This is a genomic window from Microbacterium sufflavum, from assembly GCF_023101165.1.
In the GTDB taxonomy this organism is placed as follows: Bacteria; Actinomycetota; Actinomycetes; order Actinomycetales; family Microbacteriaceae; genus Microbacterium; species Microbacterium sufflavum.
Genome location: NZ_CP078076.1, coordinates 1068289 through 1124114, shown reverse-complemented (window position 1 = coordinate 1124114; position 55826 = coordinate 1068289). Strand labels below are relative to the sequence as shown.

Annotated in this window: 54 protein-coding genes and 3 tRNA genes (2 of these 57 only partly in view); 36 read left to right on the top strand and 21 right to left on the bottom strand. The window is 70.8% G+C overall.

Annotation, left to right across the window (positions count from 1 at the left end):
- Positions 1 to 1302, top strand: the 3' portion of a protein-coding gene (locus tag KV394_RS05635) for a hypothetical protein (RefSeq protein WP_247982511.1). 201 nt of this gene lie to the left of the window's left edge; only the last 1302 of its 1503 coding nucleotides appear in the window; the start codon falls outside the window, past its left edge; the stop codon is at positions 1300 to 1302.
- Between the two features lie 11 nt (positions 1303 to 1313).
- Here KV394_RS05635 and KV394_RS05630 read toward each other — a convergent pair whose 3' ends face one another.
- A complete protein-coding gene (locus KV394_RS05630; RefSeq protein WP_247982510.1) occupies positions 1314 to 2378 on the bottom strand; it encodes a LacI family DNA-binding transcriptional regulator in 1065 nt (354 codons plus the stop codon).
- Positions 2379 to 2440: 62 nt separating this feature from the next.
- On the opposite strand from KV394_RS05630, the gene KV394_RS05625 reads away from it, so the two are divergent.
- Positions 2441 to 3679: an MFS transporter gene (locus KV394_RS05625; protein ID WP_247982509.1), complete on the top strand. Its 1239-nt coding sequence runs from the start codon at positions 2441 to 2443 to the stop codon at positions 3677 to 3679.
- A gap of 3 nt (positions 3680 to 3682) precedes the next feature.
- Here the strand turns inward: KV394_RS05625 and KV394_RS05620 are convergent, their stop codons facing one another.
- Together KV394_RS05620 and KV394_RS05615 are read right to left on the bottom strand one after the other, a co-directional pair.
- Positions 3683 to 4330, bottom strand: coding sequence for a response regulator (locus tag KV394_RS05620; RefSeq protein WP_247982508.1), 648 nt, complete (start codon positions 4328 to 4330; stop codon positions 3683 to 3685).
- Positions 4327 to 5535: a sensor histidine kinase gene (locus KV394_RS05615; RefSeq protein ID WP_247982507.1), complete on the bottom strand. Its 1209-nt coding sequence runs from the start codon at positions 5533 to 5535 to the stop codon at positions 4327 to 4329. Before KV394_RS05615 ends, KV394_RS05620 begins: the two co-directional genes overlap by 4 nt.
- 115 nt (positions 5536 to 5650) lie before the next feature.
- Between KV394_RS05615 and KV394_RS05610 the strand changes: the two genes are divergently transcribed.
- Together KV394_RS05610 and nucS are read left to right on the top strand one after the other, a co-directional pair.
- Positions 5651 to 6610 carry a GAP family protein gene (locus tag KV394_RS05610; RefSeq protein WP_247982506.1) on the top strand — a complete coding sequence of 320 codons (960 nt, stop codon included), beginning with the start codon at positions 5651 to 5653 and terminating at the stop codon, positions 6608 to 6610.
- A 40-nt stretch (positions 6611 to 6650) separates the two neighbouring features.
- The gene (nucS, locus tag KV394_RS05605; protein ID WP_136030957.1) at positions 6651 to 7346 is read left to right on the top strand and encodes an endonuclease NucS; all 696 of its coding nucleotides are present in this window, start codon (positions 6651 to 6653) and stop codon (positions 7344 to 7346) included.
- A gap of 15 nt (positions 7347 to 7361) precedes the next feature.
- Here the strand turns inward: nucS and KV394_RS05600 are convergent, their stop codons facing one another.
- Positions 7362 to 7814, bottom strand: a complete 453-nt coding sequence (locus KV394_RS05600; RefSeq protein ID WP_247982505.1) for a response regulator — start codon at positions 7812 to 7814, stop codon at positions 7362 to 7364.
- 156 nt (positions 7815 to 7970) lie between these two features.
- On the opposite strand from KV394_RS05600, the gene KV394_RS05595 reads away from it, so the two are divergent.
- Positions 7971 to 8636: an HAD hydrolase-like protein gene (locus KV394_RS05595; protein WP_136034353.1), complete on the top strand. Its 666-nt coding sequence runs from the start codon at positions 7971 to 7973 to the stop codon at positions 8634 to 8636.
- Positions 8637 to 8726: 90 nt separating this feature from the next.
- On the opposite strand, the gene KV394_RS05590 is transcribed toward KV394_RS05595, so the two are convergent.
- The gene (locus KV394_RS05590) at positions 8727 to 8933 is read right to left on the bottom strand and encodes a cold-shock protein (protein WP_136034351.1); all 207 of its coding nucleotides are present in this window, start codon (positions 8931 to 8933) and stop codon (positions 8727 to 8729) included.
- 504 nt (positions 8934 to 9437) lie between these two features.
- Here KV394_RS05590 and KV394_RS05585 point away from each other — a divergent pair.
- Positions 9438 to 10259, top strand: coding sequence for a shikimate 5-dehydrogenase (locus KV394_RS05585; RefSeq protein ID WP_282187142.1), 822 nt, complete (start codon positions 9438 to 9440; stop codon positions 10257 to 10259).
- 16 nt (positions 10260 to 10275) lie between these two features.
- Here the strand turns inward: KV394_RS05585 and KV394_RS05580 are convergent, their stop codons facing one another.
- A complete protein-coding gene (locus KV394_RS05580; protein WP_136036882.1) occupies positions 10276 to 10713 on the bottom strand; it encodes an SRPBCC family protein in 438 nt (145 codons plus the stop codon).
- A 145-nt stretch (positions 10714 to 10858) separates the two neighbouring features.
- On the opposite strand from KV394_RS05580, the gene KV394_RS05575 reads away from it, so the two are divergent.
- Together KV394_RS05575 and KV394_RS05570 are read left to right on the top strand one after the other, a co-directional pair.
- Positions 10859 to 12187, top strand: a complete 1329-nt coding sequence (locus KV394_RS05575) for a cytochrome P450 (RefSeq protein WP_247982504.1) — start codon at positions 10859 to 10861, stop codon at positions 12185 to 12187.
- A 101-nt stretch (positions 12188 to 12288) separates the two neighbouring features.
- Positions 12289 to 13473 carry a zinc-dependent alcohol dehydrogenase gene (locus KV394_RS05570; RefSeq protein ID WP_247982503.1) on the top strand — a complete coding sequence of 395 codons (1185 nt, stop codon included), beginning with the start codon at positions 12289 to 12291 and terminating at the stop codon, positions 13471 to 13473.
- 11 nt (positions 13474 to 13484) lie between these two features.
- Here KV394_RS05570 and KV394_RS05565 read toward each other — a convergent pair whose 3' ends face one another.
- Both KV394_RS05565 and KV394_RS17365 read right to left on the bottom strand, forming a co-directional pair.
- A complete protein-coding gene (locus tag KV394_RS05565) occupies positions 13485 to 13817 on the bottom strand; it encodes a hypothetical protein (protein WP_247982502.1) in 333 nt (110 codons plus the stop codon).
- A gap of 152 nt (positions 13818 to 13969) precedes the next feature.
- Entirely contained in the window at positions 13970 to 14104 is a 135-nt protein-coding gene (locus KV394_RS17365) for a hypothetical protein (RefSeq protein ID WP_275089379.1), read from the bottom strand.
- A gap of 186 nt (positions 14105 to 14290) precedes the next feature.
- On the opposite strand from KV394_RS17365, the gene KV394_RS05560 reads away from it, so the two are divergent.
- The 15 genes from KV394_RS05560 to KV394_RS05490 all read left to right on the top strand — a co-directional run bounded on the left by KV394_RS05560 (position 14291) and on the right by KV394_RS05490 (position 28332).
- On the top strand, positions 14291 to 15403 hold the full coding sequence (locus tag KV394_RS05560) for an aminotransferase class V-fold PLP-dependent enzyme (protein WP_247982501.1): 1113 nt from the start codon (positions 14291 to 14293) through the stop codon (positions 15401 to 15403).
- A 72-nt stretch (positions 15404 to 15475) separates the two neighbouring features.
- Positions 15476 to 16984, top strand: coding sequence for a glycoside hydrolase family 3 N-terminal domain-containing protein (locus tag KV394_RS05555; protein WP_247982500.1), 1509 nt, complete (start codon positions 15476 to 15478; stop codon positions 16982 to 16984).
- Between the two features lie 240 nt (positions 16985 to 17224).
- On the top strand, positions 17225 to 17491 hold the full coding sequence (locus KV394_RS05550) for a hypothetical protein (RefSeq protein ID WP_247982499.1): 267 nt from the start codon (positions 17225 to 17227) through the stop codon (positions 17489 to 17491).
- Complete coding sequence (locus KV394_RS05545; protein ID WP_247982498.1) at positions 17488 to 17835, top strand: hypothetical protein; 348 nt, start codon at positions 17488 to 17490, stop codon at positions 17833 to 17835. Before KV394_RS05550 ends, KV394_RS05545 begins: the two co-directional genes overlap by 4 nt.
- Positions 17836 to 17844: 9 nt before the next feature.
- Entirely contained in the window at positions 17845 to 18318 is a 474-nt protein-coding gene (locus KV394_RS05540) for a MarR family winged helix-turn-helix transcriptional regulator (protein WP_136036218.1), read from the top strand.
- A complete protein-coding gene (locus tag KV394_RS05535; protein WP_136044313.1) occupies positions 18315 to 19118 on the top strand; it encodes an SDR family oxidoreductase in 804 nt (267 codons plus the stop codon). The genes KV394_RS05540 and KV394_RS05535 overlap by 4 nt, the downstream gene beginning before the upstream one ends.
- A 45-nt stretch (positions 19119 to 19163) precedes the next feature.
- Positions 19164 to 20093 carry a methyltransferase family protein gene (locus tag KV394_RS05530; protein WP_247982497.1) on the top strand — a complete coding sequence of 310 codons (930 nt, stop codon included), beginning with the start codon at positions 19164 to 19166 and terminating at the stop codon, positions 20091 to 20093.
- A 182-nt stretch (positions 20094 to 20275) separates the two neighbouring features.
- Positions 20276 to 21418: a calcium:proton antiporter gene (locus KV394_RS05525; RefSeq protein ID WP_247982496.1), complete on the top strand. Its 1143-nt coding sequence runs from the start codon at positions 20276 to 20278 to the stop codon at positions 21416 to 21418.
- Positions 21419 to 21553: 135 nt separating this feature from the next.
- The gene (locus KV394_RS05520; RefSeq protein ID WP_247982495.1) at positions 21554 to 22009 is read left to right on the top strand and encodes a peptidase inhibitor family I36 protein; all 456 of its coding nucleotides are present in this window, start codon (positions 21554 to 21556) and stop codon (positions 22007 to 22009) included.
- 49 nt (positions 22010 to 22058) lie between these two features.
- The gene (locus KV394_RS05515) at positions 22059 to 22682 is read left to right on the top strand and encodes an RNA polymerase sigma factor (protein ID WP_136044310.1); all 624 of its coding nucleotides are present in this window, start codon (positions 22059 to 22061) and stop codon (positions 22680 to 22682) included.
- Positions 22679 to 23668, top strand: coding sequence for a hypothetical protein (locus tag KV394_RS05510; protein WP_247982494.1), 990 nt, complete (start codon positions 22679 to 22681; stop codon positions 23666 to 23668). Before KV394_RS05515 ends, KV394_RS05510 begins: the two co-directional genes overlap by 4 nt.
- A gap of 262 nt (positions 23669 to 23930) precedes the next feature.
- The gene (locus KV394_RS05505; protein ID WP_247982493.1) at positions 23931 to 24323 is read left to right on the top strand and encodes a peptidase inhibitor family I36 protein; all 393 of its coding nucleotides are present in this window, start codon (positions 23931 to 23933) and stop codon (positions 24321 to 24323) included.
- Positions 24324 to 24348: 25 nt separating this feature from the next.
- A complete protein-coding gene (locus KV394_RS05500) occupies positions 24349 to 25251 on the top strand; it encodes a hypothetical protein (RefSeq protein WP_168387128.1) in 903 nt (300 codons plus the stop codon).
- Between the two features lie 7 nt (positions 25252 to 25258).
- Entirely contained in the window at positions 25259 to 26428 is a 1170-nt protein-coding gene (locus KV394_RS05495; protein ID WP_247982492.1) for a peptidoglycan-binding domain-containing protein, read from the top strand.
- Positions 26428 to 28332, top strand: coding sequence for an ABC transporter ATP-binding protein/permease (locus KV394_RS05490; protein WP_247982491.1), 1905 nt, complete (start codon positions 26428 to 26430; stop codon positions 28330 to 28332). The genes KV394_RS05495 and KV394_RS05490 overlap by 1 nt, the downstream gene beginning before the upstream one ends.
- Before the next feature lie 72 nt (positions 28333 to 28404).
- Here KV394_RS05490 and KV394_RS05485 read toward each other — a convergent pair.
- Positions 28405 to 28487, bottom strand: a tRNA-Leu gene (locus tag KV394_RS05485).
- 144 nt (positions 28488 to 28631) lie between these two features.
- Here KV394_RS05485 and KV394_RS05480 point away from each other — a divergent pair.
- The 7 genes from KV394_RS05480 to pknB are packed head-to-tail and all read left to right on the top strand — an operon-like array spanning position 28632 to position 37487.
- Entirely contained in the window at positions 28632 to 29354 is a 723-nt protein-coding gene (locus KV394_RS05480; protein ID WP_136035625.1) for an FhaA domain-containing protein, read from the top strand.
- Entirely contained in the window at positions 29354 to 29869 is a 516-nt protein-coding gene (locus KV394_RS05475; protein WP_247982490.1) for an FHA domain-containing protein FhaB/FipA, read from the top strand. The genes KV394_RS05480 and KV394_RS05475 overlap by 1 nt, the downstream gene beginning before the upstream one ends.
- Before the next feature lie 7 nt (positions 29870 to 29876).
- On the top strand, positions 29877 to 31181 hold the full coding sequence (locus tag KV394_RS05470; RefSeq protein WP_136033227.1) for a PP2C family protein-serine/threonine phosphatase: 1305 nt from the start codon (positions 29877 to 29879) through the stop codon (positions 31179 to 31181).
- On the top strand, positions 31178 to 32563 hold the full coding sequence (locus KV394_RS05465; RefSeq protein ID WP_136033224.1) for an FtsW/RodA/SpoVE family cell cycle protein: 1386 nt from the start codon (positions 31178 to 31180) through the stop codon (positions 32561 to 32563). Before KV394_RS05470 ends, KV394_RS05465 begins: the two co-directional genes overlap by 4 nt.
- A 1-nt stretch (position 32564) precedes the next feature.
- Positions 32565 to 34019: a peptidoglycan D,D-transpeptidase FtsI family protein gene (locus KV394_RS05460; protein WP_136045795.1), complete on the top strand. Its 1455-nt coding sequence runs from the start codon at positions 32565 to 32567 to the stop codon at positions 34017 to 34019.
- Positions 34016 to 35755, top strand: a complete 1740-nt coding sequence (locus KV394_RS05455; protein WP_136033220.1) for a serine/threonine-protein kinase — start codon at positions 34016 to 34018, stop codon at positions 35753 to 35755. The genes KV394_RS05460 and KV394_RS05455 overlap by 4 nt, the downstream gene beginning before the upstream one ends.
- Before the next feature lie 40 nt (positions 35756 to 35795).
- A complete protein-coding gene (gene pknB / locus KV394_RS05450) occupies positions 35796 to 37487 on the top strand; it encodes a Stk1 family PASTA domain-containing Ser/Thr kinase (protein ID WP_282187141.1) in 1692 nt (563 codons plus the stop codon).
- A 25-nt stretch (positions 37488 to 37512) separates the two neighbouring features.
- Here pknB and KV394_RS05445 read toward each other — a convergent pair whose 3' ends face one another.
- From KV394_RS05445 to KV394_RS05435, 3 genes are read right to left on the bottom strand one after another with little or no spacing between them, the layout of a single operon-like run.
- The gene (locus KV394_RS05445) at positions 37513 to 38145 is read right to left on the bottom strand and encodes an anthranilate synthase component II (RefSeq protein WP_247982489.1); all 633 of its coding nucleotides are present in this window, start codon (positions 38143 to 38145) and stop codon (positions 37513 to 37515) included.
- The gene (locus tag KV394_RS05440) at positions 38142 to 38297 is read right to left on the bottom strand and encodes a hypothetical protein (RefSeq protein ID WP_168387293.1); all 156 of its coding nucleotides are present in this window, start codon (positions 38295 to 38297) and stop codon (positions 38142 to 38144) included. The genes KV394_RS05445 and KV394_RS05440 overlap by 4 nt, the downstream gene beginning before the upstream one ends.
- A 26-nt stretch (positions 38298 to 38323) precedes the next feature.
- On the bottom strand, positions 38324 to 39118 hold the full coding sequence (locus tag KV394_RS05435) for a class E sortase (RefSeq protein WP_136035631.1): 795 nt from the start codon (positions 39116 to 39118) through the stop codon (positions 38324 to 38326).
- Positions 39119 to 39219: 101 nt separating this feature from the next.
- Between KV394_RS05435 and KV394_RS05430 the strand changes: the two genes are divergently transcribed.
- The 3 genes from KV394_RS05430 (at position 39220) to KV394_RS05420 (ending at position 39764) form a co-directional block, all read left to right on the top strand.
- Positions 39220 to 39459, top strand: coding sequence for a cell division protein CrgA (locus KV394_RS05430; protein WP_136033213.1), 240 nt, complete (start codon positions 39220 to 39222; stop codon positions 39457 to 39459).
- A gap of 130 nt (positions 39460 to 39589) precedes the next feature.
- Positions 39590 to 39666: transfer RNA gene (locus tag KV394_RS05425), tRNA-Ile, on the top strand.
- A 22-nt stretch (positions 39667 to 39688) separates the two neighbouring features.
- Positions 39689 to 39764 (top strand) — tRNA-Ala (locus KV394_RS05420).
- Between the two features lie 189 nt (positions 39765 to 39953).
- On the opposite strand, the gene KV394_RS05415 is transcribed toward KV394_RS05420, so the two are convergent.
- From KV394_RS05415 to KV394_RS05400, 4 genes are all read right to left on the bottom strand, one after another.
- Positions 39954 to 40895, bottom strand: a complete 942-nt coding sequence (locus KV394_RS05415; protein ID WP_247982488.1) for a DUF7507 domain-containing protein — start codon at positions 40893 to 40895, stop codon at positions 39954 to 39956.
- Between the two features lie 12 nt (positions 40896 to 40907).
- Complete coding sequence (locus KV394_RS05410) at positions 40908 to 47990, bottom strand: DUF7507 domain-containing protein (RefSeq protein WP_247982487.1); 7083 nt, start codon at positions 47988 to 47990, stop codon at positions 40908 to 40910.
- A gap of 150 nt (positions 47991 to 48140) precedes the next feature.
- A complete protein-coding gene (locus KV394_RS05405) occupies positions 48141 to 49265 on the bottom strand; it encodes a M24 family metallopeptidase (RefSeq protein ID WP_247982486.1) in 1125 nt (374 codons plus the stop codon).
- Positions 49266 to 49315: 50 nt separating this feature from the next.
- A complete protein-coding gene (locus KV394_RS05400) occupies positions 49316 to 49765 on the bottom strand; it encodes an iron chaperone (RefSeq protein ID WP_136033714.1) in 450 nt (149 codons plus the stop codon).
- A 137-nt stretch (positions 49766 to 49902) separates the two neighbouring features.
- Here KV394_RS05400 and KV394_RS05395 point away from each other — a divergent pair, with 137 nt between their 5' ends.
- Positions 49903 to 50325 (top strand): NUDIX hydrolase, encoded by a 423-nt coding sequence (locus KV394_RS05395; RefSeq protein ID WP_136033717.1) that lies wholly within the window; start codon positions 49903 to 49905, stop codon positions 50323 to 50325.
- A gap of 10 nt (positions 50326 to 50335) precedes the next feature.
- On the opposite strand, the gene KV394_RS05390 is transcribed toward KV394_RS05395, so the two are convergent.
- On the bottom strand, positions 50336 to 50818 hold the full coding sequence (locus tag KV394_RS05390) for an aminoacyl-tRNA deacylase (RefSeq protein ID WP_247982485.1): 483 nt from the start codon (positions 50816 to 50818) through the stop codon (positions 50336 to 50338).
- Complete coding sequence (locus KV394_RS05385) at positions 50815 to 51312, bottom strand: DNA helicase (RefSeq protein ID WP_136033719.1); 498 nt, start codon at positions 51310 to 51312, stop codon at positions 50815 to 50817. Before KV394_RS05385 ends, KV394_RS05390 begins: the two co-directional genes overlap by 4 nt.
- A gap of 146 nt (positions 51313 to 51458) precedes the next feature.
- On the opposite strand from KV394_RS05385, the gene KV394_RS05380 reads away from it, so the two are divergent.
- Together KV394_RS05380 and KV394_RS05375 are read left to right on the top strand one after the other, a co-directional pair.
- Positions 51459 to 52016 (top strand): peptidylprolyl isomerase, encoded by a 558-nt coding sequence (locus KV394_RS05380; RefSeq protein WP_136033721.1) that lies wholly within the window; start codon positions 51459 to 51461, stop codon positions 52014 to 52016.
- Positions 52017 to 52037: 21 nt separating this feature from the next.
- Entirely contained in the window at positions 52038 to 52928 is an 891-nt protein-coding gene (locus KV394_RS05375) for a rhomboid family intramembrane serine protease (RefSeq protein ID WP_247982484.1), read from the top strand.
- Positions 52929 to 53086: 158 nt separating this feature from the next.
- Here KV394_RS05375 and KV394_RS05370 read toward each other — a convergent pair whose 3' ends face one another.
- The 3 genes in view from KV394_RS05370 to KV394_RS05360 are tightly spaced (each overlapping or abutting the next) and all read right to left on the bottom strand, a layout consistent with a single transcriptional unit that may run on beyond the window.
- Positions 53087 to 54016 (bottom strand): DUF4097 family beta strand repeat-containing protein, encoded by a 930-nt coding sequence (locus tag KV394_RS05370; protein WP_247982483.1) that lies wholly within the window; start codon positions 54014 to 54016, stop codon positions 53087 to 53089.
- Positions 54013 to 54702 (bottom strand): LuxR C-terminal-related transcriptional regulator, encoded by a 690-nt coding sequence (locus KV394_RS05365; RefSeq protein WP_136033727.1) that lies wholly within the window; start codon positions 54700 to 54702, stop codon positions 54013 to 54015. Before KV394_RS05365 ends, KV394_RS05370 begins: the two co-directional genes overlap by 4 nt.
- Positions 54690 to 55826: the 3' portion of a sensor histidine kinase gene (locus tag KV394_RS05360; RefSeq protein WP_247982482.1), read on the bottom strand. The gene runs 129 nt beyond the window's last position; 1137 of the gene's 1266 nt are visible here — the last part of the coding sequence; its start codon lies off the right edge, out of view; it ends in the stop codon at positions 54690 to 54692. Before KV394_RS05360 ends, KV394_RS05365 begins: the two co-directional genes overlap by 13 nt.

Genomic DNA, 55826 nt, shown 5'->3' with positions numbered 1-55826 from the left:
CTTCCGGAGTCCGCCGTGCACGTCGCCCTCGGCGCGCTGCTGCCGCTCGACGTCGATGGCCTGCTCGCGGTGAACGCGGTGGTCAACCTGCTCGGGTTCTACGGCGTGGCGCGGCTCGTCGCCGGTCGTCGCCGCGCGGGTGCCGCCCCGGTCGCGTGGTCGCTCGCGGCGCTCGGGGTGTTCGCGCTTCTCGTGTTCACCGAGGTGTCGCCGTCGCGCGATGCCCTCGAGCTCGCGTCGCTCTCGCTCACGACCACCTACTACGCCGCGACCACGATCGGAGCGGTCGCCGCGGTCGGTCTGGCCCGCCGCTTCCTCGACCGCCCGGGCGGCGGGGTCGTGCTGCTCTGGGCGCTCGGCGCGACGGCCGCCGTGTCCACGCTGACCAATCCGCTGTTCGCGGCCTGGGCCACGGTGCCGCTGCTGGCCGTGCTGGTCGTGCTCGGGTTCTCCGTCCGGAGCCGGCGGCCCGCGCTGCTGCTCGGCGCTGCCCTGCTCGGCGGCACGCTGCTCGGCTTCCTCTGTCGCATTCCGTTCTCGGCATGGATCGCGAACACGGGCGCCGGCTACGTGCAGCCGTGGCGCTGGCGGGAGTCGCTCGAGCTGTACGCCGGGCTGTTCGCGGCCCGGCTCTCGACGCCGCCGGGGGTGCTCGCGCTGGTCGTGGCCGCCGCCCTCCTCGCCCTCGCGGTGGTGCGCATGCGGCGGGCATCGGCGCCCGGCGTGCGGCTCGTCGCCGCGGTCGCGTGGGTTGCTCCCGCCCTGGTGCTGCTCGGGGCGGTGGCGCTCGGCACCCAGGCCGCGCGATACCTCCAGCCGCTGGCGTTCGCGCCGGTCCTGGCCCTGGTCGCCGATCCGCGCGCCGTGCTGCCGTCGTCCCGGCTCGTGCGCGGTGCGGTCGCGGCGCTGGGTGCCCTGCTGTTCCTCGCCGCCGGACTGAGCGTGCCGCGACTGGCGGCCGCCGCGCAGGCACCCGACGCCGACCTGACGTGCGTCACCGACTGGGTCGACGCATCGGGGCGCACGGGTGCCGGGCAGTTCTGGACCGTGCGGCTGCCCAAGCTGCACCTCGACGACCCGTCACGCCTGGTGCAGGTCGACCACGCGCTGAACGGCTACGCCTGGCTGGTCGACCGGCGGGACTTCGCGGTGGGCGAGGTGTCGTTCCTGGTGGAGGACGCGCAGACCGTGCCGTGGCAGCTGCCCGCCGGGGTCGAACCGGTGGCGACGATCGAGTGCGGGCGGTACCGCATCCTGGACTTCGGCGAGACGGCGCTGCGCCTCGGTCCCGCGCACTCCTGAGGGCAGGCGGCTCAGCGCGCGGGGGGCGGCGCGGTCGTGGTGCCCGCGCGGAAGCGGCACGAGAGGTCCTGCGTCTCGCCCGGCTCCCCGCGGAGCATGCGCGCCACCTGCTCCCCCGCCGCGCGACCCTTCTCGACCGCGGGCTGCACGCTTGTGGTGAGCGTGAGGTCGCCCAGGCCGTCCAGCGCGATGCCGTCGAACCCCGCCACCGACAGGTCCTCCGGCACGCGCAGCCCGAGCTCCTCCGCCGCGCGGATCACGCCGACCGCGAGCAGGTCGCTCTGCGCGAGCACGGCCGTCGGACGCTTCTCCGGGTCGGACAGCAGCATGCGGCCCACCAGGATGCCCTCGTCGATCAGGCTGCCCGACGCCGAGATCGCCGGGGCGTCGGGGAAGATCTCGCGCATGCCCCGGAGCCGGTCGACCGTGACGTCGACGGTCGCGGTGGCGAGTCGCTCCGGCGTGATGAGGGTACGCTCGCGGTCGGCGTCGAGCGCGAGCGTGACCAGTGCGACGTCGCGGTGCCCGAGGTCGCGGACGTGCCGGGCGACGTCGGCGGAGGCGGCCACGTTGTCGAGCGTGATGCGCGGCACGTCGAGCCCGGCGTCGCCCTCGATCACCACCACGGGGAGGCCGCGCCCCCGCACGATCTCGAGTGAGGCCCGCGTGCGCCCGGAGCACCCGATCAGCACGACCGCGTCGACCGGGGCGCTCGCGATCGCGGACCCGTCCTCGCCCGGCTCGTCGCGCATCAGCAGGATCCCGGCGCTGAGGTCGGCGAGTCCATCGGTGAGACCGTCCATCATCGCGGTCGTCACCGGGTCGAGGAACGCGGCCCGCAGGTGGCCCTCCAGCACGACCGCGACGATGCCGCTGCGGCCGCGACGGAGCGAGGCGGCGCGGGGGTCGGGTCCGGTGTAGCCGAGCTCGGTCGCCGCGGCGAGAACGCGGTCGCGCGTGGCGGGGGCGACCTTGGCCTTGCCGCTGAAGACCACGGACGCGGTGGAGGTCGCGACCCCCGCCTCGCGCGCGACATCCGCGATCGTGGGTCGGCGCGGGGTCTCCCTGCTGGTCATACTCCGAGGATAGCCGGGATCTGCACTCCGGCGTCGAATCGATTCGATATAGGCTGTGGGTCATGGACACCGCCCTCACCCGCTCGCAGTTCGTGCGCTGGCGCACCGCGATCTTCGCCATCTTCCTCGCCAGCGGCCTCTCGATCGCGACCTGGGCATCGCGCGTGCCGGGTATCAAGGAGGCCCTCGGTCTCGACAACGCGCAGGTCGGACTGATCCTGCTCGGCATGGGAATCGCCTCCATCCTCGGCATCTCCACGAGCCCCGCGGTCATGGCGCGTACGGGTGCGCGTCGCGGCATGCTCCTGTCGATGCTCACGTTCGCCACCGGCATCGCGCTCGTCGGACTCGGAGCCACCGTGTTCGCCTCGGTCCCCCTGGTGCTGGTCGGCATGGTGCTGTTCGGCTTCGGCAACGGCTGCGTCGACGTGATGATGAACGTCGAGGCCACCGCGATCGAACAGCAGATGGGCCGCACGATCCTTCCCGTCTTCCACGCGTTCTTCAGCTTCGGCACCGTCCTGGGCGCCGGTATCGGTGCGCTCGCGGCGCACCTTCGCATCGACGTCGGCACGCACGCGATCTCCGTCGGGGTCTTGATCGCCGTGATCGCGGTGATCTGCTTCTTCCAGGTGCCGGTGCGAGAGGCGGCCCTCGACCCGGAGGAGCACGAGAAGCCGCCGTTCCGCCAGCGCCTGCACACCGCGCTGGAGGCGTGGCGCGAACCGCGCACCTACCTGCTCGGAACCGTCATGCTCGGCATGTCGTTCGCCGAGGGCGGCGCGAACGACTGGATCGCCCTCGGCACCGAGCAGGGCCACGGTCTCGCCGAGGGTTCCGGTGCCGTCGCCCTCGCCGTGTTCTCGACCGGCATGACCGTCGTGCGCCTGTTCGGCAGCCCCCTGGTCGACCGCTTCGGCCGGGTGCTGGTGCTGCGCATCCTCGCCGCGACGGCCGCCAGCGGCATCCTGCTGTTCATCCTCGCGCCGACGCTGCCGCTCGTGCTGCTCGGCGCCGCGCTCTGGGGTGTCGGCGCCTCGCTCGGGTTCCCGCTCGGAATGTCGGCCGCGGCCGACGACCCGGCCAAGGCCGCCGCCCGCGTGAGCGCCGCAGCCACGATCGGCTACGTCGCGTTCCTCGGCGGCCCGCCCGTGCTCGGCGTGATCAGCGAGCACATCGGCCTGCTCAACACGCTGTTCATCCTGGTCGCGCTGGTCGTGGTCTCCGGGCTGTTCTCCGGGGCAGCCCGCCCGTTGCGCGACGACGAGAAGACCCCCGCCACGACCGCCGCCCGGAGCTGAGGCTCAGCCGCCGCGCGCCCGGACGAGTGCCGCCGCGTGCGAGCGGCTGCGCGCGCCCAGCTTCGCGAGCACGTTCGACACGTGCGTCTTCACCGTGGGCACCGAGATGCGCAGCCGGGCGGCGAGCTGCGCGTTCGACCAGCCCTGCAGGATCCCGTCGAGCACCTCCTGCTCCCGCGCGGTGAGCTCGCCCAGGGCGGGGGTGGCGGCGGCGGGCGGACCGTCGACCGCGGACTCCGCCACCGCGGCGAGCGCACGCCTGGTCACGCGCGGGTCGAGGGCGCCCTCACCCGCCGCGACCCCGCGCACCGCCTGCACCAGCGTCGGCGCATCCACGGTCTTGAGCAGGAACCCCACGGCCCCGGCGCGGATCGCCGCGAGCACGAGCTCGTCCTCGTCGAAGCTGGTGAGCACCAGCACGTCCGCCAGACCCCGGTCGACGATCTCCCTCGTGGCCGAGACGCCGTCGCGCCCCGGCATGCGCAGATCCATCAGCACCACGTCGGGGCGCAGGGCGGCGGCGTTGCGCACGGCCACCTCGCCATCGGCCGCTTCGCCCACCACCACGATGTCGTGCGTCTCGAGCATGATGCGCAGCCCCGCACGGATCGCGCCGTGGTCGTCCGCCAGCAGCACCGTCGGGGCGCTCACGACCGCGCTCCCGCCGGCAGCCGCGCCTCCACGGTCCAGCCGTCGCCGTCGGGTCCCGCCTGGAACGCGCCCCCCAGCGCCACCACCCGCTCCCGCAGCATCTGCAACCCCCACCCCTCGCTGTCGTGTCGCATCGGGGCGACCGCTGCCGTCCCGCCGAGCGACCGCACCCGCACCAGCGTCTCGTCGCCGGAGCGTGCGATCCGCACCTCGACCTGCGCACCCCGCGCGTGCCGCACGCAGTTGCCGAGCGCCTCCCGCACCACCCGCACGACCGCCTGCTCGCCGCCCCCGCCGAGATCGCCGAGGTCGCCGAGCTCCGCCGCGTCGAGGCGGACCGTCAGCCCCGACCGCCGCGCCTCCTGCACGATGCCGTCGAGGTCGGCCCAGCTCGGCGTGGGCATGAGCGGGCCGCCGCCGCGGCGCAGCACCGAGATCATCGACCGCAGGGCACCGTGCGCGTCGAGGCCCGCGTCGCGCACGGCCCGCAGCGCCGCCCGGTCGTCGGAGCGGTCCGGACGCGTCGCGAGCGCCGCCTCGGCCCGGATCGCCATCGCCAGCACGTGCCCGGCCACCACGTCGTGCAGCTCGCGCGCCATGGCCTCCCGCTCCCGCTGCACTGCCTCGGTGCGGTCGCGTTCCGCGGCGGCGGCGGCGTCCTCGGCGCGTTGACGGTGCAGCTCCGCCAGCTCGTGCGCCTGCGAGACCGCGACCGCCCACCAGTAGTCGGTTCCGAAGATGGCCCCGAACTGCACGCCGAACAGCACGGCCACCGGCACGTCGACGTCGGCGAACAGCAGTGCGGCGAAGAACAGCGCCGCGGTCGCCGTGCCCAGAGAGATCAGGAGCACGCGGCGGCCACGCGGTCCGGCGCGGAACGCCGCCATCCACAGCACGTCCAGCAGCACGACCAGGGTGCCGACGCCCCCCACGGTGAGCAGATCGGCGAGGAACAGCACCGCCACCAGCACCAGCACCGTCCACGGCCGTCGTGCCTTGCCGAGCGAGAGCACGCACGCCGGAACCGCGAGTACCAGCGCCCACCACGGCGACACGTCGTCCGACAGCAGCGAGAACGGGCCCCAGAGCCCGTGGAAGCCGAAGGCGGCCATGACCACGGAGAGCACCAGTGCACCGAGCGGATCCGCCCACCAGCGGTGGCGCCGATACCAGGCGCCGAGACCGCCCTCTCCCGGTTCGTGCATGACCTCATGCAACCACGGTGACCGCGGGGTCGCATCCGACGAAGGGATGAGGGTCGTGCGGCAGACGGTACTTTCGCCCGATCCGCCCGGCCGCGCCGGCCGCGACGGTGGAGGCATGGAACTCTTCGGCGGACTCCCCCTCCCCCTGTCGCTCGCGGTGCTGGCGCTCATCGACGGGCTCAGCGTGGGCACCCTGCTGATCCCCGTCTTCCTGCTGCTGCACCCGGGGCGCGTGCGAGCCGGTCGCATCGTGCTGTATCTGGTGACGATCGCGGGGTTTTACCTGGCGGTCGGGCTCCTGTTCCTGTGGGGACTGGTGAACCTGGCGGACGTCGCCTCCGACTTCCTCGCGTCCCCGGCGGGGATGATCACGCGGCTGCTGGTGGGCGTCGCGCTGCTGATCACCGCGTTCGCGATGCCCACCTCGAAGCCCGCAGCGGTCGGCGATGGGGAGCGGCAGCCGCCGCGGGTGTCGCCGTGGACCGGGAGGCCGTCCGCCTCCGGTCGCGCCTCCGCGGCGACACCCGACCCGGCCCCGCTGTTTCGAGCGGCCGCCTCCGACCCGGAGCCCGAACCGCGATGGATTGGCGCGTCGTCCGATTCGCCCGTCGCCGCCACGGGTTCCGCTCTCGAACGCCCCGAGTCCGCGACCACGGGGCACGCACGCCCACGCCCTGGACGCCTCCTGCGGTGGCGCGAACGCCTGCTCGACCCGCGCACGCGAGGGTTCGCGGTGATGGCGGTCGCGATCGCCGCGGGGCTCGTCGAGGTCGCCACGATGCTCCCCTACCTCGTGGCCATGGCGATGCTCGCCGACGCGGGTGTCGACACCCCGTTCCGCGTGCTCGCGCTGGTCGGCTATTGCGCGCTCATGATCGCGCCCGCCCTCGTCCTCCTGGTGCTGCGGCTCGTGGCGGCGCCGCTCGTGCAGCGCCCGCTGGAGCGCTTCGCGGCGTGGATGGAGCGCACGGGCGCCGAGAACACGGCATGGATCATCGGCGTCATCGGGTTCCTGATCGCGCGGTCGGCCGCCACCGAGCTCGGGCTGTTCGACGCGCTCGGCTCGATCCTCTGAGCCGGTCGGCGCAGCGTCGGCGACGAAGTAGGCTCGTCGGGTGCGTCTCGTCATCGCCCGCTGCTCGGTGGACTACTCCGGCCGGCTCAACGCCCATCTCCCGCTCGCCACGCGCCTGCTCGTGCACAAGGGCGACGGGAGCCTGCTCGTGCACTCCGATGGGGGAAGCTACAAGCCCCTCAACTGGATGAGCCCGCCCTGCTCCCTCGCCACGGAGGTCCCGGGCGAGGAGGAGGCGACCGCCGGCGTCGTCGAGGTGTGGCGCGTCACGCACAAGAAGACGGGCGATGCGCTGCGCGTGCAGATCTACGAGATCATCCACGACTCGCAGCACGAACTGGGCATCGACCCCGGGCTGCAGAAGGACGGCGTCGAGGCCGACCTGCAGCGCCTGCTGGCCGAGCAGGTCGAGCTCATCGCCGAGGGCGCGACCCTGGTGCGCCGGGAGTATCCGACCGCCATCGGTCCGGTCGACCTGCTGGTGCGTGACGCGGAGGGCGCTGCGATCGCCGTGGAGGTCAAGCGCCGGGGCGACATCGACGGCGTGGAGCAGCTGACGCGCTACCTGGAGCTGCTGGGCCGCGACCCCCACCTCTCCCCCGTGCAGGGCGTCTTCGCCGCGCAGGAGATCAAGCCGCAAGCCCGCGTGCTCGCCGAAGACCGCGGCATCCGCTGCCTGGTGCTCGACTACGACGACATGAAGGGCATCGAGTCGGGCATCCCCCGGCTGTTCTGACACCGCTCGCCGCGGTCAGCGCACGGAGATCAGCCGTCGCGGTGGCCCTTCCAGCCGGGCGACCGCGATCCTGACCTCGGTCACCTCGTGCTCGATCCCCGTCAGCCGTTCCTCTAGGGCCCCGAAGCGCGCGTCCATGCCGGAGAATCGCTCCTCCACCATCGCGAACCGCGCATCCGACGCCGCGAACCGCGCATCCATCCGCTCTTCCATGCCCGAGAACCGCCCCTCGACCATCGCGAACCGCGCATCCATCCGCGCATCCGACGCCGCGAACCGCGCATCCATCCGCTCTTCCATGCCCGAGAACCGCCCCTCGACCATCGCGAACCGCTCAGCCATCCGCGCATCCGATGCCGCAAACCGCGAATCCATCCGCGTGACGAGCCAGCCGAAGCCGCTTGCCATCGCGACGATGATCGTCACCGTCGACCCCAGGATGGTGATCACTTCCATCGACACGAACATCTCCCCAGTCTCACTCGCGTTCCCGCCGCTGTCACGACCCTACGGTGCAGCATTCCGCCGTTCGCGCCGCGGCCACGCGATCCGGGGAGCACGCGTGAGACTGCACACCCGTGCAGCAGGACCGGGCAGGCGTCCGCGGACCCATAGGCTGGAGAGATGGCCCCCTCCCCATACACCTGCGTGCTCTGGGACGTCGACGGCACGATCGTCGACGCCTCGGTCGGCATCCTCCGTCGGCTGCACGTCGCCCTCACGCACTTCGGTCGTCCCGCCCCGACGCGGGAGGAACTGGTGCACTGGATCGGGCCGCCCATGTTCCAGTCGTTCCAGGACCAGGCCGGCATGACGCCCGCGGAGTCCGCCGAGGCCGTGGCGTTCTACCGCACGCTGGGCAAGGCCGACGGTTACACCACGGACGTGCGCACGTATCCCGGTGTCGCCGAGCTCATCCACGACCTGCATGCCGCGGGAGTGCCGCAGGCGACCGCGAGCTCCAAGCCGGAGAACCAGGTCGATGCGCTGGTCGACCACTTCGGTCTCCGGCCCGCCTTCCTCACGACCGTCGGCGCGACTCCGGACGAGGCGACGCTCGCGTCGAAGACCGACATCGTCGCCGAAGCCCTGCGCCGCCTGGGCGCGCTCGGCGTCGACACGTCACGCCCCGTCCTCGTCGGCGACCGCCATCATGATGTCGAGGGCGGCAAGGCCAACGGCGTCCCCGTGATCTTCGTCGAGTGGGGCTTCAGCGACCCGCACGAGGGAGACGACGCGGCGTTCCGCGTCGCCTCGGTCGACGAACTGCGGGCCCTGCTGCTCGGCTGAGCCCGTCACCACTGACGCAGAAAACGGAACTCCCCGTCGAAAGGACGCTCGAGTGCGTTCTTCAGACGGGGAGTCCCGGTGTCGTCCGCGTCAGAGCGGGCGGATGTTCTCTGCCTGCAGGCCCTTCGGACCCTGCGCCACATCGAACTCGACTCGCTGGTTCTCGTCGAGAGACCGGTAGCCGGATGACTGGATGGCGGAGTAGTGCGCGAAGACGTCAGCGCCTCCGTCGTCGGGGGAGATGAAGCCGAAGCCCTTCTCCGAGTTGAACCACTTGACCGTGCCCTGGGTGCTCATGTACTGCCTGTTCTGCTGATCTAGAAGCCGACGCAGGGGTGCACCGACATCGCTAACGCTAGTGGAGGCGACCCCGGCGGCAATAGGAGAGGCAAGAAGGTAATCCAAATGTTGCATGAGCGTCATGCGACCAGCGCGGCGGGGCTCTCGATCCGCTCCCGGAAAATGGTGTGGCCCTCACCGCGGGGGGAGCGATGAGGGCCGAAGACGACCGGAGGGTGCGTCAGAGACAGCCTAACCCCTTTCGGACCTCCTTGTCCCCCTTTTGGGGGACAAATCCGAAAATCGGTGGGAGAATGAACGAGAGCGGCCCCCTCGAGTAGCCCATTGGGGACTGAACTACTCGAGAGGGCCCAATCGCATACACGGATCGTCGTGCCCCTGGGGTGGGCCGTCCGTCTCCTGGGGAGAGACGGAGACGATCAATCCCCTGTGCATGCACCTTCACCATAGGGGAGGACGACCTTTCCCGCCACGGATCCTCGCCGCCGGTAGCCTGAGGCGGTGACGATGCTGAACAAGGACATGACGCTGTGCATCTCGCTGTCCGCGCGACCCAGCAACAACGGAACCCGCTTCCACAACCACCTCTACGAGGCACTGGGGCTCAACTGGATCTACAAGGCCTTCGCGCCGACCGATCTGGCCCAGGCGATCGCCGGTGTCCGCGGACTCGGCATCCGCGGATGCGCGATCTCCATGCCCTATAAGGAGGATGTCATCGCCCTCGTCGATCGGATGGACGCCTCCGCGCGCGCGATCGACTCCGTCAACACCATCGTGAACGATGACGGGGTACTGACCGCCTACAACACCGACTACTCGGCGATCGCGACCCTGATCGCCCGCAACGGCATCGACCCGCGGTCGTCTGTGCTGCTGCGGGGTTCGGGCGGCATGGCGAAGGCGACCGCTGCGGCCTTCCGCGACGGGGGCTTCACCGACCTCACGATCGTCGCCCGCAACGAAGCCCGCGGGCGTGCCCTCGCGGACCAGTACGGATTCGACTGGCGTCCGGATCCCGGCGAGGCGACAGCGGACGTGCTCGTCAACGTCACGCCGATCGGCATGGCGGGCGGGGCCGAGGAGCACGCACTCTCGTTCAGCGAGCAGGCGATCGCGGCATCGACGGTGGTGTTCGATGTGGTCGCGCTGCCGGCGGAGACCCCCGTGGTGGCTGCGGGGCGTGCGGCGGGGGCCACGGTCATCACCGGTGCCGAGGTCGCGACCCTCCAGGCGCTCGAGCAGTTCGTGCTCTACACCGGTGTGCGCCCGACGCGGGTCCAGGTCCAGGCCGCCGAAGACTATATGCGATCCGGGGCATGAATCCCCGCGCTACCGATCACCCGGCACGCCCTTCGGCCAGATAGGCCAGCCGATGCAGCGTCTCGGCGTTGCGCCACCGCAGGATCGGTGCGGTCAGGAAACGGGGGAGCAGGGTCGCCGGGCCCTTCACGGGTTCCTCGTCGATACGCACCTGGCAGCCGGTCGCCGTCGACCTCGCCCGCAGGGTGACCTGCGCCTCGCCGACCGGCCAGCCGCGCGCACGCAGCACCGCCCGGTGCGGCGGATGCCACTGCAGCAGTTCGGTCGTGTCGTCGAGCAGCGCGGGCCACACGCCGACCGAATGGTGCAGCTGCGCGCCCGGAGCGGGCCAGGCCGCGTCGACATCGCGCATGCGCGACGCTCCGACGACCCACGCGGGGTACAGCCAGCCGTCCGCCAGCACACGGAACACGTCTTCGGTGGTGCACGCCAGGTCTCGGGTGTTCGTCGCCATGGTTCCTCCGTTCCGCCGCCAGTGTGACGGGCGCGCACACCGCCTGCACAGGCGCTTGACAAGGGTCGTCCCCTCACCGCTAGCACAGTCCATCGCCGAACGCTCCCCCCTGGAGGACCGGTCCCCGCGCTGCGAGGGTCGGGTCATGCTCCACAGACTCACCGGCCGGACCTCGCACGGCGTCGAGACGATCGTGCGCGACGACTCCCCGTTCCTCCTGACCCGCGGCTACGACTTCGGAGCCCGCATCTGGCGGCGTGCACGACCGGGCGCCCGGTCTGCCCCGATGCGCCTGCTCGGCGACGAGGCCGCCCTCGTCCGCGGCGCCGAGGGCATCGACCTGTTCTACGACGAGAGTCGCATCGCCCGGCACGGCGCGATGCCCGCGATCGTGCAAGAGACGCTGTTCGGGCACGGCTCCGTCCACAGCCTCGACGGCGACGCCCACCGTCACCGCAAGGCGACGTTCGTCGCGGTCGCCTACGAGGACGAGCAGGTCGCGCGGCTCACGCCCTGGCTCGAGCGGGAGTGGGCGCGGGAGCGCGACGCCTGGCTCGACGGCGGCACCCGCAGCGCCTATGACGCGGCCGTCAGGGCGTTCGGACGCGCGATCATGGGCTGGGCGGGCCTTCCGGGGACGCCCGCCGCGAAGACGCGCTGGGCCGCTCGGCTGGCCCAGATCGTCGACGGGTTCGGCGCGCCGTACTCGCCCGCCTACCTCGCCGCGACCGCGAACCGGATGTGGTCCGACCGGCACGCTCAGCGCCTCATCGAGGCCGTCCGCGCCGGAACGCTCGCGGCTCCCGAGGGCACCGCGCTCGCGCTGTGGGCCGCGCACCGCAGCGCCGACGGCACCCTGCTTCCCGCCAGGACCGCGGGCATCGAACTGCAGAACAGCATCCGGCCGATGATCGCCGCCGCCCGGTTCGTGGCGTTCGCGGCGAAGCAGCTCCACGACCACCCGGACTGGCGCGCCCGCATCGCGGCCGAGACCGCGGAACGGCAGGCTCTCGTGAGCGGCGCTCTCGCCACCCGGTTCGCGCAGGAGGTGCGGCGCACGGGACTGTTCGTGCCGATGCTCCCGGGGCGTGCGCTCACCGACATCGAGATCGACGGCGTGCGCGTGCCGAAGGGCGGTCGCGTGGTGCTCGACATCCTCGGCACCGACACCGACGAGCAGTCGTGGGCGCACGCGCACCGCTTCGCCCCGGAGCGCTTCACCGACGTGACTGACCACGAAGAGGTGAAGACGTTCATCCCGCAGGGCGGAGCCGACGTCGCCTCGGGACACCGCTGCCCCGGCGAGAAGCTCGTGGTCGCGGGACTCACGGCTGCGATCGCGGTGCTCAGCGACCCGCGGCTGCGCGTGCTCGACGAGGGCCTCGCGGTGAACCGACGACGGCTGCCCACCAAGCCCGCGTCCGGCGGACGGGTGCGCGCGGCCGGCTCCGGCCGCGGCTGCCCCTTCCACTGAGCGCGGGATCGCATGCGCCACGGCACCTGTCAACCGGGTGTTCACACCGACCGGCGACGCGGAGGCTGGGACGACCACAGTCGACCGGAGCGGAGGACATCATGAAGGCACTGACCTGGCAGGGCAAGCGCACGGTGACGGTCGAGGAGGTCCCCGACCCGCAGATCCAGCAGCCAGAGGACGCGATCATCCGCATCACCTCATCGGCGATCTGCGGCTCCGACCTGCATCTGTACGAGCTGCTCGGTCCATTCCTGGATCGCGGCGACATCCTCGGGCACGAGCCCATGGGTGTGGTGGTCGACGTGGGCGCGAACGTCACCTCGCTGCAGCCCGGAGACCGGGTCGTCATCCCGTTCAACATCGCGTGCGGGGAGTGCTTCTTCTGCCGTCGCGGCCTGCAGTCGCAGTGCGAGACCACGCAGGTGCGCGAGTACGGCAGCGGAGCAGCCCTGTTCGGCTACACCAAGCTCTACGGCCAGGTGCCGGGCGGACAGGCGGAGTACCTGCGGGTACCGCTTGCGGACTACAACCACATCAAGGTCGCGCCCGACCTTCCCGACGAGCGCTACCTGTTCCTCAGCGACATCCTCCCCACCGCGTGGCAGGGCGTGGAGTACGCGCAGGTGCCGGAAGGCGGCACCCTCGCCGTGATGGGCCTCGGCCCGGTCGGGCAGTTCGTCGCCAGGGTGGGCCGTCACCGCGGGCACCGCGTCATCGCCGTCGACCCGGTGCCCGAACGGCGGGCCATGGCCGAACGGCACGGCATCGAGACGCTCGACCTCACCGACACCGTCGTCGCCGAGATTCGCGACACCACCGAGGGCCGCGGGGCCGACTCCGTGGTCGACGCGGTGGGGCTCGAAGCCCACGGGAACAGCGGCATCGAGTTCGTGCAGAAGGCCGTGGGGCTGCTGCCCGATCCCGCCGCGCGACAGCTGCTCGACAAGGCGGGGATCGACCGCCTCGCCGCGGTCTACGCCTCGATCGACGCGGTGCGACGGGGCGGGACCGTGTCGCTGAGCGGCGTCTATGCGGGTGACGCCGACATCCTGCCGATGAAGACGATGTTCGACAAGCAGGTCACGCTGCGGATGGGGCAGTGCAACGTCAAGAACTGGATCGACGACCTGCTGCCGCTCGTGGAGGACGCCGCCGATCCGCTCGGCGTGATGGACCTCACCACGCATCACGCCCCGCTCGACGACGCACCCGACCTGTACCGCACGTTCCAGCAGAAGGAGGACGGCTGCATCAAGGTCGTGCTGCATCCGTCCACGGTGTGACCGTGGGGTGTTCAGTCCTCCGCGCGACGAGTGCCGATGCCGGGCTCGTCGTTGTGCTCAGACTCGTCCGGCACCGAGGCGTCGGATGACGGATCCACGCGGGCGGCCTGCCCGGCGCCCGCGTCGGCCCCCGCACCGCCCGCCGGCACGTTCTCGATGAGGTCGGTGTCGTCCCCGCCCCGCTCGGCGAGGTGCTCCGAGATCGGACCGGCACCGGGTCGAGTGGACCCGGCATCGGGGGACGGATACGTGGGGTCGGTGGGCTCCGCGCCGGACTCGACGCGATCCTCCTCCTCCGGCTGCATGCGCTCCGGATCGTTCAGGTGGCCCTCGTCGTGCGCCATGGCGTGCTCCTCTCGTCGGATGAGACGTCCAGGGTGCGCCGGTTGCCGCACGAGGGGAGGGCCGTTGACAGCACCTCGTCGCGCGGGTATCCGGCGCACCTCTCGGACGCGCATCCGCAGCGTCCGCCGCGATGCCGCCGTCCGGGGAGTCCTCAGCCCTTCGCGCCCTTGCGGGGCTTGAGGAACTCGTCTGGAGCGTTCTTGGCCTTCTTGGCGGCCCGCTTCTCCTTGAGCGAGAGCTGGGGTGCCTTCTTGCTCGCTCGACCCTGGGTGGACTTTCCGGACATGTGCGCTTCCCCTTTTCGTGGCTGGCGTAACCCCTGACCATACCCGGAACGGCATAGAAGTCAAATTTCCTGCTGAGCGGCAAAAAAACCGTCGCCGCCGGCCGGTCGGGAACGGCGTCTCGCGAGGGAGCGGTCGGGGTGACGGCACGGCCGCCGGAAGCGATCGAGGCGCTAGCGTGTGCGCTCATGAGCGTCTACCGCGACCTGGGACTTCGACCGCTGATCAACGCGTGGGGCACGGTGACCGCAGTCGGCGGCTCGCTCCTGGCGCCCGAGGTGCTCGACGCGATGCGCGAGGCCGCCGGGGCCTTCGTCGACCTGCACGCCCTCCAAGCTCGGGCGGGGGAACGCATCGCCGCCGCGCTCGATGTGGAGGCCGCCTGTGTCACCGCGGGAGCGGCCGCGGGGCTCACGGTCGCCACGGCCGCCGCGATGACCCGCGACCACCCGGAGCTGCGCGCCCGGCTGCCGCGCGCCTCCGGACTGCCGGACGAGTGCCTGATGCTGCGCGGCCATCGCAACCGCTACGACACGGCGGTGGCGGTCGCGGGTGCCCGCGTGGTCGAGGTGGAGGACGCGACGGGGGCGAGCGTGGAGGAGCTGCGCCGTGCCCTCAGCGACCGGACCGCGCTCCTGCTGTGGATGGCGGAGGCCCGGTCGCTGCCCGGCTCGCCGCCGCTCGCGGAGGTCGCCGCGGTGCTGCACGAGCACGGCATCCCGCTGGTGGTGGACGCCGCCGCCGAGGTGCCGCCGCGGGCGCTGGTGCGGCAGATGCTCGACGAGGGTGCCGACCTCGTGGTGCTCAGCGGTGGCAAGGAGGTCCGCGGACCGCAGTCGTCGGGGATGATCCTCGGTCGGCGCGAGCTGGTGGCCGCGTGCGCGGCCGTCGCCTATCCGCACCACGGTGTCGCCCGGGGGATGAAGACCGACAAGGAGACGATCGTGGGGCTGGTGGCGGCGGTCGAGCTGTTCGCTCGGCGGGATGAGGCCGCGGAGCAGGCAGCCCGGGAGCGGATGGTGTCGAAGCTGGTCGCGGGGCTCGCGGGGTGCGCGGATCTGCGCGTGCGCCGCCACGTGCTGGAGCGCCCCGGCATCCAGCCCGCCTCGATCCCGCGCGCCTACGTACGGCCGCTGCACGCGACGGCCGCGGCGGTTGCGGAGCGTCTGCGCTCCGGCGATCCCGCGGTCGCGGTGGGGGTGGATGGCGACGAGATCGCACTGAATCCGCAGTGCCTCACGCCGGAGCAGGTGCCGGTGGTGGTGCAGGCGGTCATCCGGGCGTGCGCCTTGGTGTCATGAATTTTCATTGACGGTCGTGCGTTCGTAGTTTAGTTTCGTCGTGAACAGGCCGCCCTCGACCGAGAGATGCTCATGCCCGCGCTGCGCGACCCCGCCCTGAGCCGCCTCGCCCACAGCCTGCTGTGGCCCGGATTCGCCGGACACACCGCCCCCGACTGGCTCCGGCGAGCGCTCGACCACGGTCTCGCCGGCGTCGTGTACTTCGCGCAGAACCTCGATCCCGCCGACCCGGATCAGCCGCGCGCGCTCTCGGCGGAGATCCACGGACGACACCCCGAAGCGCTGATCGGCGTGGACGAGGAGGGCGGCATCGTCACGCGCCTGGAAGCGGCCGCGGGCTCATCGACGCCCGGCAACGCGGTGCTCGGCCGCCTCGACGACATCGACCTCACCGAGCGCGTCGCCGCCTGGACCGGGCGGCTCGTGGCCTCCGCGGGCATCGACGTCGACCTGGCGCCGACCGTCGACGTCAACGCCGACCCGCGCAACCCCGTGATCGGCGTCCGCTCGTTCGGCGCCGACCCCGACGTCGTCGCCCGCCATGCCGCCGCGGCCGTCCGGGGGATCCAGTCCGCCGGGGTCGCCGCGTGCCCCAAGCACTTCCCCGGTCACGGCGACACCGTCACCGACTCGCACCTGGCGCCGGCGACCGCCGATGTGACGCTCGAACAGCTGCACGCCGTGCATCTGCCGCCGTTCCGCGCCGCGATCGAGGCGGGCGCGAAGACCCTCATGACGGCGCACATCCGCGTGCCCGCGCTCGGCGACGCACCGGCGACCCTCAACCCGACGAGCCTGCGCCTGGCCCGCGACCTGGGCTTCGACGGGGTGCTCATCACCGACGCGGTCGACATGGCGGCGATCCGCGGCACGGTCGGCTCGGGGCCCGGCGCGGTCGGGGCCCTCGCCGCGGGCGCAGACCTCGTGTGCATCGGCAACCCCGCCCTCAACCCGCAGGTCGGCGGCGAGCGCACCGACCAGGTCGAGTTCGAGGAGGTGCTGCACGCCGTGTACGAGGCGCTGCGGTCGGGCGCGTTGCCTGTCGCGCGCGCGGAGGAGGCGGCGGCGCGGCTCGCCGAGCTCTCGGCCTGGCGCCGCGACCACGGGGACGACGCCGAGCGCCCGGCGGCCTTCGAGGGCGCAGACCTCGTCGCCCGCGCGGCCACGGTGGTCGGTGATGTGCGCCTCGGCAGTGCGTCGGCCACGGTGGTCGACGCCCGCACGAAGCGCAGTGTCGCGGTGGGGGAGGCGTCGGACTTCTTCACCGTGGCGCTGCGCGAGCGGATGCCGGTGGAGCGCGTATCGCTCGCCGGACTCGATGCGACGGCGGCTGCCGCACGGGCGGCCGCGGTCGCCGCGGACCGGACGGAGGAGGTGGTGCTGCTGGTGAATCAGCCGCAGAGCAGTCCGTTCGAGGCGGCCGTGCAGGAGGCGGTGCTCGCCTTGCGCCCCGACGCCGTGGTCGTGTACGCGGGGTGGCCCGCAGAGGGTGATGTGCGCGCGGGTCGGGCGGTGCTGGCGCTCGGGGCGTCGCGTGCGTCGGCGGTGTACGTCGCTCGGGTGTTGTCCGGAAGCGCCTGAGACGACACATCGCTCGGTATAGGTTGTTTTGAATGACTCAAAACAACGTGCTACGGTCGGAGGGAACCGGACGGCCAGACCGAGGCTCCCGCGCCGCACTCGACGGTGATCAGGGGAGCACCGCGGGCCGCAGAACCGCACGACCGCACAGGGGGCGAGACCCCCGCTCCGGCGTGCGCGCCGCCAGGGGCCGCCGGCCCCTCCGCGCGAGCCTGCCCTCCGGACGAGAGAGGAACACGCATGAAAGAGTCACGACCCGCCGCCCGGCCCGGCATCCGCTTCACCTCGATGCCGCACGCTCTGGGACGCCGCGCCCGCGAGGACATCGTGTGGGAGGCGCTCGAGCGCATCGACGGCAAGCCGACCCCGGACGTCGGCACGATGCAGGCCGCGATGGGCAACGAGGCTGAGATCCGGCTCGTGCGCGACACGGTGCGCGCCTACCTCGACGCCCGTGGCGTGCGGGACACGGCCGCCTGGGCTGCGCGCATCGGAGCGGCGGAGTGAGGCCGCTGGGCCCGCGCGCCGCCGGCGCAGCGGTGCTGCAGGTGCGCGGCGAGTACGCACTGCCGGTGACCCCGATGGATCTGCACACGACACCTCCGCGACCGAACGACGGCGGGATCGTGGTGCAACTGCGGTCGTCGGGTCTCGGCGGCAGCTCCTACGTGGTGGCTCCCGCCGGTGCTGTGCCGAGCGCGATCGTGCTGGAGTACGGCGACGGCCGGGAGCGGCACTGGCGTCGTGGACGCGGGATCTCCGCTGATGTGGTGCCGTATGTGCTGGTGGACGACTCGGGCTCGACCGGGTACGTGACGGAGAACAGTTGCCTCAAGCAACAAAAGGCGTAGACTGAGGGCATGGCGAACGCCCAGAGCATCGCCGACATCCACGTCGCCCTCGTGAACGTGGTGTCGGCGTGGAGCGAGAGCGACGTGCAGGCCCAGGTGGCCGAGAGCGTCGGCGTCGCCCTCGACCCCACCGCCATCCGCGCGGTGTACCTGCTCGGGCTGCACGGGGGAGCGCTGGGGTTCGGTGCCCTCGCCGAGCACGCCTCGATGTCGCGCCCGACCACGTCGAAGCTCGTCGCCCGCATGGCCGCGCAGGGCGTGGTCGACCCGATCCGCACCGGTCGCACGGTCGAGGTGCGCCTCGCACCCGCCGGCGAGCAGGCCTACGCACGCCTGGTCGACGCCGGTCACCGCCTGGTGGCAGACGCCCTCGCCGGCTGGGACGCGGACGAGATCTCCGCGTTCCGGCACCAGCTCACGCGCTTCGTCTTCGCCCTCGCCGGCACGCCGTCGGCACCGTCCATCCAGGAGGAATCATCATGACCCGCACCTACGTCGTCACCGGCTCGGCATCCGGAATCGGAGCCGCCACCACCTCGCTGCTGCGCGCCCAGGGGCACACCGTCATCGGTGTGGACCTCGCCGGCGCCGAAGTGGCGGGCGACCTCTCCACGCACGACGGCCGCATCGCCGCCGCGGAAGCCGCGATCGAAGCCGCGGACGGCAGCATCGACGCCGTGATCGCGTGCGCCGGCATCGCCGCCCCCATCGCGAAGACCATGGCGATCAACTTCTTCGGCGTGACCGAGTTCCTGGAGGCCCTGCGCCCCACGCTCAGCCTGGCCGACACTCCGCGTGCGGCCGTGGTGTCGTCGATGGCGTCGCTGCAGCCGGTGTCCGCCGAGCTCGTCGACGCCGCCCTGGCTGGTGACGAGGCCCGCGCGCTGGAGATCGGCGACCGGCTCGCCGCGACCCCCGAGGGCGGGTTCCTCAACTACTCGTCGAGCAAGCGCGCGGTGTCGCGGTGGGTGCGCCGCGAGTCGGTGACGCCCGCGTGGGCCGGAGCCGGCATCCCCCTCAACGCCGTCGCCCCCGGCACCGTGATCACCGCCATGACCGCCGGTCTGCTCGGGTCGCCCGAGGGCCTGGCGCAGGTGGACGCCGCCGTGCCGATGCCGCTCAACTACCACCAGCCGGCGTCGTCCATCGCAGAACTGCTGGTGTGGCTGACCAGCCCGGCGAACACGCACATGGCCGGTCAGACGATCTACTGCGACGGCGGGGCCGACGCGGTGCTGCGCGGCGACGACATCTGGTCGTGGAACGACGCCCCGCAGAGCTGACGCGACACCGCCGGCGGGAGCCGCGGCCTGACCTAGACTGACCGCATGGGGGAGTTGTGGCGCCGGATGTCGCCGCGCTCCTGGGGTCGTCTGTTCTTCGGAGCGCAGGCCCTCGCCGGCGCCGCGTGGTGGATCGCGGTGTTCGTGTCGCCCGGCATCCGCACCGCGACCCTCGGCTCTCTCGACGCGCCGCTCGTCGCGCTGCTCGACATCCCGCTGTTCGTGCTCGGGTCGGCCCTCGCGGCAGCGGGACTGCGCGCCGCGGTGTGGTCGACCACCGGCTGGACGACCCTGGTCGCGGCCGGCATGGCGCTGTACGCCACCGTCACGGGCGCGGCCGGATGGGGCGCGCTGCTCATGGCGGCCGCGGCGCTGGGGTCGATCGGCGCCGCCGTGCTCGTGCTCACCGGCCGGGTTCCGTCCGAGTGGCTGCTGCGGGGGCCGTTCCGGTTCCGGCTCGCGGCGACCGCCCGGCCCGTGGCGCATCTGTCCCGCACGGCCGTGCAGATCCTCGTGTTCTCCGCCGTGTTCCTGGTGGCCCTGCCCGCCGTGATCGTCGTCGCCGAGCACCGGTGGGGGCTGCACGTGCCGTTCCCCGTGGCCGTGCGCATCGCCGGTGCGGTGCTGTTCGCGCTCGCGTTCGCGCTGTCGATGTGGTCGGCCGCCTCCATGTCGGTGCAGGGCGAGGGCACACCTCTGCCCTCGGCGATGCCCCGGCGGCTGGTGGTCGCCGGTCCCTACCGCTTCGTGCGCAACCCGATGGCGGTCGGCGGCATCGCGCAGGGCATGGCGGTCGGCCTGATGGCGGGCTCGTGGCTCGTGGTGCTGTACGCCCTGTGCGGGTCGCTGGTGTGGAACGCGCTCGTGCGACCACTGGAGGAAGCCGACCTGGAGGAGCGGTTCGGTGCCGACTTCCGCGCCTACCGCGACCGCGTGGCCTGCTGGATCCCGCGGCGTCCGCGCATCACCGTCTGACCGATCGACGGCCGCCGCGTCGGTGGGTCGCGCGTGCACAGGTGCTGTTGCGGTTCCGCCGCTACCCTGGGAGTGTCCCCGGTCACCGGGGCGGCGGACGAGGGAGCAGTACCCGCACACGACGACTGACTCATGAGGGAGTCGTCATGTCCAGGGAGAGGCCGACCGGCGAGGAGCCGACCATGAGCCGACCGTCGATCAGGCAGCTGGTCACCCCCGTCGATGTGGTCCGCGTGGTGCTCGGCTGGGGTGCGTTCGGGGCGCTGCTGCTCGCCCACCCGTTGCTCGCACCACCCGTGCCTGGTCCGCTGCTGGTGATCGCGCTCGTGGGCATCGTCGCGGTGATCCTGGTGTGCGCGTTCGGCGTGGTGAAGCAGGCGGAGGCCCTCGCGCACCGCCTGGGCGACCCCTATGGCTCGCTCGTGCTCACCCTGTCGATCGTGCTGATCGAGGTGATCCTGATCTCCGCGGTCATGCTCGGTCCCGGCGAGCACGCCACGATCGCCCGCGACTCGGTGATGGCCGTGTCGATGATCATCCTGAACCTGGTGATCGGGCTCGCGCTGCTGCTGGGCGGGCTGCGTCACCGCGGGATGGCGCACAACGGCACCGGCACGTCGTCGTACCTGGCGATGCTGGTGGTGCTCGTGGCGCTCGGGATCGCTCTGCCCGGGCTCATCGGCGACGACGGCGCGTACACGGTGGGGCAGGAGATCCCGATCATCGTGCTGACCCTCGCGCTGTACGCGTTCTTCCTGTTCCGGCAGATGGGCGCGCAGGCGGAGGACTTCACGGAGGTCGACGAGCGACGGCGGACAGCGGCTCGTACGGAGGAGCCGCGCCCCGGCATCCGGCAGGTGCTCGCCGCGCATCGCACCGAGGTCGTGACGCGCCTGATCCTGCTCGTGGTCACGGTGGTGCCGATCGTGCTGCTGTCGCACGACATGGCCGCGCTGCTCGACGACGGTCTCGCCAGGGTCGGGGCGCCCGTGGCCCTCGCGGGGCTCCTCATCGCGGGCATCGTGTTCCTGCCCGAGTCGATCACGGCCGTGCGCGCCGCGCTGAACGGTGAGGCGCAACGCGTCACGAATCTGTGCCACGGCGCGCTCGTGTCGACCGTGGGGCTCACGATCCCCGCGGTGCTGGTGATCGGCATGCTCACGGGGCAGACGGTGGTGCTGGCCGAGTCGCCCGCGAACCTGCTGATGCTCGGCGTCACGCTGCTGCTGTCGGTCACGACCTTCTCCGCGAAGCGCGTGACGGCGATGCACGGCGCCGCACACCTCGCGACCTTCGCCGTGTACGTCCTCATCCTGTTCAGCTGACGGGGGGGTCGCGGCCGGAAAGAAGTGTGCAAGGAACTCCCCGGAGCGGCAAGGCGCGGTCGGCGGTCGACGGGGACGGCGGCGACACCCGAGATTGGAGGGACACACCCCTTCCTCCACACCCGGACGGTCCGCATGAAGACGAAGCTCCTTGTCACCCTCGCCGCGACGGCGCTGCTCGTGGGGGGATCGCTCGCCCCCGCCCACGCCGACGAGAGTCTCCACCCGGATGTCGTCTACGCGCTCGAGCACGTCCCCGGGGGCGTCGCCGTGGACGCGCACACCGCGGAGTGGCCCGATCTCGGCATGCAACTCACCGTCCCGTCGCCATACCAGCGGGCCGTGGGCAGCTGTGCGACCGGACAGTACTGCGCCTACTCGGAGCCGAACCGCGGCGGAACGCGGTTGAGCTTCAGCGTCTGCTCGATCGTCAGCACCGCCGGCCTCAGCACCGTGCGCTCGATCGCCAACGCCCGCTCCTCCGGGACCGTCCAGGCCCGCAATGCCGCGAGCACGGTGCTGGCGTCGGCGGGCGCGGGGGTCACGGCGAACGTCGTCGGGGCGGTCACGAACCTCCGTTGCCTGTTCTGATCATGCCGCTACCCTGTTCACACCGGATCGCGGCGTGAGGGAGGGGCGCATGTTCCGCTTCACGTTCACGCACCCGCTCGCGCTCGCTGTCGCGGCGCCCGGTTCCGGCGACGCCGCCGGCTTCCTGCGCGTGGCGCCCGGCCGCGTTCGGCCGACGTCGCGCGCGGCCGAGCACGACGGCGCCGGCACGAAGGCGGTGGTGTACCGACAGCTGTTCGACCAGTACTGGCCCCGCATCCACCGCCACCTGGAGTGCTTCATCGACGACGCCGAGGAGGTCGAGGAGCTCACGGCCGAGGTGTTCCTGATCGCCTGGCGCAAACTCGACCCCGCGAGCCCCATGGGATTGCGGTGGTTCCTGCGCACCGCCGACAACAAGCTGCGCGATCGCAGCCGGCGTGCGCGGTCCCGCGACAGGGCCATCGACGCGCTCACGCGCGGGCTCGGCAACCCGGCCGAGCCGCTCGACCCGATGGAGGCACTGGCGCTGCGGCGCGCCCTCCGGTCGCTGAGCGCCAGGGAGCGGCAGGTCGTGGTGCTCACGTACTGGGACGAGCTCAGCGCCGGTGAGGTGGCCGAGGCGCTGCACACCAGCCCCGGAGCCGTGTGGACCACCCTGACGCGGGCACGCACCAAGCTGCGCGCCCAGCTCGAGACGGGACGGGCGCGATGAACATCTCCGACACCGAGCTCGACCGCCTGTTCCGTGCGGCGAACCCGGCGCCGCGGACGACCGACGACAGCGGCCTCACCGCGGCCGAGATCGCGATCCGCGAGGGCATCATCCGCGGCGACTACCGCCCGCAGAGGCGCCGCCGCCGCCCGGCCCTGGTGTGGGCCGGAGTGGTCACGGCGACAGCGGCCGTCGCGGCTGCCACGGTCGTCGCGGTGTCGGTGCTGGTGCCCACGCAACCCGCGGTGGCGCTCACCCCGCCCGCCCTGCACTACACGGCAGCCGGTACCGCGGCGGAGGTGTTCGCCGACGCGGAGCGCACCCTGATGGTCGACGCCGCGGTCGCGCAGGCCCCGGTCGTGCACTCGGTGTCGTGGAACTGGAGCGTCGACCTGGCGGACGAGCACGTCGAGGTCGTGCCCCAGGAGATCACCCTGGAGTGGGGTCCCGGTCAGCCGACCGTCTCGACCATCGTCGCGGGGGAGCCGTACTGGCCCGACGGCGAGCGTCCGGATGGCATCGCCGCGAGCCCGTACGCGCCCGGCGAGCTCATCGACACCGTGGCCCTGTCACCGGAGGAGTTCGCTCTGCCGACCGCGGTCGCCGGACTCTCCGGAAGCTCGCGCGCCGAGCTCGACGCGGCCCTCGGTGCATTCGGGGCCACGTCGGCGTCGTCGTCCGGGGAGCTGCTGGCCGCGATCACCGGCTTGCTGCAGTACTGGACGCTGACGGACGCCCAGCACGCGGCGCTGCTGGAGCTGCTCGACGAGGCAGGGGGCGTGACCGTGCGGGGCGAGACGACCGACCGCCTGGGGCGCGACGTGATCGGCGTGCAGGTGTCCTTGGTGGTGCCCGAGCGGGTGGAGACCGCGTTCATCTCCGTCGAGTCGGGCCGGATCGTCGGTGTGGAGAGCGAGCTCGTGGCGCCGCTGGAGGGTCTGCCGGCCGGCGTGGTGTCGTACACGATGTGGGATGCCGCGCGCTGAGAGGCGGCCGTCGCGACCCTCCGGAGAAGCCGTGTAAGGAACACGGCACTCGTGCAAAAGGGCTTCCCGTGCACGCCCCGATCCGCGCGCACACTGAAAGCTCGCGGTAAGGACATCGGCGCTCGCGCAAAGCCCGATCCGCAGCGATGAAGACTGACACCGCAGTTCTTCCATCGATTGTGAAAGGCACGATATGACTCGTTCATCCACCACCCGCCGCGCGGGAATGGGCCGCAGAGTCGCGGCTCTCGTCTTCTCCGCCGTGGCTGCCGCCTCGGCCATGCTCATGGTCGCCCCGGCCGCGAGCGCCGCCCCGTCCGACTACTGCGGACGCGGCAAAGCCTGTCTGTGGGACGACGCCAGCTACAACACGAACGGCAACTACGCCGCGCTGCACTGGTTCGAGTACTTCTCGAACCCGATGGACGGCTACGTGTACGCCGGCACGGGCATCGGCGTGAAGGACACGGCCGACTCCTGGTACAACAACGGCCGCACGTCGACGGCGTGCTTCTACGACCGCGCCAACTATCAGGGCGCCAGCTGGTGCATCGCCCCGCTGTCGCCCTCCGGTCAGGGCGACGGCAACATCGAGAACAACTCGGGCCTCGTGTACGGCGTCACGTGGGATCCCGCGTCGGCGAAGTTCATCTGACCCCTCACCCCTGGAGCGTTCACCCGTGTCGAAACACCTTCGTCTCGGCGGCGCGATGCTGGTGGCGGCTGCGACTCTCGCAGCCGCCACCGGCTGCGTCTCCGACACCCCCGCCGCCGAACAGACGCCGACGGGCAGCGTGGAGAAGAACATCTCCGCGTGGACGCTGCCGCTGGACCCCTACGTCCTGACCGACAAGATGCTCAAGAAGGCCGCCTACGCGGGTGCGCTCGTGATCGCCGAATGCCTGGAGGAGAAGGGCACGCCGCTGCCGGTGCCGTACGTCGACTTCGACAGCGCCTACGAGGGCCGCGAGACCACGCGTTCCGCGCTGACCGAGGAGGTCGCGAGCACGTACGGATACCACCTCCCGCAGGAGGCGCTGCCCCTCGAGGTGCTGCCGTGGGAGGCGTATCGCACCGCCGACCTCGATGCGGCGACCGCCGCGGTGAGCGACGAGTGCTCGGCCGAGCTGCAGGGGCGGATCCCCGGGTACTCCTCCGACATGATGAACTTCTCCTCCATGTTCGTCGGGTCGGCGTTCGAGGGCGCCCTGGCCGACCCGGCCGTGAGGGAAGCGGCCGATCGGTGGAACGAGTGCATGGTGCCCCTCGGTGTGGAGGATCTTCCCGCCCTTCCGATCGACATGCCGTCCGACTCGGTGCGGCAACGGTTCACCACGAGCCCCCTCAGCGGAGACGACCCGAGCACGGGCGACATCACGCGTGAGGAGGTGCGGCTCGCGCTGGAGGATGTGGATTGCCGGGAGTCGTCGGGCTTCCAGCAGGCGTTCTACGACGCGCTGTGGGAGCGGGAGGCCGCGTCGTACGAGCAGAACGCGGAGGCCTTCGAGTCGCTGCGGGCGAAGGTCGCCACGGTGTCGGCGGAGATCGACGCGACGATCGCCGAGCTCGCGACGGCGGAGTGACGGCCGGATGGTGAAGGAGGCCGCCGTCCCCCGCCGGTCACGTCGCGTCGTCCTGATCACGGCGTCCGTGCTGGTTGCCGGTGCCCTGTTCGCCGGCGGATGGGCGGCGGCGCTCGTCTTCCGGTCTCCCGCGCAGATCGACGCGGCCGCTCAGCCCCCCGATCCCTCCCTCATCACCGCGACGGTGGTCCGCGGTCAGCTCGCCGATGTGATCAACGCCCAGGGCACCGTCGCCAACGTCGATGAGATCTCCACCGCGGTGCCGACGCCGGACGGCGGCGGGAGCGTGACGCTGTCTCCCGTCACACCGGGGCAGCAGGCCTCGGCGGGGACGCTGCTGCTGGAGGTGAACAACCAACCCCTGTTCGCGATGCCCGGGTCGTTCCCCTTCTTCCGCGACATGAAGACGGGCGACACGGGGCGCGACGTCCTCCAGCTGCAGAACGGCCTGATCGCGGCGGGCTATGCGCTCACGGCGGACGGTGCGTTCGGACGCGCGACCGCGGAGGCGGTGGCCGGACTGTTCCGGGCGAACGGCTACGCGGTGCCCCTGGTCGACCCGGCGGCGGATGCCACGGACGGCGATGCCGCTCCGGTGGTCCCGGCGACGCCGGCTCCTCCGTCCACGAAGGTGGTGTCGGCGCCCGCTGCCGCGTTTCTGGTGGTGCCGCAGCTTCCAGCCGCGGTGCTGGCGATCCCGGCGACCGGCGCGCTGCCCGAGAAGGCGGCCGTGGTGACGTCGTCCGGAGAGACCGTGGTCAAGGCGACGGTCGTCCCGGCGGTCGCCGCTCAACTCGAGGAGGGGATGTCGGCCACGATGCTCACGGGCTCGACCACGGTCGCGCTCACGCTGCTGCGCATCGTCGAGGTCGAGAACGAGGACGGCGAGAGCTCGTTCGACGTGCTGTTCGCGTACACCGACGCGAGCCAGCGCCCGCAGCAGGCCGGAGCAGAGGGGCTCGTCAGCATCACGCGGGAGATCGTGGCGGAGGAGTCGCTGCTCGTGCCGTCCCGCGCCGTCCTGTCGCGCGGGGAGAGCCGCTACGTGCTCGTCGCGAGGGAGGGCGGGTTCGTCGAGGTCGCGGTCTCTGAGCGGGGGGCTCTGGACGGCACGAGTGCGGTGACGGCGGTCGACGACGGCGAGCTCGACGCGGGCGACGAAGTGCGGGTGCAGTAGTGCCGACGCTGTCGCTCGACCGCGTCTCGCGGGTGTTCCCGACGACGCCGCCGGTCGTGGCGCTCGACGGGGTGGACGTCGTCTTCGCGCAGGGCGAGTACGTGGCCGTGGAGGGCGAGTCCGGCGGGGGGAAGTCGACGCTGCAGGGAATCGTCGGACTCCTGGACCGTCCGTCGTCCGGCCGCTACCTGATCGACGGGGACGATGTGGCGGGGCTCTCCGATCGTGCTGCTGCCGCGGCCCGATCGGACCTGCTCGGCTACATCTTCCAGAGCTTCCATCTGCTCGACCGGCGCACCGTGGTCGAGAACGTCGAGCTGCCGCTGCACTATCGGGCCGTGGACCGCGACGAGCGGCGTGGGCTCGCGCTGCGCGCGCTGCAGGATGTCGGGCTCGGGGAGTTCGCGCAGAGCCGTCCCGGCGTGCTGTCGGGCGGGCAGCGGCAGCGGGTGGCGATCGCGCGGGCGATGGCGGCGCGGACACCGATCCTCCTGGCGGACGAGCCGACGGGAAACCTGGACTCGGAGAACAGTGCCGCGGTGCTCGAGCTGTTCGACGAGGTGCGGCGGTCGGGCACGACCCTGATCGTGGTGACGCATTCCGCTGTGGTCGCCGAGCGGGCGGACCGGCGGGTGCGGGTGGCGGACGGGCGGGTGGTGTCCGATGGGTCGCGGCGTGCACCCGTGGGGGAGGACGGCGCACGCCGCCACCCGCCCGTCAGCGGACCGCATCCCCCGGGCCGCGCCTCGACCGTGCGGTTCGGCGACCTCGTTCGCGACGCCTGGCGCAACGTGACGAGTCGCCCTGGTCGCACCCTGGCCCTGGTCGCCGCCCTCGCGGTCCCCCTGGCACTCGCACTGACGACACTGGGGCTGGCGTCGTCCGCGAGCGTGCAGGTGTCGAGCGATTTCGACACCGTCGCCGCACGGGAGGTCGCGGTGCAGGCGCCGGGCGACGGGGTGTCGCCCACGCTGACGACGTCGCTCGACGCTGCGGCGACCGAGCTCACGGAGTTGAACGGGGTCACCTCGGCCGCTGTCGTGGAAGACTCCGGCACCCACGCGGTGCGGGTGGGTGCGCCGCGGCCTGAGGTCGAGACGGGGGTGTTCGCGGCGGCCGGTGATCCGGTCGCCGCGCTGCGGCTCGAGGTCGACTGGGCGGAGGGGGCGGACGCCCTCGGTCCCGGCGAGGTGCTGGTGGGCACGCACCTCGCGGCGAACCTGGGCCTCGGCCCGGTCGAGCGGGCGCCCACCGTGAGCATCGACGGGGAGACGTTCGTGGTGGCCGGGGTCGTGTCGTCGTCGCCACGGCGCACGGATCTGCTGGGCAAGGCGATGATCCTCGCGGCGGCCGACGCGGCACCCCCCGTCGGCTCGGTGTCGGGCTACCTCGTGACGCGCGCGGGTGCTGCCGGCCAGGTCGCGGCGGAGGCCCCGGTGGCGTTGGATGCGTTCCGGCCGGAGCGCTTCGACGTGTCGCAGCCGCCGGCGCCGAGTGCGACCCGCGAGAAGGTGGAGGCCAGCGTCGGCATGAGTCTGGCGGTGCTCACGGCCGTGGCACTGGTCGGCGGCGTGCTGTCGATCGTGCTGGCGACGGTGAGCTCGGTCGCGGAGCGGCGCGCGGAGATCGGACTGCGGCGAGCGCTGGGGGCCAGACGGCTGCACGTGAGTGCGATGCTGGTGGCGGAGTCGATGCTGCTCGGCGTGCTCGGCGGGCTGGTGGGGGTGGTCCTGGGGATGTCGGCGATCCTGGCCGTCACGCTGGCGCGGCAGTGGACGCCGGTGTTCGACGTGCGACTCGCGCTCCTCGCCTTGGGCGGCGGTGTCGCGATCGCCTGTCTGGGCGCGATCGCCGGGGCCGTGCGAGCCGGGGCGGTCCTTCCGAACGCGGCCCTGCGCTCGTGACCGCGACTCACCGGATGGAGGGGGTACGACGAAGGCCGGCACCCGTCCCGGGTCCGGCCTTCTGTCTCGCTGTGCGCGAGGGGGGACTTGAACCCCCACGTCCATACGGACACTGGCACCTGAAGCCAGCGCGTCTACCATTCCGCCACTCGCGCGAGTGTCTCGTTCCGAAGAACTCAACTTCCCGAGGATATCACGCGTTTTCGGTCGCGTTGCACACGCCCCGGGGGGCCGCGGCGGCGTTCCCCCAGGTCACCTGGCTACGATGTCCCTACCGGTCGGCATGCCAGAGGAGCCCAGTGGGACTACTTGACAGCTTTGAGAAGGGTCTCGAGCGCGCAGTGAACAGCGCGTTCGCGAAGACCTTCCGCAGCGGCATACAGCCGGTGGAGATCGCCTCGGCTCTGCGCCGCGAGGCCGACACGAAGGCCGCGGTCGTCAGCCGCGACCGCATCCTCACCCCCAACAACTACGTGGTGCGGTTGAGCCCCGACGACGCCGACCGCATGCGTGGTCTCGGCGGCGCCCTCACCGACGAGTTGCACGCACTGCTCACGACGCACGCGAAGTCCCAGGGCTACAGCTTCGCCGGGCCGCTGTCGCTCACGCTCGAAGCCGACGAGAAGGTCGCGACGGGCACGGTGCGCGTCAACTCCGGCACGGTCGAGGGCCGCGTCGACTGGCAGGCCGTGGTCGACGTCGACGGCCGCCGCCACGCGCTCACCCGGGCTCGCACGGTGATCGGCCGAGGGTCCGACGCCGACATCACGATCGCCGACGCGGGCTCGAGCCGCAAGCACGCGGAGATCCTGTGGGACGGCGAGCGCGCCATGCTCCGCGACATGGGCTCCACGAACGGCACGAAGGTGAACGGCCAGAAGCTGCGCGAGGCCGCGCTGCCCTCCGACACCACGATCACGATCGGCCGCACCGACCTGGTGTTCCGCATCGTCCCCGTCGCCGCCCCCTCGCGCCCCCCGCGCCCGGGCGACGACGCGACCAGGGCGTTCGGAGCCTTCTGATGAGTGAACTCGTCCTGCTCCTGCTCCGCATCGGCTTCCTCGTCCTGCTGTGGTTCTTCGTGTTCGGTGTCGTGTACTCCCTGCGCGCCGACCTGTTCGGGGTCAAGGCGCGCAAGCTGCCCGCCGAGGCCGCCGCCGGCGCTCCGGTCGCCGGCGCGTCTACCTCCCCCGCGAAGCCCTCCTCGTCGTCGCGCCCGTCGTCCGGCCCCGCGACCGTGGCGACCGCGAAGCGTCTGGTCATCACGTCGGGGCCGAAGGCGGGGCTGGAGCTTCCGCTCGGCGCCGACTCGATGACGATCGGCCGCTCCAGCGAGTCCGCCCTCGTCATCCGCGACGATTACACCTCCAGCCACCACGCCCGCCTCCTCCTGCGCGGGGACACGTGGGCGATCCAGGACCTCGACTCCACGAACGGCACCTTCGTCGCCGGGCAGCGCGTGACCGGGGGACCGGTCGCCCTGAGCCTCGGCACCCCCGTCAAGGTGGGCGCCACGACGTTCGAGCTGAGGGCCTGACGCCGGCATGGTCTTCGAGGGCTCGAGCGTCGCGATCTCCCACACCGGGAAGGTCCGCTCCAACAACCAGGACTCCGGGTACTCCGGGGCGAACCTGTTCGTCGTCGCCGACGGCATGGGCGGTCACGCCGGTGGAGACGTCGCCTCGAGCATCGCGATCCAGCGCCTGGAGCCCCTGGACCAGCCCTACTCCTCGACGGAGGATGCGCAGGCCGCGCTGCAGGCCGCCGCGACGACCGCCGCGGGCGACCTGATCCGTGCGGCGAAGGACCGGCCGGAGCTCGCGGGCCTCGGCACCACGCTCAGCGCGATCATCATGGTCGACGAGTACGCGGTGATCGGGCACATCGGCGACTCGCGCATCTATCTCTACCGTGACGACGCGCTCACGCAGATCACGGCCGACCACACGTTCGTGCAGCGCCTGGTCGACTCCGGTCGCATCACGCCGGAGGAGGCCCGCTACCACCCTCGCCGCTCGGTGCTCATGCGGGTGCTCAGCGACATGGACTCCGACCCCGAGCTCGACATGTTCGTCATGCACACGCAGCCCGGCGACCGGTGGCTGCTGTGCTCCGACGGGCTTTCCGGTGTGGTCGACGAGGCGCGGATCCTCAAGGCCATGCAGCTGGGGCTCGCCCCGGGCCGCACGGCCGACAACCTCCTCAAGCAGGCGCTCGACGGGGGCGCGCCCGACAACGTCACGATCGTGCTGGTCGACGTGGGCGGGCAGCATCCCATCCACTCGGGCACCGCGACGATCGTCGGCGCCGCCTCCAACCCGTCCGGTGTGTACGTGCCGCCGGTGCGCGCACCGCGCAGCAACTGGCTGCACCCGGTGCGTCAGGCCGCGAACGAGCCGAGCCACTTCGAGCCGGCGCCCGAGTACCTGGAGGAGCTGATCGAGGAGGACCGGCGCCGTGCCAAACGCCGCCGCCTCGGCTGGATCGCCGGAGTGCTCGTGGTGATCGCGATGCTGGCCTTCGCGGCCTTCGCCGCCTACAGCTGGACGCAGACGCGGTACTTCATCGGCGCCGACGACGACAGCGTGGTGATCTTCCAGGGCGTGCAGCAGAACATCGGCCCGATCACGCTGTCCACCCCGGTGGAGGACACCGACATCCTCCTCGCCGACCTGCCGCCGTATCAGCGGGCCTCGGTCGAGCGCACGATCTCGGCCCGCTCGCTGTCCGACGCGATGGCTATCGTCGACCGGCTGCGCACGGGCGCCGAGGCGAACGTGATCGAGCAGACCCCGCTGCCCACGCCGGCGCCCACCCCGAGCGACACTCCGGCGGGGGGTGACGGATGAGCACCGACGTGCAGGCCGACACCACCGTCATCAAGGCCCTGCGGCGCCTGCGCATGCCGCAGACGCAGCGCAACCGGGAGTTCTGGCTGCTCCTGTTCGCGTGCGCCATCAGCGGCGCCGCGCTGACCCTCGTGCAGCTGGGCGCCCTGGGCGTGATCGACCCGATGATCCTGGCGATCGGCGGCGGTCTGGCCGTGCTGGCGTTCGCCCTGCACATCGTGCTGCGCTTCGTGGCGTCCGACGCCGACCCCTTCGTGCTGCCGATCGCGACCCTGCTGACCGGTCTGGGCGTGGCGATGATCTACCGGATCGACATCGCGTTCAAGAACACCGGGTGGGATGCCTACTCCACCAAGCAGCTGGCGTGGACGGCGATCTCGCTCGCCGGTGCCATCGCGGTCGTGATCCTGCTGCGCAACTATCGTGTGCTCTTCCGGTACACGTACATCTTCGGCCTCGCGGGCATCCTGCTCCTGCTGCTGCCGTTCGTCCCCGGGCTGCGCATCGCCGACGCGAACGCGCAGGTGTGGGTGTCGCTCGGCGGCATCTTCGCGTTCCAGCCGGGCGAGCTCGCGAAGATCTGCCTGGCGATCTTCTTCGCCGGCTACCTCGTGCGCACGCGCGAAAGCCTCACGTCGGTCGGCAAGCGCGTGCTCGGCATCACGTGGCCGCGCATGCGGGAGCTGGGCCCGGTGCTGGTCGTGTGGGCCATCTCGCTGGGGATCATCGTGTTCCAGCGCGACCTCGGCACGGGAACGCTGATCTTCGGCATGTTCGTCGCGATGCTGTACGTCGCCACCGGCAAGACCAGCTGGGTGCTGATCGGGCTGGGACTCGTGGTCGCCGGTGTCGCCGTCGCCACGCAGATCCTCAGCTACGTGCGCGGCCGCTTCATCAACTGGCTCTTCCTGTTCGACTCGTCGCAGGTCGACCCCGACGTGGCCGGATACCAGCCGATGCAGGGCCTCTTCGGTCTCGCCCGCGGCGGCCTCATCGGAACCGGATGGGGCCAGGGACGCCCCGAGATCACGCCGCTCGCGCACAGCGACTACATCATCACGAGCCTCGGGGAGGAGCTCGGGCTGATCGGGCTGTTCGCGATCCTGTGCCTGTACATGGTGTTCGTGAGCCGCGGTGTGCGGATCGGTCTCGCGGGTCAGGACGACTTCGGCAAGCTGCTGGCGACGGGACTGTCGTTCACGATCGCGCTGCAGGTGTTCATCATGGTCGGCGGTGTCACCCGGCTGATCCCGCTGACCGGTCTGACCACGCCGTTCCTCGCGGCCGGCGGCTCCTCGCTCGTCGCGAACTGGCTCATCGTGGCGCTGCTGCTGCGCATCTCCGACGGCGTGCGCCGTCAGCCCCGGGTGGTGATCGGCTGACATGACCAGGGAACTCCGCCGCCTCAGCATCATCATGCTGTTCATGTTCATCGCGCTGTTCGCCGCGACCAGCTGGATCCAGGTCGTCGAGTCCGACAGCCTCGCGCAGAACCCGCACAACAAGCGCACCCGTCTGGACAGCTTCGAGATCCAGCGCGGCGCGATCATCGTCGACGGCGCGGCGATCGCGAGCTCGACGCCCAGCGACGACCAGTACCGGTTCCAGCGCGTGTACACCGATCCGGCGCTGTGGGAGACGGTCACGGGGTACTTCAACCCCGCGCTCGGCTCGACCACCGGCATCGAGAAGGCGATGAACGCCGACCTCTCCGGCACCGGCTCCAACGCGTTCTTCTCCGAGATCGAGCGCATCCTGTCGGGTCAGCCGCAGCGCGGGTACAGCGTCGAGCTGTCGCTGAACACGGCCGCGCAGCGGGCTGCCGCCGAGGCGCTCGACGGTCTGCAGGGCGCGGTCGTGGCGATGGACCCGAAGACCGGGCGCATCCTCGCGATGGTGTCGACCCCCGGCTTCGACACGAACCTGATGGCGACGCACGACGCGAACGCCGCGAACGCCACCTATGACCAGCTGGTCGCCGACCCGGGCAAGCCCCTGTCGAACCGCGCGATCGCCGGCGACCTGAACCCCCCGGGCTCCACGTTCAAACTCGTCACGGCGGCCGCGGCATACGCGAGCGGCGAATGGACGCCGGAGTCCACGCTGCCCAACCCCGCGCTGTACACCCTGCCCGGCTCGTCCAACCGCGTGTCCAACGCGTGGGGCGGCACGTGCGGTCCCGGTGCGACCGTGACGATCGCCGAGGCCATCCGCCTCAGCTGCAACATCCCGATGGCGGAGCTCGCCGTGGAGCTCGGCGACGACGCGATCCGGGAGATGGCGGAGAAGTTCGGCTTCAACCGGAGCTTCGACACGCCGCTCGCCTCGACCCCGTCCAGCTACCCGCGGGCGCTCGACGACGCGCAGACCGCGCTCAGCGGTTTCGGGCAGGGACAGGTCACCGCGACACCGCTGCAGATGGCGATGGTGTCGGCCGGCATCGCGAACGACGGCGTGGTCATGAACCCGCAGATGGTGGATGCCGTGATCGGCAACGACCTGTCGGTGATCAAGGCCTTCCAGAACAGCGAGTTCGGGCGGGCGATGGAAGCCGATGTGGCGAACGAGATCACCTCCGCCATGGTCGCCAGCGTCTCAAACGGCGCGGCCCAGGGTGCAAGAATAGACGGGGTCGACGTGGCCGGTAAGACGGGCACGGCAGAGAACGGAAACAGGCCGCATACGCTGTGGTTCACCGGGTTCGCCCCGGCGGACGACCCATCGGTCGCCGTGGCGGTCGTCGTCGAGAACGGCGGCGGGCAGGGACAATCAGGGAGCGGTGACACCATCGCCGCTCCGATCGCGAAGAAGGTCATAGAGGCGGTGCTGGGCAGATGAGGCCGACGCAGGGTGTGTCGTTCGGTGGTCGTTACGAGCTGCAGTCGCGGATCGCGATCGGCGGCATGGGCGAGGTCTGGGAGGCGACGGATCACGTCATCGGGCGTACCGTCGCGATCAAGATCCTCAAGGACGAGTACATGGGGGACCCGGGGTTCCTCGAGCGGTTCCGCGCGGAGGCACGGCACGCCGCGCTCGTCAACCACGAGGGCATCGCCAGCGTCTTCGACTACGGCGAGGAGAACGGCAGCGCCTACCTCGTCATGGAGCTCGTGCCGGGTGAGGCCCTCTCCACGATCCTCGAGCGCGACGGCGCGCTGAGCGCCGACAAGACGCTCGACATCGTGGCGCAGACGGCGTCCGCCCTGCAGGCCGCGCACGCCGCCGGCCTGGTGCACCGCGACATCAAGCCGGGCAACCTGCTGATCACGCCAGACGGCCGCGTCAAGATCACCGACTTCGGCATCGCTCGCATCGCCGACCAGGTGCCGCTGACGGCGACCGGTCAGGTGATGGGAACCGTGCAGTACCTGTCGCCCGAGCAGGCGTCCGGCCACCCCGCATCTCCCGCGACCGACACGTACTCGCTGGGCATCGTGGCGTACGAGTGCCTGGCCGGCAAGCGTCCGTTCACGGGCGAGTCGCAGGTGGCGATCGCGATGGCGCAGATCAACGAGCAGCCGCCGCCGCTGCCGCCGACCGTGCCGATCCCGGTGCAGAACCTCGTGATGGCGATGATCGCCAAGAAGCCCGCCGACCGCCCGTCCTCGGCGGCGACCGTCGCGCGGGCCGCACAGGCGCTGCGGCGCGGAGACCTGAACTCGGCGGCGATCGCTGTTCCGGCGATCGCGACGGGCGGGATCGCCGGCGACGACGACGCCACGCGCATGCTGACGGCATCGAACGACGGTGCCACGCGCATCCTCCCCACCACCGCGCAGCTGCCCACCGAGGAGGCCGTCGCGGAGGAGGAGAAGAAGAAGAAGAAGCGCAGCGCCTGGACCTGGCCGCTGATCGCCCTGATCGCCCTGCTGATCATCGTGCTCGTGGGCACGTTGTGGGCGATGTTCGGCAACCGCGGCGAAGACCCGAAGCCGTCCGACAGCCCGACCACCGCGCAGACCACGCCGCCCCCGTCGCCCTCCACGAGCCCGACGCCCGAGGTGACGCGCGTCGACGTGGCTGCGCTGAACCTCAACGGCATGGACTGCGCCACGGCGACCGCGACGCTGGCCGACGCGGGCTTCACGAACAACGTCACGTGCGCCGACGGCGACCCCGCCCCGAGCGACGCGGAGGTCGGTCAGGTGTACCGGGTTCAGCCCACCGGGAACGTCGAGACCACGACGCCGATCGCGTTGACCGTGTACGCCGCACGCACCCCGCTGCCCACGCCGACCGACACCCCGACGCTCACGGGCGACCCGGTCGCGGGCAGCACGGTCACGGTGGCCTGGGGCACCGGTTTCACGTGCCCGAGCGGCACCACCCTGTCGGGCTACGTCGTGTCGCTGCAGAACGGCTCGTTCGTCTCGGGCGGCCCGAACTTCCAGCCGACGCAGCGCAACACGCAGGTGAAGGTCGGCGACGCGGTGGGCCAGCAGCTCATCGTCACCTACCAGGCCATGTGCTCGGGCGGCGACCAGCGCACGTCGAACGCGTCGCCCCCGCTGTCGGTCACCATCACGGCCCCCGACGACGGCGAGGGTGACGGTGGTGGCGGCGCCGAAGGGTAGCCTGTAGTCCAGCTGTTTTGTAGTTTCAGGGGGGTCATCCGTGTCGACAGAGCCACAAGTCATCGCGGGCCGGTACCGCGTCGACGAGCTCATCGGGCACGGCGGAATGGCGAAGGTGTACCGCGGGTACGACCTGACCCTCGGTCGCGAGATCGCGATCAAGATCCTCGACCCCGAACTGGCCAGGGACACGAGCTTCCGCACGCGGTTCCGGCTGGAGGCGCAGGCGGCGTCGCGCATGTCCCACCCGTCGATCGTGCGGGTGTACGACGCGGGCGACCCGTCGACGAGCGACCCCGCGTCCGATGAGCCGCCGTACATCGTGATGGAGCTCGTCAAGGGCACCCTGCTGAAGAAGATCATCGCCGAGGGCCCGGTGCCCGTGGCCGACGCCGTCCGCTACGTCGACGGGATCCTCGAGGCGCTGGACTACTCGCACCGCGCGGGTGTGGTGCACCGCGACATCAAGCCCGGCAACGTGATGGTGACCGACAAGGGTCAGGTCAAGGTCATGGACTTCGGCATCGCCCGCGCGGTGTCCGACTCCTCCTCGACGGTCGCGGAGACCACGCAGATCATCGGCACCGCGGCGTACTTCTCGCCGGAGCAGGCCAAGGGCGAGCCGGTCGACGCCCGCGCCGACCTGTACTCCACCGGCGTGGTGCTGTACGAGCTGCTCACCGGGCGCCAGCCGTTCCGCGGGGAGTCTCCGGTCGCGGTGGCGTACCAGCACGTGAGCGAGACACCGATCCCTCCGTCGGAGGTGAACGAGGAGTCCCCGGCGGCGCTCGACCCGATCGTGCTGCGCGCGCTCGCGAAGGACCCGTACCAGCGCTTCCCCGACGCGGCGCACTTCCGCGCGGCCCTCGACTCGGCCGTGACCGGTGCCGCCCCGACGCGCAAGCAGATCGGCGCGCTCACGAGCGAGCTGTACGGCCCGAACCCGCGTCAGGCGCAGGAGACGGCGCGGTCGCTGCGGCAGCTCAGCAGCGACACCACCATGACCCGCACGCAGTCGGGCCCGCCCGTCGCGTGGATCTGGGCGGGCGTCGCGCTGCTGGCGGTGCTTCTGGCGTCGGTCCTGTTCTGGGTGGTCACCATCAGCATGCGGCCGTCCGAGGTGCCCAGTACGTCGAGGGTCGTGCCCGACCTGACCAATGTGGCGTCGGAGCGTGCGCAGGACGACCTGGCCAAGCTCGACCTCTCGTCGAAGATCGTCATCGAGTCCAGTCCCGACATCGCCGAGGGCAACGTGATCCGCACGGATCCGGAGAGCGGGGTGTCGGTCGAGCAGGGGTCCACCGTCACGCTCTACGTGTCGTCCGGCGAGGAGACCGTGGTGGTGCCGAAGCTCGAGGGCATGTCCCTGGCCGCGGCCACCGAGGCGCTGGAGAAGGCGGGGCTGCAGCTCGGCACGGTCACCCAGCGCAACGACAAGGGCCTCGCGGCGAACACCGTGATGACGGCCAGCGAGAAGGCCGACACCGAGGTGGCGCCGAACACGGTCGTGAACCTCGAGGTCGCCAGCGGCAAGGTCACCCTGTCGGATGTCGTGGGCTGGTCGGTCGATTCCGCATCGAAGGCGCTCACGGATCTCGGGCTCACCCCGGTGCCGATCGAGGAGAGCGACTGCCCCGCCACCGACCCGGCCACCGTGCACTCGATGTCGGTCGCTCCGGGCGACGTGCCGATCAACTCCTCGGTCGAGCTGCGCTACTGCACCGGTTCCTGACGCGCAGCCGTCCGACACCCCGGGGTCAGCGCGTGAGCGGGTTCAGTCGTTCTGCCCGCGACACGGCGTCCGGGTCGCCGCACAGTCGCAGCCAGTTCGCCAGCAGGCGGTAGCCGCCCTCGGTGAGCACGCTCTCCGGGTGGAACTGCACCCCGTGGAACGGGAGCGTGCGGTGCTCGAGGGCCATCACGGTGCCGTCTGCCGTCCGTGCGGTCACCGCGAGCTCGGCGGGCAGATCGCTCTCCGCGAGGGCGAGGGAGTGGTAGCGACCCGCCGCGAACGGCGAGGGAATGCCGTCGAACAGCGCCGAGCCGTCGTGCTCGACCGTCGACACCATGCCGTGCATGAGCTCCGGTGCGCCGGTCACGGGGGCACCCAGGGCCGCGCCGATCACCTGGTGACCCAGGCACACGCCGAGCGTGGGCACGGCGGAGCGGGCGGCGAGGCGTACCGCATCGAGCGAGACGCCGGCGTCGTCGGGCGAGCCCGGCCCCGGCGACAGGAGCAGCGCGTCGTGCGCGGTGAGCAGTCCCTCGACCCGCGCCGCATCGACCTCGTCCGCCTCGACGATCGTGGTGTCGGCACCGAGCTCGTGGAGATAGCCGATCAGGGTGTGCACGAAGCTGTCGTGGTTGTCCACGACGAGCACGCGGGTCATTCGACGTCGACCTCACCCGGGGAGATGAACGGGCTGATCCAGGGGAACACGTACCAGAACAGGGCGTAGAGCACGGCGGCGACCACGACCAGCAGGATGAGCACACGCAACCACCAGGGACCGGGCAGCAGGCGCCAGAGTGCGGCGTACATGGGTGGTGTCTCCTGATCGTTCGTGGTCACACCGACGGAGCGGCGGGAGGGGGAGGCGGGTCGGTCAGTGCGGACGGCGGTCCTTCGGCGCGCGGCTGGAAGCTCTCGAACACGCCGTAGGCGACGATCCGCTCGGCGAGCGAGTACAGGGGGGAGCACGCCGTGAGGGTGATGTACTGCTCGCCGGTCTGCTGTGCGGGCATCTGCGGCACGTCGGCCAGCACGTCGGTCTGCGTGGGCGTGACGTACTCGAGCGTGCGGAAGCGGTACGTGTACCAGCCGTCGGGGGTCTCGACCACGATCGCGTCGTTCAGTTGCAGCTTGTCGAGCTGGTTGAACGGCTTGCCCCAGGTGGTGCGGTGGCCCGCGAGGGAGAAGTTGCCGACCTCGCCGGGCATCTTCGAGTCGGTGTAGACCCCGATGCCCTTCTGGTCGAGCGTCCTGGCCCGGCTGGTCCCGCCGTAGATGCCGAAGTTGTACTCGGCGCCGAAGCGCGGGATGTGCATCTGCCCGAACCACGCCCCGTCGGCGGGGGCGGCGGGCACCGGCGCCTGGTACACCGTGGTGCCGTCGTCGGTCTCGACCTTCGGCGGCAGTGCGGGGGGATCGGCCGCCGCGAGCTGCTGCGAGATCGCCGCACCCTCGTCGTTCTTCTGGGCGGCGATGATGATGTCGCCGATCCACATCTGCCATGCGACGAAGAGGAGGACGAGGACCCCGGCGGTCAGCAGCAGTTCGCCGAGCACGCTCGCGAACGTGGCGCGCGACCGGGGCCGCTGCCGACGTCCGTGGCGCCCCCCAGGCACGGCGGATGCAGTCATGGCGTGATCTTATCCGTCGACACTGAACACGGGCTCGTGCGGAGGCACCCGTCTGTGACCGCCTCTCGTGGGCGCAGAGGTCTCCCGGGTACAATGACGGCATGGCACGTGACCGCAAGACCGAAGAACCCGTCGTCGAGCGCGCCGAGGGCGACGCCGCTCCCAACGCCGTCTGGTTCAAGCCGGTGATGATCGGCTTCATGCTTCTCGGTCTCGCGTGGATCCTCGTGTTCTACATCTCGGGGATGCAGTTCCCGATCCCGGGCCTCGACAACTGGAACCTCGCGATCGGTCTCGGCATCGCTCTCATCGGGTTCCTTATGACCACACGCTGGCGCTGACCAGCCCCTTCTCTTCCGGAGCCCCCTCGCCGCGCGAGGGGGCTTCGTCGTGCCGGCGGTGGTGTGCATCGGGCTCCTCGCGCTCGATTCGGATTTTCCGAGATTCTCCGGTAAAGTCTTGGAGGTTGACGGGGCTATAGCTCAGGCGGTTAGAGCGCTTCACTGATAATGAAGAGGTCCCAGGTTCAAGTCCTGGTAGCCCCACCATTCAATTCAAGAAATCCCTCACGGGGCCTTAGCTCAGTTGGTAGAGCGCCTGCTTTGCAAGCAGGATGTCAGGAGTTCGAATCTCCTAGGCTCCACCACCTCGGATCTCCTCTCTCCCGCGCACCGACCCCCTTCCGGTCGTGCTTCGGCATCGATCCTCACCACCGTCGCGTCGTGCTGCCGGTGTGCTCCGCCTCATCCGCGCACGCGCCCCGTCGGAGCCCGGTCGGACCGCCCCACGATGTGGGTGCGCCCGACCGAGCCCCGTCGCTCGCCCCCCGGTCGAGCTATCCGATGTCCGTCGGGCGGCGGCGCGCTCCCCTCCGGACGACGACCAGCGTGACTCCGCCCAGGATCAGGGCGAGCGCGAGCAGTGCCGCGGCCGTCTGATCCCGACCACCCGTCGTCGGCAGTCGTGCGGGTTCCGGTGTCTCCGGATCCGTGGGCGTGCTCACCGTCGACGGGTCGCTCGTGATCGGATCATCGGTCCCCGTACGTCCCGTGGCGGTAGCGACGTTGGTCAGGTCGCCACCGGTCGCTTCCGCCGCGGTCACGACATGGTCGGCCGTACAGAGAGCCTGCTCACCGGGCGCCAGCGGCACGAGCGGGCACGTGATGGCGTCGCCGCGCTCGTCCAGCATCGGGTCGTCGATGCCCAGATTCTCGATCGTGACGTTGCCCGTGTTCGCGACGGTGAAGGCGTAGTGGATCACTTCTCCCTCGTCGGCGGCGCGGTCCCGGTCGGCGTCGTCGATCACGGCCGTCTTCACGAGGGTCATCGACGGCACCTGATCAGTCGGCGTCACGACGGTGTCGGGTTCGGACGGGACGGGGTCTCCTCCGGGAGGCGTGCCGGTCGCGGTCGCGGAGTTCTCGACCCCGCCCGCGTCGACGTCGGCCTGCGTGATGACGTACGGCGCCGCGGTGCAAATCGCGACCTCTCCGGGGGCGAGCGTCGTGACATCGCACGTCACGGTGCCGACCTTCGGGTCGTTCACCCCGACATCGGCGAGGGGAACGTTGCCGGTGTTCGTGATCGTGAACGAGTACGCGATCGTGTCACCCACATCGGTCAGGCCGTTGCCATTCACGTCCACCGGGGCGCCCGCGGTCTTGTCGATCGTCGAACTCGGGGCGGACGCGACGGCCGGGGTGGTCGTGCTGTCGGGGTTGGACGGGACCGGGTCACCGTTCGGATCCGTCCCCGACGCGGTCGCCGTGTTCGCCACCTCACCCGCCTGCTAATCGTCGGCCGTGACCGTGTAGGTCGGCGCGGTGCAGCTCGCGACCTCGCCCGGGGGAAGGGTCGTGACATCACACGTCACCGTCCCGACCTTCGGGTCGCTCACGGCGATGTCGGTCGCCGTCACGGTCCCCGTGTTCGTCACGGTGAAGGTGTAGTCGATCGTGTCGCCCTCATCCGTGATGCCGTTCGCGTTCACATCCACCGGAGCACCGGCGACCTTGTCGAACAGCAGCGACGGCACCTGATCAACCGGCGTCACCACCGTGTCGGGCTCCGAGGGGACCGGATCCTCCCCGGGAGGCGTGCCGGTCGCGGTCGCGGAGTTCTCGACGGAACCCGCATCCACATCAGCCTGCGTGATCGCGTACGTCGCCCCGCAGGTCGCGACCTCACCGGGGGCGAGCGTGGTGACATCGCACGTCACGGTGCCGACCTTCGGGTCGTTCACCCCGACATCGGCCAACGGGACGTTGCCGGTGTTCGTGATCGTGAACGAGTACGCGATCGTGTCGCCCACATCGGTCAGGCCGTTGCCGTTGACATCCACCGGGTCACCCGCCGTCTTGTCGATCGTCACCCCCGGGGCCGAGGCCTCCGACGGGGTCGTTGTGGAATCCGGGTCCGACGGGACCGGGTCGCCGTTCGGATCCGTCCCCGACGCGGCGGCGGTGTTCGCCACCTCACCGGCCTGCTCATCCGCCGCGGTCACCGTGTAGGTCGCCGCCGAGCAGCTCGCGACCTCACCGGGGGCCAGGGTGGTGACATCACACGTCACGGCACCAGCCTTCGGGTCACTGACCGCGATGTCCGTCGCAGTGACCGTACCCGTGTTCGTGACCGTGAACGTGTAGTCGATCGTGTCGCCCTCATCCGTGATGCCATTGGCGTTCACATCCACCGGAGCACCGGCGACCTTGTCGAACAGCAGCGACGGCACCTGATCGACCGGCGTCACGATCGTGTCGGGCTCAGACGGCACCGGGTCCTCCCCGGGAGGTGTACCCGTCGCGGTCGCGGAGTTCTCGACCCCGCCCGCGTCGACGTCGGCCTGCGTGATGACGTACGGCGCCGCGGTACAGGTCGCGACCTCGCCGGGAGCGAGCGTCGTGACGTCGCAGGTGACGGTGCCCACCTTGGGGTCGTTCACCCCGACATCGGCCAGCGGGACGTTGCCCGTGTTCGTGATCGTGAACGAGTACGCGATCGTGTCGCCCGCATCGGTCAGGCCGTTGCCGTTGACGTCCACCGGGTCACCCGCGGTCTTGTCGATCGTCGAACTCGGCGCGGACGCCTCGGACGGCGTCGTTGTCGAATCCGGGTCGGACGGGACCGGGTCACCGCCGGGCTCCGTCCCCGTGGCGGTAGCGGTATTCGCGACCTCGCCCGCCTGCTCATCGTCGGCCGTGACCGTGTAGGTCGCCGCCGAGCATCTCGCGACGGCCCCGGGAGCCAGGGTCGTGACATCGCAGGTGACGGTCCCCGCCTTCGGGTCACTCACGGTGATGTCGGTCAGGGTCACGTTGCCGGTGTTGGTCACCGTGAACGTGTAGTCGATCGTGTCGCCCTCATCCGTGATGCCGTTCGCGTTCACGTCCACCGGAGCACCCGCGGTCTTCTCGAACGACAGTGATGGCGCGGCCGGGACGGCCGGGGTGGTGGTGCTGTCGTCGTCGGTGGGTGCCGGGTCGCCCGCGGGGTCTGTCGCCGAGGCGGTCGCGGTGTTCGCGACCTCGCCGGCGGCCTCGTCATCCGTGGTGACGGTGTACGCCGGGGCGGTGCAGGTGGCGATCGCGCCCGGTGCCAGGGTCGTCACATCACAGGTCACCGTGCCGACCTTCGGATCAGCGACCGCGACATCGGTCAGGGTCACGTTGCCGGTGTTGGTCACGGTGAAGGTGTAGTCGATCGTGTCCCCGGCGTTGGTGAGGCCGTCCCCGTTCACGTCGACCGGCGTACCGGCCACCTTGTCCAGCTCGAGCGCCGGGGTCTGGTCGGTGGGGGTGGTCGTCGTGTCGGGCTCAGACGGAACAGGGTCCTCTCCGGGCGGGGTGCCCGTGGCCGTGGCGGAGTTGTCGACGGAGCCGTTGTCCACGTCGGCCTGCGTGATCACGTACGGTGCCGCGGTGCAGTTCGCAACCGCACCGGGGGCGAGCGTGGTGACATCACACGTCACGGCGCCGACCTTCGGGTCGTTCACCGTCACATCGGCCAGCGGCACGTTGCCGGTGTTGGTCACCGTGAACGAGTACCCGATCGTGTCACCCACATCGGTCACCCCGTTGCCATTCACATCCACCGGGGCACCCGCGGTCTTCTCGATCGTCGAACTCGGAGCCGACGCCTCCGACGGCGTCGTCGTCGAATCCGGGTCGGACGGAACCGGGTCACCGTTCGGAGCCGTCCCCGACGCCGTCGCCGTGTTCGCCACCTCACCCGCAGCCTCATCCGCCGCCGTCACCGTGTACGGCGCCGACGCACACGACGCGACCGCACCCGGCGCGAGCGTCGTCACATCACACGTCACCGCACCCACCTTCGGGTCATCCACAGCGACATCGGTCACCGTCACGTTGCCGGTGTTGGTCACCGTGAACGTGTACGCGATTGTGTCACCCTCATCCGTGATGCCATTCGCATTCACATCCACCGGCGTCCCCGCCGTCTTCTCGAACGACAGCGCCGGCGCCGGCGTGACGACCGGAGTGGTCGTGCTGTCGGGGTCGGAGGCGACCGAGTCGCCGTCCGGGTCCGTGCCCGCGGCGGTCGCGGTGTTCGCGACCTCGCCCGCGGTCTCATCGGCAGCGGTGATCACGTACGGCGCCGCGGTGCAGTTCGCGACCGCACCGGGGGCCAGGGTGGTCAGATCACACGTCACCGCGCCGACCTTCGGGTCGTCCACCGTGATCTCCGACACCGCCACATTGCCGGTGTTGGTCACCGTGAACGTGTACGCGATCGTGTCACCGGCGTTCGTGATGCCGTTGCCGTCGACGTCCACCGGGGCGCCCGCGACCTTGTCGATCGTGAGAGCCGCGGCCGAGGCGACGACCGGGGTCGTGGTGCTGTCGTCAGCGGTGGGGGCGGGGTCGCCGCCGGGGTCGGTGGCCGCGGCGGTCGCGGTGTTCGCCACCTCGCCCGCGGTCTCGTCCGCTGCGGTGATCGTGTAGGGCGCTGCCGTGCAGGTGGCCACGGCCCCGGGAGCGAGAGTCGTGACGTCACACGTGACGGTGCCCACCTTCGGGTCGTCGACGGCTACGTCGGTCAGTGTGACGGTGCCGGTGTTCGTGACGGTGAACGTGTACGCGATGGTGTCGCCCTCGTCGGTCAGGCCGTCCGCATTCACGTCGACCGGTGTGCCCGCGGTCTTGTCCAGCACGAGCGACGCGGTCTGGTCGGTCGGGGTGCTCGTGGTGTCGGGGTCGGAGGTGATCGCGGGTTCTCCGGGCGGGGTGCCCGTGGCCGTGGCGGAGTTGTCGACCGAGCCGTTGTCGACGTCGGCCTGCGTGATCGTGTACGTCGCGGCGGTGCAGCTCGCGACCGCACCGGGAGCGAGGGTCGTCGCATCACAGGTGACCGCGCCGACCTTCGGGTCGTCCACCGCGACATCGGCGAGCGGCACGTTGCCGGTGTTGGTCACGGTGAAGGTGTAGGCGATCGTGTCGCCGGCGTCGGTCACCCCGTTGCCATTGACGTCGACCGGAGCACCCGCTGCCTTGTCGATCGTGAGACTCGGTGCCGAGGCGACGACCGGCGTCGTCGTCGTGTCGGTGTTCGACGGGACGGCGTCACCGCCCGGGTCCGTGCCTGCGGCCGAGGCGCTGTTCGCCACCTCACCCGCCGTCTCGTCCGCGGCGGTGATCGTGTACGGTGCCGCGGTGCAGCTCGCCACCGCTCCGGGAGCCAGCGTGGTGACGTCACACGTGACGGCGCCGACGAGGGCATCCGTGACCGCGATGCCCGCCACCGTGACGTTGCCGGTGTTGGTGACGGTGAAGGTGTACGCGATGGTGTCGCCCTCGTCCGTGATGCCGTTGGCGTTCACATCCACGGGGGTCCCCGCGGTCTTGTCGAACGACAGCGCCGGCGCCTGGTCGGTGGGGGTGGTCGTGGTGTCGGGGGTGGTCACGACCGGGCCTCCCGTCGGGTCCGTGCCGTTCGCGGTGGCGGAGTTGTCCACCGAGCCGTTGTCCATGTCGGCCTGGGTGATCACGTACGGGGCGGCCGTGCAGGTCGCGACTCCCGTCGGCCCGAGCGCCGTGACATCACAGGTCACCGTGCCGACCTTGGGGTCGTTCACGGCGATGTCCGACACGGTGACGTTGCCGGTGTTGGTCACCGTGAACGTGTACGCGATGGTGTCGCCGACGTCCGTCGAGCCGTTCCCGTTGACGTCCACGGGCGTTCCCGCGGTCTTGTCGATCTCGAGGGCCGGTGCGGGTGCGACCACCGGAGTGGTGGTGCTGTCGTCGTTCGACGGGACGGTGGTGCCGCCGGGATCGGTGCCGGTGGCACTCGCGGTGTTCGCGACCTCGCCCGCGTCCTGGTCCGCGGCAGTGATCGTGTAGGCGGGCGCGGTGCAGCTCGCGACCTCACCGGGAGCCAGGGTGGTCACGTCGCAGGTCACCGCGCCGATCTTCGGGTCGGTGACGGTGATGCCACTCATCGTGACGTTGCCCGTGTTGGCGACGCTGAACGTGTAGGCGATGGTGTCGCCCGCGTCGGTGATGCCGTTCGCATTCACATCCACCGGGGCGGCGGCCGTCTTGTCGAACAGCAGTGCCGGGGCCTGGTCGGTGGGTGTCGAGGTGGTGGACTCGTTCGAGGCGATGGGGTCGCCGCTGGGGTCGGTGCCCGCCGCGGTGGCGCTGTTGTCGACGGCGCCGGCATCGGTCTCCGCCTGGGTGATGACGTAGGGCGGCGCGGTACAGGTGGCCACGGCGTCGGGTGCCAGGGTCGTGGCGTCGCACGTGATCGCGCCGAGCTTCGGGTCGGTGACGGCGATGTTCGCGATGGTGGTGTTACCGGTGTTCGTGACGGTGAAGGTGTAGGCGATGGTGTCGCCGGTGTCGGTGGTCCCGTTGCCGTTGACGTCGACCGGGGTGCCCGCGGACTTCACGAGATCGAGGGTGGACAGGGCCTGCACGGTGTCGGTCGTGCTGATCGGCGTCGGCTCCTGGGCGGAGCTGGCGCTGGCGGTGTTGGTGTACGAGTCGATCGTCTCCGGCGCGGGAGTGTCCACGGTCACCTGGTAAGTGACCACGAGCGATTCGCCCGGAGGGATCGTGAACGGATCCGTCGGTCCGACGAGCGACCCGGCGACGGGATCGCCGCCGACGAGGTCGGGGTTGGTCCCGCCCGGCGCGTTGTCGCGCACGGTGGTGCCCTGCGTGGCGACGGTGGACCCGGGCACATAGGTGACGCCCGCGGGGAGCACGTCGTCGACGGTGACGCCCGTCTGCGGGATCGTCCCGGCGTTGGTCAGCGTGAGCGAGTAGGTCAGCGTCTGTCCGCCGTCGACGATCCCGTCGGCGTCGTCGTTCGACTTCGCGATCTGCATCGCCGGGGGAAGCACCTCGATCGGTGCGGAGAACGAGTTCGCCGTCTCGCCCACGATATTCGCGGAGAGAGCCCCCGGCTCGATCGTGTTGGTCTGGGCGCCGGGTGTGACGCCGATCACCGGCACGGTGATGGTGCAGCTTCCCGGCACGATCGCCCCGTTCGGCCCGGTGGCCGCGGGGATCGAAGCACCGCTCAGGCTGACGGTCGTCCCGCCGGGGGGCGCCGTGAGTGTTGCGGCGGTACACGTCGTCGTCGCCGTGCCCGTCGGTGCGATGCGGATGTTGGAGGGCAGGTTGTCGGTCAGCGCCGCCCCGGTGATGCCGGTGGTGGGGGCGAGGTTGGTGTTGTTGATCGTGATCGTCAGGGTGGTCGTCTCGCCCTGAGCGATCGGCGACTTGGCGAAGGACTTGGAACCCGAGAGCGGCGGCAGGCAGGAGAACGCGGGGGTGTGGCCGTCGGGAGCGTTCTGCAGGGCCGTCTGATTGGCGGTGTAGGTCCAGGTGGCCGGAGCCCCGGTGGTCACGAGCCGGTCCAGCGTGCCCGTGGGCGTGGAGTATCCGGCGATGTAGACCTCGTTGCTGATCGGCGAGGCCACGGGCACGCGCATGTTCGAGCCGCCCGCGGTGAACGTCCGCAGCAGCGCCCCGGTCGACGCGTCGTACACGAAGGTGTGTCCGGCCTCGCCACTGGCCACGAGGTAGTTGGTGTTGGGGACAAACGTGAGTCCGTGGATCTGCTCGGTGGTCGTGATGGTGCGCACGAGGGCCGACGGCGCGGTCCTGTTGCGGATCGGGATCGACAGGACGGTCTCGCTGGCGGCGGCGATGTACGTGGCGTTGACGGCGACCGTGTGCGCCGGAGCCGCTCCCGCGATGACGCGGGACGTCGTCGTCGAGGTGCTGCTCATGTCGATCACGGAGATCCCGCCGTTGGTGCCGTCGTCCTTGGCGACGAACAGCTCGTTTCCGTAGGCATCGACCCATCCGGGACGAGAACCGGCGGCGCCGACCGTGATCACGCGGGACACGGTGTTGGTCGCGGTGTCGATCACGCTGACGGTGTTGGACCCGATGTTCGAGATGAACACCTGCGAGCCGTCGGCGGAGCTCCACGCGCCGACCGACGCGGAGAACGACGGGTGGTTGATCGTCGTGACCGCGAGGGTCGCGGTGTCGATCACCTGCACGGACCCGTTGCCGTTCGCCACGTAGACCCGCGATCCGTCCGGGAGCGACGTCACACCGTAGGGGGTGCCGCCGACGGGGATGTTCCGGATGTTCGTGTCGGTGCCGGTGTAGATCATCGAGACGGAGCCGGAGCCCGTGTTGACGAAGTACCCGACGCCCTCCGTACTCGTACAGGAGAACTGGAACTGGGCTTCGGCCGGCTTGGGCGGCGCGACGACCGTCACGAGGAGGCTGGCGAGCAGCGCGAGCAGCGCGATGATCGCCCAGCGGCGTCTCGTCTCGTTCAGTCCTGCAGTCGGCGCGATGAAATTGTGGTGTTCTGAGGCGAACATCCGACCCTCCGGCAACCCCGCCAGATGGAATCAGCAATCGCCGGAGCACGGGGCTCCAGCACTCAGCAGGCTAGCCCCGCCGGAAATGCGACGATAGGTGACTTTAGGAATTCACCGTGATGACTTTAGGTATTCGCTGATAGCCGAAGGTCACTGCCGAGCGGCGGAGACGAGGGCGTGCGGGGCCAGGTTCACCCGCTCCGCTCCGGTGTCCGTCACGATCACGATGTCCTCGATCCGGGCGCCCCACCGACCGGGGAAGTAGATGCCCGGCTCGATGCTGAACGCCATCCCCGGCCGCAGCACGAGGCCGTTGCCGGGAGCGATGTAGGGCTCCTCGTGCACCGAGACACCGATCCCGTGGCCCGTGCGGTGCAGGAACGCCTCGCCCAGTCCGGCCTCGGCGAGCACCGTGCGCGCGGCGGCATCGACCTCGGCGGCCGTCGCCCCGGGACGCACGGCATCGACCGCGGCCTGCTGCGCCCGCACGAGCACGGCGATGCGTTCGGCCTCCTCCGCGCCGGGGTCGCCGACGACGTAGGTGCGTGTGCTGTCGGAGTTGTAGCCGCTGGGCACCGCACCGCCGATGTCGACCACGACGATGTCGCCCTCCTCGATCACCCGGTCGGAGACCTCATGATGCGGGTCGGCCCCGTTCGGACCGGATCCGACGATCACGAACTCGACCGTGCGGTGGCCCTCCTCGACGATCGCCGCGGCGATGTCGCCCGCCACCTCGCGTTCCGTCCGTCCGGCGCGCAGCCACTCGGGCACGCGACGGTGCACGGCGTCGATCGCGGCCCCCGCGCGTCGGAGCTCCGCGATCTCCGCGTCGTCCTTGATCATGCGTCCCTCGCGCAGCACCGGGGTCGCGAGCTCCACCCGCACCCCCAGGCGTTCCGCGATCGGCACCACATGGAGCGCGGGCAGCGCGTCGGAGACCCCGACCCGCTGGACCTCCCCCGCCGCCGCGAGCACCAGGGCATACGGATCCTCCCCGTCCACCCAGTCGGCGATGGTCAGACCGAGTTCGCCGGCCGCGGTGCTGCGGATCTTCGCCAGCTCCATGCGCGGCACCACGATGGTCGCGCGCGCGTCGGGGGTGAGCACCAGCGCCGTGAGCCGTTCGATCGTGTCCCCCTCGACCCCGAGCAGGTACTGGAGGTCGGGCCCCGGTCCGACGACCACGGCGTCGAGTCCGGCGTCCGCGGCGAGCGCGGCTGCACGGGTGAGTCGGGAGGCGTAGACGGAGGCGGGGAACGGGGGAGTGCTCACGGTTCCACGGTAGTGCCGGGGTGCCGTCGCTGTCTCGGCTTCGGAGCGCTTCAGCTGATGGCCTGGCGCAGCCGGTCCGCGAGGAACTCCCGGTCCTTCGGCGTCAGGTCGATCACAGCGTACGCCGTGGGCCACACGGTGCCGTCGTCGAGGTTCGAGATCGGCTCGAACCCGAACGTCCCGTAGCGCACCTTGAACTTGCTCGCGGGCTGGAAGAAGCACAGCACCTTCCCGTCTCGACCCCACGCGGGCATGCCGTAGTACGTGCGCGGCACCAGGTCGGGGGCGACTTCGGAGACCAGGTCGTGCAGCTTCCGCGCCAGCGTCCTGTCGTGCTCGTCGAGCTTGTCGATGGCCTCCGTGATGTCGGCTTCGCCGGCCGCCCTCAGCTCCTCGGGCGACTTCTTGGCACGCGACCGTCGGGTGCGGGCCTCCTTCGCGGCGGCCTGCATGGCCTCGCGCTCCTCGGCGGTGAAGTTCTTCTCGTTGTCGGCGGCCATGGTTTCCGTCCTCTCGGTGTGGCTGATCTCCACAGAATAGGAACCATCCGAGCGCCGTCGCTTCTCGATTCGTGATCGATGTGCGTCGGCCGACACGTGGTCGGAGCGTGGCGCGCCCGGCGGATAGGGTGTGAGCCATGGACCTGCGCGTCGCCGCATACGGGGTCGTCACCGATGAGGGTGGCCGGCTCCTCCTGGCGCGCTGGATCGAGGGGCGTCGCACGGCGTGGACCATGCCGGGCGGCGGGCTCGAGCCGGGCGAGGCCCCGGAGGACGCGGTCCGCCGGGAGTTGCGCGAGGAGACCGGGTACACCGTGCGGGTCGGCGCGCTGCTCGGTATCCATTCGCGGGTGATCCCGGCAGGGCGGCGGGTGCAGAAGGCGGCGGAACCACTCCACACACTGCGCATCGTCTACCGCGCCGAGGTCACCGGCGGACGGCTGCGCTTCGAGACCGAGGGCTCGACCGACAGGGCCGAGTGGTTTCCGCTCGCGGCCGTCGCGGGGCTGCAGCGGGTCAAGCTGGTCGACATCGCCATCCGGATGGCGGGACTCGCCTGAGCGCTGGCGGTCAGCGCTCCTCGGGAAGGGAGATGTCGGCGACGGTGGCGCCGTAGGCGGCGATCAGGTCGTCGGCGTCCACGAACAGGCTGTAACCGTGCGCACCCGCTCCCATTGCGATCCGCTGCCCGACGATGGACTCGTCGGCGTACACGGGCCAATCGGTCGTGCTGCCGATCGGGACGATCGTGCCCCGCTCGTACCCCGTGGCCGCGAGGGCGAGCTCGGGTTCGGGCAGTCGCAGCTTGTTGACGCCGACCACGGCACGCAGCTTGGGCCACGAGATCGACCGACCGCCGGGGACCAGGGCGAACAGATAGGTGTCGTCGGAGCGCTTCACCACGAGGGTCTTCACGATGCCGGACGGCAGGATGCCCAGGATCTCCGCGGCCTCATGCAGGCTGCGCGCCTGCGGCCGCTCGCGGATCTCGATGTCGAGTCCGCGGGCGGCCGCAGCATCCCGCACCCGCGCGTGCGGGTCAGGGGTGGTCACGCGTCGGGAGCCGACAGCGGGTCGTCGGCGACCCAGAGCTCGTCGTCGGCGCGGAGGGCCTGCCAGGCGGCGTAGAGCACTCCGACCGCCGCAGCCGCACCCAGCACGATCGCGATGACCGAGCCGAGGCCGGGGCCCTTCTTCGGAGCGACGGCCTTGCGGGCCTTGTATTCGATGCCCTGCCGCTTCGCGTTGGCGACGTCCCACGCGGTGAGCGCGGTGCCGACGACGCCGCCGACGATCGGCACGACCTTGTCGTCGACGACGTGCCTGCCGACCTTCACGCCGCGGTCGACCACGGGGGCGACACGACGGTTGTAGGTGTCCTGGACGGCGGGGACGAGCTGTTCCCGATTGAAGTTGCCGAGCTGACGGCCGGCCTCTCGGGCGACGTCGGCGGCGTGGCCGACGAGCACCTGCTGGTCCTCCCACAGCTGGTTGGCGTCCTTCTGAAGACGACGAAGCTGCTTCTTCCGCTTGCGGCTGAGGCTCACGATGCTCTCCTGTCCATTGGAGTACGGGTTCCCCATCTTGCCACGACACCCTGGATGGGGGGAGGGAATCGCCCGCCCCTTGCATCATCCGCCGAGGGGATGTACAGACCCGGGCCACTCATCGGAAGCTCTGCGAGAATGAGGGCATGGTTCATGCTTCCCACGTCGCAACTCTGCACACCAACCACGGTGACATCGTCATCAACCTCTTCGGCGACCACGCTCCCAAGACGGTCAAGAACTTCGTCGGCCTGGCCGACGGCACCCAGGAGTGGACGCACCCCGCCACCGGCAAGCCGGGCGAGGGTCCTCTCTACAAGGACGTCATCTTCCACCGCATCATCCCCAACTTCATGATCCAGGGCGGCGACCCGCTCGGTCAGGGTGTGGGCGGCCCCGGCTACAACTTCGATGACGAGATCAACGGGGAGCTCGACTTCAACGAGCCCTACATCCTCGCGATGGCCAACGCCGGCCTGCGCCGCAACGCCATCACCGGCAAGGTCGAGGGCACGAACGGCTCGCAGTTCTTCATCACCACCGACCCGACCCCGTGGCTGCAGGGCAAGCACACCATCTTCGGCGCCGTCGCCGACGACGCCTCGAAGAAGGTCGTCGACGCCATTGCCGCCGTGCCCACCGCGGCCGGCGACCGCCCGGTCGAGCCGGTCGTGCTGCAGTCGATCGACATCGTCGCCGCCTGACGGAAGCCACGGCCGATCCGGATGTCGACGCCCGAGTTCACGAGTAATCGCGACAACTTCTGCTACCGGCATCCGGATCGGCAGAGCTTCGTGCTCTGCCAGCGGTGTCTGCGCACCATCTGCCCCGAGTGCCAGACGCAGGCCGCCGTCGGCGTGATCTGCCCGGAGTGCATGGCGGCCGAGCGCAAGAACCGCACTCCCGCCCAGAAGAAGGCCGCCCGACGCTGGGGGAACCGCGGCGGTGCTCTGGCGATGACCCGCGGCGGCAAGCCCGTCGTCACCCACGTGCTGCTGGCGATCACGTCGTTCATCGGCCTCGTACAGCTCATCCCCGGGCTCAACCAGCCGATCACACAGGCGCTGGGCTTCTACGCACCGTTCCTCTACCCAAACCTGTTCGCGGTGCCGTTCGAGCCGTGGCGACTGCTGACGGTGCTGTTCGTGCACGGCGGCTTCGTGCACCTCGCGCTCAACATGCTGGCGCTGTGGATGCTCGGCCAGAGCCTCGAACCCATGCTGGGGCGGGCGCGCTACCTGGCGCTGTACCTGATCAGCGGACTCGGTGGATCGGTCATGGTCGCGATCCTCGCGCCGGGCTCATGGACGGTCGGAGCCTCCGGCGCCATCTTCGGTCTCCTCGCGTCGCTGCTGATCATCGGCCGCCACATCGGGGCGAACGTGACCGGGATCCTCGTCATCCTCGCGATCAACTTCGCCTTCGGGTTCTTCGCCGGCGGGATCTCCTGGCAGGCGCATCTGGGCGGGGCGATCGTGGGCGCGATCGTGGCCTTCATCTATACGCGCACGAAACGCCGTGAGCAGCGCGTGTGGCAGATCGTCTTCCTCTCGGCCCTGGTGGTTCTCCTGCTCGTGATCGTGGCGTTCGTTCCGCCGCTGCTCCTTTTGGCCTGATCCCGAGTTGTTAACAGAGTTGTTAACGCCTGTGAATAACATCGGTGTAATTCTCCCCATGCTGTGGAGAGAACTGTGGATAACTTCGCCGACGCCGTGAGCGACGGTGCCGAGGGGCCGGCACTCTCCGAGTACCGGCCCCTCCGTGCTCCCGCGGCTCAGCGCCCGGGTCGGATCGTCACGTTCCCCGCCGCGAGGGAGACGTCGATCGTGTGTCGCGCGTTCGACCCCTGATCGACGGTGGCATCGAGCGAGCCGGCGCTCACGTCCTGGGTGAGGCTGTACTCCACGTCGGGCAGCGTGAGGTCGACCGATCCCGCGCTCGCATCGACCGATGTGCGCGCGGGCGCCGAGCCCGTGAGCTCCACCGTGAGATCGCCCGCCGAGATGCCCAGGTCGGCCTCGGCCACGGAGTCCAGCACGATGTCGGCGCGCCCGGCGTTCATCTGCACGTCGAGCGTCTCCGCCGCGCCCTCGACATCGAGCGACCCCGCGTTCACGTCGAGCTCGAGGTCACCGAAGTCACCCGTCACATCCAGGCTGCCCGCGTTGAGCGTGAGGTTCGCATCCAGACCGGCGTCGCGCAGGCTCTCGGGCAACGTCAGCACCGCGACCTCCTCGTCGCCGAACCAGTTGCCGAACCACCAGCCGAACACACCCCGCGGGCTCTTCACGACGAGTTCGTCGCCCTCCCGCTCGAACGTCCAGGCCTGCCCGCGGCCGTTCGTGACCGCCAGTTCGGCGTCGTCCACGTCACCGAACTCCACCCGCACACTGCTCGCGTCGGCATCGAGGTCGACGCCGTCGATCCCGTCCACGCCGACGGTCTGGACCGAGTCGGGTCGGCTCGATGACATCACGGAGCCCGCGGCTGCGGCCGCCGCCGTGCCTCCGGCGCCGAGCAGGGCGAGGCCGCCCACCACCGCGGTGATCACGAGGATCGCCGTGGCGCCCGAGGAACGTCCGGGCTCGGTACCGGAGCCGCCCGACACCATCGGTGTGGGCTCGGCCGGGGCGTGAGGTGCCGTCGCAGGGGGAGGGGTGAGCGGCGTGTGGCCGCCCTGGGGGCCCTGATCTTCGGTGGTCATCGTGCCATTCCTGTCTGTCCGGTCGGCGGCGTGGGGCCGCCCGTGTTCTCGATGTGCGCCAGGGCCGCCAGCACGCGACGGTTTCCCGACTCGTCCTGCTCGAACCCCAGCTTCTGGAAGATGGAAGTGATGTGCTTCTCGACACTCGCCTCGGAGACGAACAGCAGTCCGGCGATCGCCTGGTTCGACTTGCCCTCCGCGATCAGTGCCAGCACGGTGCGCTCACGTTCCGTGAGTCGCAGCATCCGGTCGTCGCGGTTGCGTCGCGTGAGCAGCTGCGCCACGACCTCCGGGTCGAGCACGGTCGCTCCGTCGGCGATCCGCTGCACGGACTCGATGAACTCCGCGACGTCGGCGACCCGGTCCTTCAGCAGGTAACCCAGGGGCCCGCCCTGCGCCGCGATCAGGTCAGACGCGTAGCGCTCCTCCACGTACTGCGACAGCACGAGGATCGGAAGGGACGGATGCGTCGCCCGCAGCGCCAGCGCCGCACGGATCCCCTCGTCGGTGAACGTCGGAGGAAGCCGCACGTCCAGGATGCAGAGCTCCGGGTCGGCGGATGCCACGGCCTCCGCCACACCGTCGGTGTCGGTGAGCGCGGCCACCACCTGATGACCCGCGTCTTCCAGCAGACGCACGAGCCCCTCCCGCAGCAGGACCGAATCCTCGCAGATCAAGATGCGCATGGCACGTTCACCTCCAGGCTGGTCGGACCACCGAGCGGGCTGTCCAGGCGGAACGTTCCGCCGGCGGCGAGGATCCGGTTCGCGATGCCGTCGAGGCCGCCGCCGGGGAGCACCTGCGCGCCGCCCATGCCGTTGTCCTCCACGCGGGCCCACAGCACGTTGCCCTCGCGCAGTCGCACCGTGACCCGGGCCTCGCTCGCGCGAGAGTGCTTGGCGGCGTTGGTGAGGGATTCCGCGATCGAGAAGTACACCGCGGCCTCGGCCTCACGACTGCACCGCCCGTCCATCCGCACGTCGAGGTGCACGGGGATGTGCGAACGGCCGGCGAGTGCGGACAGCGCCGCGTCCAGCCCGCGGTCGTCGAGGACCGAGGCGTGGATCCCCCGCGCGAGCTGCCGCAGCTCGGTGATCGCCGCCTTCGTCGAGGTGTGCGCCTCCGAGATGAGGTCCTTGGCCGCGTCGGGATCGGTGTCGATCTTCTGCTGGGCCAGGCCCAGGGTCATGCCGACCGAGACGAGACGCGGCTGCACGCCGTCGTGGAGATCCCGCTCGATGCGGGTGCGCTCCACGTCGGCCGCACGCACGGCTCCCTCCCGCTGCGCCGTCGAGGCACGCACCCGCTCCGTGAGCTCGGTCTCCCGACTGCGGGCGACGATCGCCAGGGACAGGGTGCGGTGCAGGAACGCGAGTCCGATGATGCCGGCCGCCGATGCGGCGACGCCCAAGATCCCGATGAGCGGAGCCCAGGCGACGGGGATCCCGGCACCGCCGAAGGGGCCCACGATGCTGTCGGCAGAGGTCAGGGGGGCGAAGGAGATGATGATCGACCACACGAGGCTCCAGGCCAGGCGGAGCACGACCCAGCCCAGCACTGCCGAGATGGCGAAGTTCGCGACGGCACGCCACATGCGTCCATCGACGGCCTGTCGCCCGAGGGCGCGGAGCCAGCCGGCGAAGCCGGGACGATCGCGCGGCTGCAGTCGCAGGGGCGCGAGCGGGGTGCGGTAGAGACCGGCGACGCGCGCGACCTCGAACCAGCCGAGGCCGTAGAGCGCGTAGACGAGACCGACGAGCAGGACGATACCGATGCCGGCGACGAACACGAGGCCGATCCCCGTCCCGAG

What these genes read in the sequence shown, in the direction of transcription:
- KV394_RS05630 (WP_247982510.1), bottom strand. Translation starts at nt 2,378, where the DNA reads ATGACCAGCAGGGAGACCCCGCGCCGACCCACGATCGCGGATGTCGCG.
- KV394_RS05625 (WP_247982509.1), top strand. Translation starts at nt 2,441, where the DNA reads ATGGACACCGCCCTCACCCGCTCGCAGTTCGTGCGCTGGCGCACCGCG.
- KV394_RS05615 (WP_247982507.1), bottom strand. Translation starts at nt 5,535, where the DNA reads ATGCACGAACCGGGAGAGGGCGGTCTCGGCGCCTGGTATCGGCGCCAC.
- KV394_RS05610 (WP_247982506.1), top strand. Translation starts at nt 5,651, where the DNA reads ATGGAACTCTTCGGCGGACTCCCCCTCCCCCTGTCGCTCGCGGTGCTG.
- KV394_RS05600 (WP_247982505.1), bottom strand. Translation starts at nt 7,814, where the DNA reads ATGTTCGTGTCGATGGAAGTGATCACCATCCTGGGGTCGACGGTGACG.
- KV394_RS05595 (WP_136034353.1), top strand. Translation starts at nt 7,971, where the DNA reads ATGGCCCCCTCCCCATACACCTGCGTGCTCTGGGACGTCGACGGCACG.
- KV394_RS05590 (WP_136034351.1), bottom strand. Translation starts at nt 8,933, where the DNA reads ATGAGCACCCAGGGCACGGTCAAGTGGTTCAACTCGGAGAAGGGCTTC.
- KV394_RS05580 (WP_136036882.1), bottom strand. Translation starts at nt 10,713, where the DNA reads ATGGCGACGAACACCCGAGACCTGGCGTGCACCACCGAAGACGTGTTC.
- KV394_RS05575 (WP_247982504.1), top strand. Translation starts at nt 10,859, where the DNA reads ATGCTCCACAGACTCACCGGCCGGACCTCGCACGGCGTCGAGACGATC.
- KV394_RS05570 (WP_247982503.1), top strand. Translation starts at nt 12,289, where the DNA reads ATGAAGGCACTGACCTGGCAGGGCAAGCGCACGGTGACGGTCGAGGAG.
- KV394_RS05565 (WP_247982502.1), bottom strand. Translation starts at nt 13,817, where the DNA reads ATGGCGCACGACGAGGGCCACCTGAACGATCCGGAGCGCATGCAGCCG.
- KV394_RS17365 (WP_275089379.1), bottom strand. Translation starts at nt 14,104, where the DNA reads ATGTCCGGAAAGTCCACCCAGGGTCGAGCGAGCAAGAAGGCACCCCAG.
- KV394_RS05560 (WP_247982501.1), top strand. Translation starts at nt 14,291, where the DNA reads ATGAGCGTCTACCGCGACCTGGGACTTCGACCGCTGATCAACGCGTGG.
- KV394_RS05555 (WP_247982500.1), top strand. Translation starts at nt 15,476, where the DNA reads ATGCCCGCGCTGCGCGACCCCGCCCTGAGCCGCCTCGCCCACAGCCTG.
- KV394_RS05550 (WP_247982499.1), top strand. Translation starts at nt 17,225, where the DNA reads ATGAAAGAGTCACGACCCGCCGCCCGGCCCGGCATCCGCTTCACCTCG.
- KV394_RS05540 (WP_136036218.1), top strand. Translation starts at nt 17,845, where the DNA reads ATGGCGAACGCCCAGAGCATCGCCGACATCCACGTCGCCCTCGTGAAC.
- KV394_RS05535 (WP_136044313.1), top strand. Translation starts at nt 18,315, where the DNA reads ATGACCCGCACCTACGTCGTCACCGGCTCGGCATCCGGAATCGGAGCC.
- KV394_RS05530 (WP_247982497.1), top strand. Translation starts at nt 19,164, where the DNA reads ATGGGGGAGTTGTGGCGCCGGATGTCGCCGCGCTCCTGGGGTCGTCTG.
- KV394_RS05525 (WP_247982496.1), top strand. Translation starts at nt 20,276, where the DNA reads ATGAGCCGACCGTCGATCAGGCAGCTGGTCACCCCCGTCGATGTGGTC.
- KV394_RS05520 (WP_247982495.1), top strand. Translation starts at nt 21,554, where the DNA reads ATGAAGACGAAGCTCCTTGTCACCCTCGCCGCGACGGCGCTGCTCGTG.
- KV394_RS05515 (WP_136044310.1), top strand. Translation starts at nt 22,059, where the DNA reads ATGTTCCGCTTCACGTTCACGCACCCGCTCGCGCTCGCTGTCGCGGCG.
- KV394_RS05510 (WP_247982494.1), top strand. Translation starts at nt 22,679, where the DNA reads ATGAACATCTCCGACACCGAGCTCGACCGCCTGTTCCGTGCGGCGAAC.
- KV394_RS05495 (WP_247982492.1), top strand. Translation starts at nt 25,259, where the DNA reads ATGGTGAAGGAGGCCGCCGTCCCCCGCCGGTCACGTCGCGTCGTCCTG.
- KV394_RS05475 (WP_247982490.1), top strand. Translation starts at nt 29,354, where the DNA reads ATGAGTGAACTCGTCCTGCTCCTGCTCCGCATCGGCTTCCTCGTCCTG.
- KV394_RS05470 (WP_136033227.1), top strand. Translation starts at nt 29,877, where the DNA reads ATGGTCTTCGAGGGCTCGAGCGTCGCGATCTCCCACACCGGGAAGGTC.
- KV394_RS05465 (WP_136033224.1), top strand. Translation starts at nt 31,178, where the DNA reads ATGAGCACCGACGTGCAGGCCGACACCACCGTCATCAAGGCCCTGCGG.
- KV394_RS05460 (WP_136045795.1), top strand. Translation starts at nt 32,565, where the DNA reads ATGACCAGGGAACTCCGCCGCCTCAGCATCATCATGCTGTTCATGTTC.
- KV394_RS05455 (WP_136033220.1), top strand. Translation starts at nt 34,016, where the DNA reads ATGAGGCCGACGCAGGGTGTGTCGTTCGGTGGTCGTTACGAGCTGCAG.
- KV394_RS05445 (WP_247982489.1), bottom strand. Translation starts at nt 38,145, where the DNA reads ATGACCCGCGTGCTCGTCGTGGACAACCACGACAGCTTCGTGCACACC.
- KV394_RS05440 (WP_168387293.1), bottom strand. Translation starts at nt 38,297, where the DNA reads ATGTACGCCGCACTCTGGCGCCTGCTGCCCGGTCCCTGGTGGTTGCGT.
- KV394_RS05435 (WP_136035631.1), bottom strand. Translation starts at nt 39,118, where the DNA reads ATGACTGCATCCGCCGTGCCTGGGGGGCGCCACGGACGTCGGCAGCGG.
- KV394_RS05430 (WP_136033213.1), top strand. Translation starts at nt 39,220, where the DNA reads ATGGCACGTGACCGCAAGACCGAAGAACCCGTCGTCGAGCGCGCCGAG.
- KV394_RS05410 (WP_247982487.1), bottom strand. Translation starts at nt 47,990, where the DNA reads ATGTTCGCCTCAGAACACCACAATTTCATCGCGCCGACTGCAGGACTG.
- KV394_RS05400 (WP_136033714.1), bottom strand. Translation starts at nt 49,765, where the DNA reads ATGGCCGCCGACAACGAGAAGAACTTCACCGCCGAGGAGCGCGAGGCC.
- KV394_RS05395 (WP_136033717.1), top strand. Translation starts at nt 49,903, where the DNA reads ATGGACCTGCGCGTCGCCGCATACGGGGTCGTCACCGATGAGGGTGGC.
- KV394_RS05380 (WP_136033721.1), top strand. Translation starts at nt 51,459, where the DNA reads ATGGTTCATGCTTCCCACGTCGCAACTCTGCACACCAACCACGGTGAC.
- KV394_RS05375 (WP_247982484.1), top strand. Translation starts at nt 52,038, where the DNA reads ATGTCGACGCCCGAGTTCACGAGTAATCGCGACAACTTCTGCTACCGG.
- KV394_RS05370 (WP_247982483.1), bottom strand. Translation starts at nt 54,016, where the DNA reads ATGACCACCGAAGATCAGGGCCCCCAGGGCGGCCACACGCCGCTCACC.
- KV394_RS05365 (WP_136033727.1), bottom strand. Translation starts at nt 54,702, where the DNA reads ATGCGCATCTTGATCTGCGAGGATTCGGTCCTGCTGCGGGAGGGGCTC.